The sequence below is a fragment of the Arenimonas maotaiensis genome (assembly GCF_014638745.1).
Lineage (GTDB): Bacteria > Pseudomonadota > Gammaproteobacteria > Xanthomonadales > Xanthomonadaceae > Arenimonas > Arenimonas maotaiensis.
The window spans coordinates 607,768-665,438 of sequence record NZ_BMFO01000002.1; the positions used below are offsets into that span (position 1 = coordinate 607,768).

Sequence of the window (57,671 nt, forward strand, 5' to 3'; positions counted from 1 at the left end):
TCGGCGACCAGCGCCACGGCGCGGTGGCCGGTCTGGCCCCAGGCCAGCAGTTGCGGGGAGGCCAGGCCCAGCAGGGCGGCGGCGAGGGCGGGGCGGAGCAGGTTCATGGCGGTACTCGTGATGGCGGGTTGCGGTTTCATTATCGCCGAACCGGCATGACTATGGCATGACAGCGGCTGAACGCGGCGCCGTGCGCCGCGGTCAGGGCTGCCAGGCGTAGGCGAGCTTGAGGAACAGCGAACGCCCGGTCTGGAAGCTGTCCACGCTGTCGCTGCCCACATAGCTGTCGCTGTAACCGGCGTAGAACACCGTGCGCGGATCGATCTTGTACGAGTACACCAGCTGCGTGCCGATGTCCGACAGCTCGCTGTCGGACATGCCCGGGTTCAGCAGCGTGTCGAAGTCGGTGCGGCCGGTCTGCACCGCCAGACGCAGGCGCTGGCGTAGGTTGAACTGCCAGGACAGCCGGGTGTCGAGCAGTCGGGCATGGTACACCGTGCCGCCGTCGCGGCGCAGCGCCTCGTCGATGTAGCCCAGCTTCAGGCTGCCGCGTTCGGCGAAGGTGCCGGTCACGCCCGCCTCCAGCGCGAAGATGCGTCCCAGCGCGTCGTTGCGGAAATCGATCTGGTCGCCGCCACGCAGGTACAGCGAGTATTGCCAGGCCTTGTGCGGCGTGGCTTCGCCGTAGAAGCTGACGTAGTTCTCGTCGTAGTAGGTTCCGTTCCAGAACCGGCGGCGGGTCAGGCCGCCGAGCTCCAGATAGCTCTGCATGCGGCCCTTGGCGCTGAGGTAGGCCTCGATCTCGCGCTCCATCAGGCGTTCGACGCTGATCTGGTGCGTGATGTCCCAGTCGCCGTTGACGCGGATCTGGCTGAAGAAGCTGTCCTGCGGATACCAGCGGTAGCTGCCGCCGACCACCCAGCGTTCGTAATCGACCTGGCCGACGAAGCCCATGTCGGCGCGGAAGCCCGGGTCATGGCGGCGCTTGCCGATGTTGAACGACTTCTGGCGGTCCTGGTACTCGTAGTTCAGCAGGAACGCGTTGCCGGTGAACGGCGTGGCCGAGTAGCCCAGGGCGTCCTCGGTATCCGAATGCATCAGCTGGGCCAGCACCGTGTGCGCGCCGTGCTGCCAGCGGCCGTCCAGGTCGACCAGGGTATTGTGGTAGCCGTCGCCGCTGCGCTGCGTCACCAGTCCGCCCACGGACGACGTGCTGTCCAGGCTGTAGCGGTAGGTGCCGACCCAATCGGTGGAGCCGCCGGCGATGGTGCCGAAGCGCGAGCCGTACGGTCCCGGCCGCAGCACGTTGGTGATCACGTCGTCGGCGCCGAACAGGCCGTAGGTGTGGTCGCCCTGGCGTCCGGTGGCGCGCACGCCGTAGTCCGGATCGGCGATGTTGCGGGTATAGACCAGCTGGGTCGGGCCGTTGAAGAAATCCGCGCTTTCCAGGAAGAACGGGCGTTTCTCCGGATAGAACAGCGCGAAGCTGGTGTTCACCGCCAGTTGCGCGCCGTCGATCTCGATCTGCGAGAAATCCGGGTTGTAGGTCAGGCTCAGGTTGTTGCTGGGCGAGGGCGCCCAGCTCAGGTCGAGCCCGAAATCGACGTCGGTGCCGTTGCTGGCGAACGGCTGGCCCGGCTGGTCGCGGAATTGGCCGTAGCCGGCGGTCAGGGTCGGATTGAGCAGCAGGCCGCGGCCGGGATCGGCGTGCGCGAAGCCGGTCAGCTTGTTCTGCTGGCACAGGTCGCATTTCTCGTTGCGGTCGTCGGCGTTGCTGGAATAGGTGTAGCGGTGTTCGCGCGGGCGGATGCGCAGGAACTGCACGCTCCATTGCTGGTCGACGGTGCCGTGCTTGAACTTGAGGCTGGCGTAGGGGATTTCCATTTCCACCGTGTAGCCGTCGCCGCCGATCACGGCGCCGGAATCCCAGATCGCGTCCCAGGAGTCGTCCTCGTCCTTGTTGGATTCGTCATAGGTCAGGTCCATCTGCACGCCGCGGGCGCTGACGAAGAACTGGTAAGCGCGCTGCTGGGTGTCGAAGCTGTCCAGGCGCAGGCCGACGAAATCGTCCGAGTAGGCGCTGTCGCGGTCGCGCAGCGGCGCGACGATCTTCGACACGTCCGGGTCCATCGCCTTGAACGCGATGCGCAGGCTTTTGCCCGAATCGGCGATCAGGACCGTGGTGCGGACCCCCGCCGGCGTGCTTTCGCCGGGGTTGATCTCGAAGGGCAGCTCGCTGACCGCGGCCTGCTGCCAGAACGGCTCGTCCAACACGCCGTCGGCCTGCATCGGCCCGTACACGCGCGGGACCGCGGTGGCGGGAAGGGTCTGCGCGGACAGCGCGGTCGACAGACCGGAGGCCAGCAGGCCGAGGGCGAGGGTGCGGGGCAATGGCTTCATGCGGGAGGCTCGTCGGGACCAGTGCCGGTATTTTGCGGGGTGCCCGCGGCCGGCTCGCGTGCCATTGGTCATGCCGCTTGCTGTATAGTTGGATTCAGGGGGAATCGTTAAGCGCGTCGCAAAACCGAAAGGGGTCGGCTATGCAGTGGTTCCAGAACTATTTCCTGAACGATGGCACGCGCGGCCTGCCGGTTTTCGACGGCCAATACGAGCCCGGTTACGTCATCCTCTCGGTACTGATCGCGGTTTCGGCTTCTTTTTTCTCGTTCGAGATGGCCGGCCGCTTCGCGCTCCGCGGTCACCGCCGGATTTGGTTGCCGTTCGCCGCCATCGTGCTCGGCGTCGGCATCTGGTCCATGCATTTCATCGGCATGATGGCCTACCGGCTCGAATGCGGCACCAGCTATGACCCCTGGTTGACCGCTTTTTCCATGCTGCCCGGCGTGCTTGCCGCCGGCGTGGCGCTCAGCATCGGAGCACGCAGGGACGCCGGCCTGCCCCGGCTGCTGCTGGGATCGCTGGTCATCGCGCTCGGCGTCGGTGGCATGCACTATACCGGCATGGCGGCCATGCGCATCGACGGCATCATCCGCTACGACCTCCGGCTGTTCCTGCTGTCCCTGCTGGCCGCTTTCGTGCTGGCGGCGGTGTCGGTGTTCGCCCGGGCCTGGATCATCCGCCGCAACGGCGGCCGGTCCAACTGGTTGTCGTCATTAGTCGCCGGCATCATCCTGGGCGGGGCGATCTCGGCGATGCATTACATCGCGATGGAGGCCGCCGCGTTCATCGATGCCGGGATGCCGCGCGGTGCGCTGCGCGACTATGCCGACGCCTACCACCTGTCCCTGGTCATCAGCATCGTCACCGCCGCCTTGATCCTGATCGGCATGCTGTTCGGGTTCCTCGGCCAGCGCCTGCTGGCCACACAGGAGCGCATCCGCTCGATTCTATCGGCGACCAGCGAGGCCTTCCTGCTGTTGAACGCGCGCGGTGTGGTCGAGGACTGCAACGAGGCGGCCAAGCAGCTTTTCTCCCGGCCGGAAGGCCTACGGGGCGTACCGCTGGCGGAGTTGATGTCGACGGCGGAAATCGGACGCTCGTCCGGGAATGCCGCATTCGAGACCTCTTTCACGCGCGCGGACGGAAGCCAGGTGTTATGCCTGGTGCATGCCAACGACATCTTCGACGAGCGCGACCGTCTGGTGAACCGGGTCATGCTGTTCAGCGACATCGGCGACCGGTTGCGGATCGAGCAGCAGCTGCGCGAACAGGCCGCCCTGTTGGAGCAACGCGCCAAGACCGAAACCGAGCTGCGCGAGCAGCTGTGGCGTGAGTCGGCCATGGCGCGTTCGATCATCGCCAACGCCGGCGAACCGATCGTCGCCACCAATCTCGAGGGTACCATCCAGGTGTTCAATCCCGCCGCCGAACGCATGCTGGGCTATTCGGCGGCGGAAGTCGTCGGCCGGATGACGCCGGAAGCGTTCCACGACATCGATGAGCTGGTCGCCGAGTCCGAGGCCAGCGGCCAGCCCGGATTCAAGGCCTTGGTGCACATGGCCGGCGATGATGTCGTCGATATCCGTGAGTGGACCTACGTCGCCAAGGATGGACGCAAGATCCCGACCCTGCGCACCATGACCGCGCTGCGCGACACCGGCGGCCACCTGCTCGGTTACCTGGCCATCTACCGCGACCTGACCGTGGCCAAGGAGGCGGAGCGTTTGTTGAAGTCCGCCAAGGATGCGGCGCTGGAGGCGGCGCGGGTGAAGTCCGATTTCCTGGCCAACATGAGCCACGAGATCCGCACGCCGATGCACGCCATCACCGGTCTGACCCATCTGGTGCTGAAGACCGGCCTGGACGAGCGCCAGCGCGATTACATCCACAAGATCCAGGCTTCCGGCCGCCACCTGCTCGGGCTGATCAACGACATCCTCGATTTTTCCAAGATCGAGGCCGGCCGGCTGACCTTGGAGCATATCGATTTCGAGCTCGACGCCGTGCTCAGCGACGTGTCCGGCCTGGTGCGCCAAAAAGCCAAGGACAAGGGGCTGGAGCTGGTGTTCGACGTCGAGGCCTCGGTGCCGGTCAACCTGATCGGCGATCCGCTGCGCATCGGACAGATCCTGATCAACCTGCTCAGCAATGCGGTCAAGTTCACCGAAACCGGTGAGATCGGCGTCATCGTCCGCAAGCTGGCGGATGCCGGCGACGCGGTCGAGCTGAAGTTCATGGTCACCGACACCGGTATCGGACTGGGTCCGGAGCAGATCGAACGCCTGTTCCAGTCGTTCCAGCAGGCCGACAGCTCGACCACCCGCCGCTTCGGCGGCACCGGACTGGGGCTTGCCATCAGCAAGCAGCTGACCGAGCTGATGGGCGGCAAGGTCGGCGTGGAATCCGAGCTCGGAAAGGGCTCCCGGTTCTGGTTCACGCTCAAGCTCGGCAGGTCGAGCAAGCGCCGGCGCATGTTGCTGCCGGAGCCTGATCTGCGCGGCCGCCGGATCCTGGTGGTGGATGACAACGAATACGCCCGTACCGTGCTGAGCGACCTGCTGCTGTCGATGTCGTTCAAGGTCGATCAGGCCGATTCCGGGCAAGCCGCCATCGATGCCGTGGCCGCCGCCGGCCGCGGCGAGCCGTATGACGTGGTGTTGACCGATTGGCAGATGCCGGTCATCGACGGCATCGAGGCCGCGCGCCGGATACGGGCGCTGGACTTGCCGCGGACGCCGAAGATCGCCATCGTCACCGCCTTCGACCGCCAGGAGGTGCTGGACGCCAGCGCGGAATGCGGCATCGACGAGGTGCTGATCAAGCCGGTCAGCGCCTCGACCCTGTTTGACGCCATCGCCCGCCTGTTCGGCCGTGGTTCCCAACCCGACAATGCGATGGCGGCGGAACCCGCGCCGCCGCCGGTTTCGGAGGCGCTGCGCGGCAAGATCGTGCTGCTGGTCGAGGACAACGACATCAACCAGGAAATCGCCCGCGACCTGCTCGAAGATCAGGGCGTGACGGTCGACATCGCCGAAAACGGCGCGGTGGCCCTGGAGAAGCTGCGTCAATTCCGCTATGACCTGGTGCTGATGGACATGCAGATGCCGGTGATGGAAGGCCTCACCGCCACCCGGGAAATCCGTAAAAATCCGGCTTTAGCCGATCTTCCGATTGTGGCGATGACCGCCAACGCCATGTCGAGCGATCGTGAGGCCTGCTTGGACGCCGGCATGAACGACTATATGTCCAAGCCCATCGATCCCGACTTGATGTGGCGCATCCTCGGCCGGTGGCTGTCGCCGGCGTCGTACCAACATCCAGTCAGCGCTCCGGTCGCCGCCGCCGTGCCCGCCGAAGCGTCCAATCCGCCGACGATGACGCCGACGGGCTTGGATGTGGCGCGTGGACTGGCGCTGATGGGCGGCAAGGCCGCGCTGTACCACAAGATCCTCGCGCAATTCCGCGAACGCCAGGCCGATGCCCCGGCCAAGATCCGCGAGGCCTTGGACGCCGGCGATGCCGTCGCCGCGCAACGCATCGCGCATACGCTGAAAGGTCTCAGCGGTAACATCGGCGCGACCTCACTGCAGAAGGCCTGCGCTTCGATCGACGCCCGCATCCGCAACGGCGACACCGGCGGCGATTTCGGCGCCAGGCTGGCCGATTTGGCGGCTGATCTGGCTGCGGTAGTGGCCGCCATCGGGCCGGTGCTGCAGGCGGCCGAGCCCGAAGCTGCACGGCATCCGGCGCCGGTCCAAGACGCCGGCGAGCTGCCCAAACGGATGAACCGCTTGGCTGAAATGCTGTCCGACGCCGATGCCGCCAGCCTGGACTTCTTCCATGCCCACGCGGACGGCTTCAAAAGCGCCTGGCCGGAGGCCTTCGAAGCCATCCGCGAGGCCATCGAGTCCTTCGATTTCGAATTGGCCTTGACCGAAATCAGGCAGGCCTTGAGCCATCACCGGGAGCATTGAGCGTGGAAGACAGAGCGACGGAACACCCCTCGATCCTGGTGGTCGACGACGCGCCCGAGAACCTGATGCTGATGAGCACTTTGCTGAAGGACCGCTACCGGGTCAAGGTCGCCAACGGCGGCGTGCGCGGCCTGTCTTTGGCCAAGACCGCCCGGCCGGACCTGATCCTGCTCGACATCATGATGCCGGACCTGGACGGCTACACCGTCTGCGAACGGCTGAAGGCCGATCCGGAGACCGCGCACATCCCGGTCATTTTCCTGACCGCCAAGGCCGAGACCGAAGACGAAAAACACGGACTGGAGCTCGGCGCGGTCGATTACATCACCAAGCCGATCAGCGCGCCGATCTTCCTGATGCGGGTCCAGAACCATCTGACGCTGAAGAAGGCCTCGGATTTCCTGCGTGACCAGAACGCCTTCCTGGAAGCCGAGGTGCGCACGCGCACACGCGAGATCAAGGCGGTGCAGGACGTCACCATCCAAGTGGTGACCTCGCTGGCCGAGACCCGCGACCAGGAGACCGGCAAGCACATCCGGCGCACGCAGCTGTATGTGAAGGCCTTGGCCGAGCAGCTCAGCGGGCATCCGCGCTTCGCCGCGGCGCTGGCGCCGGCCGAGATCGAGAGCATGGTCAAATCGGCGCCCTTGCACGACATCGGCAAGATCGGCGTGCCGGACCGGATCCTGCTGAAGCCTGGCAAGCTCACGCCGGAGGAATTCGAGGTGATGAAGACCCACACCACGCTCGGTTACGAGGCCATCGTGCATACCGAGCAGGAGTTGGGCGTCGATGTCGGCTTCCTGCGGCATGCCAAGGAAATCGCGCTGTCGCACCAGGAGAAATGGGACGGCAGCGGTTATCCGCAGGGCCTGAAAGGCGAGGCGATCCCGCTCTCGGCCCGCTTGATGGCGGTCGCCGACGTGTACGACGCGCTGATCAGCCGGCGCGTGTACAAGGAGCCGATGCCGCACGAACAGGCGGCGGCGATCATGCGCCAGGGCCGCGGCAGCCACTTCGACCCCGACGTGCTGGATGCCTTCTTCGCGGTCGAGTCCGCCATCCGCGCCATCGCCGAGGTGCATGCCGATACCGAGGAGGACATCGCCGCCAAGCGGGTTCTGCTGGAGCGGACCGCGCACGAGTGACGCCGCCCGGGCACCGGCGCTTTGCTATCATGTCGGCATGGAAAACGCCCCGATCCGCCTCACCGAATACAGCCACGGCGCCGGCTGCGGCTGCAAGATCTCGCCTCAGGTGCTGGATACCATCCTGGCCTCGAAGCTCGACCTGAAGACCGACCCGCGCCTGCTGGTCGGGCACAGCAGCAAAGACGACGCCGCCGCCTTCGACATCGGCGGCGGTCAGGTCATGCTCAGCACCACCGATTTCTTCATGCCGATCGCCGACGATCCGTTCGACTTCGGCCGCATCGCCGCCACCAACGCCATCAGCGACATCTACGCGATGGGCGGCACGCCGCTGATGGCGATCGCCATCCTCGGCTGGCCGGTCAACCTGCTGCCGGCCGAGGTCGCCCAACGCGTGGTCGACGGCGGCCGGCAGGTCTGCGCCGATGCCGGCATCGCGCTGGCCGGCGGCCACAGCATCGATTCGCCCGAGCCGATCTTCGGCCTGGCGGTGACCGGACAGGTGGCCAAGCCCCATCTGAAGCAGAACAACACCGCCGAACCCGGCTGCCTGCTGTATCTGACCAAACCGCTGGGCGTGGGCGTGCTGACCACCGCGCAGAAGCAGAAGAAGCTGCGCCCGGAGCACGAAGGCCTGGCCATTGAGGTGATGTGCCGGCTGAATGCGGTCGGCACCCGCTTGGGCCGGCTACCGGGCGTGACCGCGATGACCGACGTCACTGGCTTCGCGCTGATGGGCCATCTGCTGGAGATGTGCGAGGGCAGTGGCGTCGAGGCCGAACTCGATTTCGCCGCGGTGCCGGTGCTGGCGCCGGTCGCCGACTATATAGCGATGGGCTGCGTACCCGGCGGTACCGCGCGCAATTTCGCCAGTTACGGCCACAAACTCGGCGCCATGGACGCCCTGCAGCAAAGCGTGTTGTGCGATCCGCAGACCAGCGGCGGCCTGCTGGTGGCGGTGCGGCCGGAGGCCGCGGCGGAACTGGAAACGGTGTTGGCCGAGGCCGGCATCGCGCCGCATCGCATCGGCCGTCTGCTGCCGCGCACCGACGGTCCGTGGGTGCGTCTGCGTTGAGCCGGCCGGACAGCGCCGATTTCGCCACGATTTTCCTGTCCGGCGCGCCGCTGATCGACGCCCGCGCGCCGGTCGAATTCGCGCAGGGCGCGTTCCCCGGCGCGGTCAACCTGCCGCTGATGACCGACGAAGAGCGCGCGCAGGTAGGCACCCGATACAAGCAGGCCGGCCAGCAGGCCGCCATCGCGCTCGGCCACCAGCTGGTCGCCGGTGAAATCAAGGCTGCGCGCGTGCGCGCCTGGTCCGAATTCGCCGAGGCGCATCCCGACGGCTACCTGTACTGCTTCCGCGGCGGCCTGCGCTCGCGCATCGCGCAGCAATGGCTGGCCGAAGCCGGCGTGCCGTATCCGCGCATCATCGGCGGCTACAAGGCCATGCGCCGTTTCCTGCTCGACAACCTCACCGCGCAGGCCGGCGAGCGCCGCTTCCTGGTGCTGTCCGGCCAGACCGGCTGCGCCAAAACCGACCTGTTGGCCGAGATCCCCGGCGCCATCGATCTGGAAGGGCTGGCCAACCACCGCGGCAGCGCGTTCGGCAAGCGCGTCGGCGGTCAGCCCAGCCAGATCGGTTTCGAGAACGCGCTGTCGATCGCCTTGCTGCGCAACCGGCAGACGCATGGCGATGCGCCGCTGTTGCTGGAAGACGAAAGCCGCCTGATCGGGCGCGTTGCCGTGCCGGAAGATCTGCGTGAGCGCACCTTGGCCGCGCCGGTGGTGGTGTTGGAAGTGCCGTTGGAGGAGCGCGCGCGGCATACCCACCGCAACTACATCCTGCGCAACTTGCAGGACTGGCAGGCCGCGCTCGGCGAGGCGCCCGGCTTCGACGCCTTCGCCGAGGAGCTGCAGCAGTCCCTGACGAACCTGAGCCGCCGGCTCGGCGGTCTGCGCTATGCGCAGCTGGCCGCGCAGATGGCCGCGGCGCTGGCGGCGCACCGGCAGGGCGATCCGGAGCCGCATATGCGGTGGATCCGCGAGTTGCTGGCGGATTACTACGATCCGATGTACGCCTACCAGCTGGATCAGAAGGCGGCGCGTGTGGTGTTCCGCGGCGACCGCGCCGCGGTGCGTGATTACCTGCGCCACGCCATGGCCTGATTCCCGCAACACTGATTTGCAGCCGCGCCGCTGACGGCCGACGGGTCGGGCGCTAGACTGGGCGGAAACCCACCGCAAGGAGTCCGTCATGGACCAACGCATGCCGGCGCTGTTCCTCGGTCACGGCAGTCCGATGAACGCCATCACCGACAACCCGTTCCGCGACGCCTGGCGCCGCCTCGGCGGCGAACTGCCAAGGCCGCGCGCGGTACTGTGCGTGTCGGCGCATTGGGAAACCGACGGCGCCAGGGTCTGCGCGGCGGCGCAACCGGAAACCATCCACGATTTCGGCGGCTTTCCGGCCGAGCTGTTCGCCGTGCGCTATCCGGCGCCCGGCAGTCCGGCCTTGGCGCAGGAAGTGGTGGCGCTGGCCGGCGGCGAGGTCGCGGCTGATATGCGTTGGGGTTTGGACCACGGCGCCTGGCAGGTGCTGATGCATCTGTTCCCCGACGCCGACGTGCCGGTGGCGCAACTGAGCCTGCCGCGCGCCTATGGCGGGCAACAGCATGTGGCGCTGGCGCGCAAACTGGCGCCGCTGCGCGAGGCCGGGGTGATGGTGCTGGGCAGCGGCAACATCGCGCATAATCTGCGGCTGCTGTCTCCGGGCGGTACGCCGGCTTGGGCGACGGCATTCGACACCGCCGTGGCCGAGGCCATCGACCGCCGCGACCTCGAGGCCTTGATCGATTGCGGTCGTTTGCCCGGCGCGGCGCAGGCGGTGCCGACGCCCGAACATTACTGGCCGCTGCTGTACGTCCTGGCCATGGCCGGCCCCAACGAGCCGCTGCGGATGTTCAATACCGACTACGATTGGGGTTCGATCAGCATGCGCAGCCTGCGCGTCGGCTGAGCCTTACAGCGCGTCGAGATCGGCGCGCAGGGCGTCGGCGCGCTGCCGGATGGCCGCGGTTTCGGCCGCGTCCATGCCGGCCAGATTGCGGTACACCATGCCGATGCGCGGATTGCGCGACAGTTTTTCCGCGTGGCGCAGATGGAAATCCCAGTACAGCGCGTTGAACGGACAGGCGTCCGGTCCGGTGCGCCGGTCGCGCCGGTAGGCGCAGCCGCGGCAGTAGTCGCCGCCCATCCGGTGGATGTAGGTGGCGCTGGCGGCGTACGGCTTGCTGGCCAGCAGGCCGCCATCGGCGAATTGGCTCATGCCCAGCGTGTTCGGCAACTCCACCCACTCGAAGGCGTCGATGTAGACGCCGAGGTACCAGCGATGCAGGGCCTGCGGGTCGAGGCCGGCCAGCAGCGCGAAATTGCCGATCACCATCAGGCGCTGGATGTGGTGCGCGTGCGCGTACCGCAGCGAATTGCCGACGGCATCGGCCAGGCAACGCATTCCGGTCTTGCCGGTCCAGAACCAGTCCGGCAGCGGCGTATCGTGCTGCAGCACATTGCTCTGTTCGTAGCCGGGCATATGCGCCCAGTACACGCCACGGATGTATTCGCGCCAGCCCAGGATCTGCCGGATGAAGCCTTCCACCGCCGCCAACGGCGCACGGCCTTCGCGCCAGGCGGTTTCGGCGGCGTCGATGACCTCGCGCGGATGCAGCATTTTCACGTTCAGCGCGAACGACAGCAGCGAGTGGAACAGGCGCGGCGCCGACGGACTCATCGCGTCCTGGTAATCGCCGAAATAGGGCAGCGCGTCGCGGATGAAGGCATCCAGCTGGCCGAGCGCCTCGGCGCGGTTCACGGGCCAGCGGACATCGTCTGCGCACGGATCGCCGAACGCGGCCACGCCGGCGGCTTGGATCTGCCGCCACAGTGCCGAGTGGTCATGCCGTGGCCGCAGGTCGGCCGGCTCGCCGGGCTCGCCGCGCCAGGGCTTGCGGTTCTCGGCGTCGAAATTCCATTGCCCGCCGACCGGTTCGCCGTCCGGCTCCAGCAGCACGCCGTGCGCGCGGCGCATGTGCCGGTAGAAGATTTCCATGCGCCACTGCTTCTTGCCGGCGAACAGGCGCTTGGCTTCGAAGCGGTAGCCGAGGAAATGCGCGCTGGAGGTCTTGCCGCCGGCCAGGCCCGAACGCGCGAACCAGTCGTCCAGCTGCGCGTCCAGCCGGTATTCGTCCGGCGCCTGCCATTCGAAGCGGGTGGCGCCGGTATCGGCGATCAGCGCGTCGAGGTTTTCGGTCAGGCTCTGGCGGTTGTCGGCGTCATCGATGGCGATATAGCGCACCCGATGCCCGGCCTCGCGCAGCCCGCGGGCCAGTTCGCGCATGCCGGCGAAGATCGCCAAGATCTTCTGCGCGTGGTGCAGCACGTAATCGGTTTCCTGGCGGATCTCCATCAGCACATACCGCACATCCGGGTCGACCTGTTCGAACCACGGGTGTTTGGGATTGAGCTGGTCGCCCAGGATCAGGCGCAGGGTGCTCATGCGCGCTCCGGTGCGCGCCGGCAGCGCTCGGAACAGTATTTGACCTGCTCCCAATCGCGTTCCCATTTTTTGCGCCAAACGAACGGGCGCCCGCAACGTTGGCAGGGTTTCTGCGGCAGGAAGGGTTTGCGGTGCATGGCGGGGCTCCGAATCAGGCCGTCAGACTAGCCGAAACGCCGTGGCAGCCGGGTGAACGGCGTTCAGTCCGCTTCCGCGGGCGCGAGCTGCAGTTCCAGTGCGGTTACGCCGGTTTGGCCGTGCGGGCCCTGCCAGATGCGCGATTCCGGCGTCAGCCGCACATCCAGCCGAAAGTCGAGCGCCTGCAGCCGGGTGTGGGCATGGTTGCCGCCAGCCATGTCCCAGACCGCGGTGCGTAGCGCCGTGGGCTGCAGGGCATCACCGCCGGGCCGGATGTCGGCCGTCCGCATATCTGACGGCATCGCGGCCTCGGGGGCCTGCATGCGGCCCTCGCGCCAGAACAGGGGGGCACCCGGCGCCAGGTAATGCCCGCGCAGCGACCAACCCCCGGCGGCGGTGCGCGGGCTCGGCCGCTCGAACCACCAGGCGCCGGATTGGCCCAAGGCTTCCAGTTGCATGCCGCCGTCCTGCAACTGCAGCAACAGACCGCTGGTTTCGTCGACGCCGATGCCGGCCTGCAACGGCGGCGCCGGCGTGGCGGCGATGTCGGTCATCAGGGTGATCAGGCGCAGCTCGCGCCGGCGTTCGGCCACATGGGTGTCGATCAGATAATCGCCGAGCAGGCCGAAGCCGCCGCCATGCCACCAGGTCAGATCGTCTTCGCGCAATGGCATCGGGCAGCGCTTGGCGCGCTCGCAGCCCTCGGGCATGCTGCCGCGCATGGCGATGGCGCCGGTGCGCAAGGCATTCGTACTCAGGCCGTTGGTGACCATGCCGCCGGTGCCGGACTGGATGGCGGCGCCGGCGCTGGTGCCGGACACCACCAGCTCGCCGCGCGCGAAGGCGGCGCGCAGAGCGTGCAGCCAGCGGTTCGGTTGGCCGTCGGCGGCGAAGAAGGTTTCGCGATGCAGCCATTGGTCGCCGCCGTCGAAGAACAGACCCTGCACCTGCTCGGGCACCGCGGCCAAGGCGTCGGGGTCGCGGCAGGCGGCGGCTTGCCGCGCATGCAGATCCGGGTACACCCGCTCGCGGCCGAGTTGCGATTGCAATTCGCGGCGCAGCGGAATCAAGGCATCGCAGCCACGGCCGCCGTTGACCGCCGCGTTCATCGCGGCGTCCACCGGCCACCAGATCACCTCGGCTCCGGCCTGTTCGAGCAGGCCGATGTTCAAATCGACATAGTAGAAGCTGTCGTTCGAGGCCGAGGTCACGAATGCGATGCGCGGCCGTTTGCCCGGCGAGCGCTTGGCCGCTTCGGCCACGAAACGGCGGAACAGGGTGGCGTCGTGCCCGGTGGTGTCGCCGTCCAGGCGCACGCCTTCGACCAGCCGCTTGCCGCGCGTGTCCAACTGCGGCAATTCGAACGCCGACAGGATCAGATCTCGCTCCAGCGCCAACAGCCGGTTCCAGGTGTCCGGGTCGGCGCTTTCCAGCACTTCGCCCAGCCGCTCGGCACCTAGGCTCGCGCCTTTGGCCTGCTGCTGCGCGCGCCGGAGCAGGGCGGCGATGCGCTCGGGCGCGGGCGCGCCGGGGCGCGCGGCCCAGAAGCCGGCGTCGAGGATGTCGTCGAATACGGCGGGATCGATCCGGTACAGCGGCTGCTGCCGGGCCCCGGGGAACTCGCGCTGGTCGGCGCGGCAATCGTCAGCGTCCAGGCTGGAGCAGGTCTGGTAGGAGCCGCCCATCAACAGCAGAGTGGGCGGGTGGGCGGCGAGCGGTGAACAGGCCAGCAGGGCCGGCAGGGCGAGGCGGTAGGGCTTCATCGGCGTCAGGCGGAAACGGAAACCCCCATCCTACCGCATCGGCTGCGGCAGGATGGGGGCGTCGCGTGCGCTCAGGCCGTGGCCGAAGAGCGGATCAGGTGGTCGAACGCGCCGAGGGCGGCGGTGGCGCCGGCGCCGGTGGCGATGATGATCTGCTTGTACGGCACAGTGGTGCAGTCGCCGGCGGCGAACACGCCCGGCACCGAGGTCTGGCCGCGGGCGTCGATCTCAATCTCCCCGCGCGGGCTGAGCGCGACCGTGCCTTTCAGCCAATCGGTGTTCGGCAGCAGGCCGATCTGCACGAAGATGCCTTCCAGATCCAGGCGCTTGAGCTCGTCGGTGGCGCGGTCGCGGTAGCTCAGGCCGTTGACCTTGCTGCCATCGCCGTGCACTTCGGTGCTGAGCGCGTTCAGGATGACGTCCACGTTCGGCAGGCTGCGCAGCTTGTCCTGCAGCACCGCGTCGGCGCGCAGCTTGGTGTCGAACTCGATCAGGGTGACGTGCGCGACCACGCCGGCCAGGTCGATGGCGGCCTCGACGCCGGAGTTGCCGCCGCCGATCACCGCCACGCGCTTGCCCTTGAACAGCGGGCCGTCGCAGTGCGGGCAGTAGGCCACGCCCTTGTTGCGGTATTCGGCTTCGCCGGGCACGTTCATCTCGCGCCAGCGCGCGCCGGTGGTCAGGATCACGGTGCGGCCCCGTAGCGAGGCGCCGTTGGCCAGCTTCACTTCGGTCAGCTCGCCGGGCACCAGTTCCACCACGCGCTGGCCGTTCATCACGTCCACGTCATAGGCTTTCACATGTTGCTCCAGCGCCATCGCCAGCTTCGGGCCGTCGGTTTCGGTTACGGAAATGAAGTTCTCGATGGCCAGGGTGTCCAGCACCTGGCCGCCGAAGCGTTCGGCCGCGATGCCGGTGCGGATGCCCTTGCGGGCGGCATAGATGGCCGCGGCCGCGCCGGCCGGGCCGCCGCCGACGATCAGCACGTCGAACGCGTCCTTGGCGCGGATGGCTTCGGCCTCACGTTCGGCCGCGCCGGTGTCGAGCTTGGCGACGATTTCTTCCAGGGTCATGCGCCCGCTGCCGAAGTCGTCGGCGTCGCGGTAGACCTTGGGCACCGCCATCACCTGGCGCTGCTCCACCAGATCAGAGAACACCGCGCCGTCGATCATGACGTGGCTGTAATTCGGGTTGAGCACGGCGATCAGGTTGAAGGCCTGCACCACGTCCGGGCAGTTATGGCAGCTCAGCGAGACGAAGGTCTGGAAATCGGCCTTGCCGGGCAGGGCGCGGATCTGGTCGGCCAACGCCGGTTCGATTTTCGGCGGGTGGCCGCCGGTCTGCAGCAGCGCCAGCACCAGCGAGGTGAATTCGTGGCCCATCGGGATGCCGGCGAAATGGATGCGCGGCGATTCGCCCTGCGCGGCGACGCCGAACGAGGGGCGCAGCGCGTGGTCGCCGTCGTACCGCAGGGAGACCTTGTCCGACAGCGGCGCGATGGCCTCCAGCAGTTCGCGCAGTTCCGCGGACTTGGCGCCGTCGTCCAGGCTGGCGACCAGTTCGATCGGGCGCTGCAGTTTTTCCAGATAGGCTTGCAGTTGGGATTTGATGGCGGTGTCGAGCATGGGATTCTCCGGAATTCGGGCCGCAAGGAACCGGAGCCGCCCGGAATCGGGCGGCTACGGGAAACGCGTCAGGGTGCCGCCCTTGGCCCGCGCCACCTTGCGGGCAGCGGCGCGGACCGGAATCGGGCGGCGGCGGGACTCAGATCTTGCCGACCAGGTCCAGCGACGGGGCGATGGTCTTCTCGCCTTCCTTCCACTTGGCCGGGCAGACCTGGCCCGGGTTGGCGGCGGTGTACTGGGCGGCTTTCAGCTTGCGCAGGGTTTCGCTGATGTCGCGGGCGATTTCATTGGAGTGGATTTCGGCGGTCTTGATGACGCCGTCCGGGTTGATCACGAAGGTGCCGCGCAGGGCCAGGCCTTCTTCCGGAATGTGCACGCCGAAGGCGTTGGTCAGGGTGTGGGTCGGGTCGCCGACCAGCGGGAACTTGGCCTTGCCGACGGCCGGCGAGGTTTCGTGCCAGACCTTGTGCGAGAAGTGGGTGTCGGTGGTGACGATGTAGACTTCCGCGCCCAGCTTCTGGAATTCGGCGTAGTTGTCGGCGGCGTCTTCCACTTCGGTCGGGCAGTTGAAGGTGAAGGCGGCCGGCATGAAGACCAGCACCGACCACTTGCCCTTCAGGCTGGCTTCGGTGACTTCGATGAATTTGCCGTTGTGGTAGGCTTGGGCCTTGAACGGCGGCACGCTGGTGTTGATCAGGGACATGGTTATCTCCAGTGGGGTTGTGAATCAAACTTGGGATTATGATAGGTCTAGACTATATATAATTCCAATTGATTGATTGTATTTTAACGATAGTTTTAAGCTATCAGAGAGGATGCCATGGCCGGAGGCTGGAGCCGCGACGGCGCGGTGCAGGACCAAATCGACGCCAGCGTCGAAGACGCCATCGCGCGGGCGCGCGGCCGCTTGCCGCAGGGTGAAAGCCTGAGCCGGTGCGAGGAGTGCGAAGCCGAGATTCCCGAGGCCCGCCGCCGTGCCGTACCGGGCGTGCGCCTGTGCGTGGCCTGCCAGAGCGAGCAGGATGCCGCGGGCGCCTTCAGCGCCTACAACCGGCGCGGCAGCAAGGACAGCCAGTTGCGCTGAGCCCTCACCGATACGGAACCGACCATGCCCCTGAAACGCCTGCCTTTGGACACCGTCAACGGCTGGAGCCGGAACACGCTGATGCAGACCCTGGGCATCGTCTGCGTCGAGCTCGGCGACGAGCATCTGGTGGCGCGGATGCCGGTCGACGCCCGCACGCACCAGCCGATGGGCCTGCTGCACGGCGGCGCCAGCATGGCCCTGATCGAAAGCATCGGCTCGATGGGCTCCTGCCTGCTGCTCGACCTGGCGCGCGAGCAGCCGGTGGGCGTGGAAATCAACGCCAACCACGTGCGCGCGGTCACCGAAGGCTTCGTGCGCGGCACCGGCAAACTGGTGCACGCCGGCAAGCGCACGCACCTGTGGCAGGTCGACATCCACGAGGAGGCCACCGGCAAACTGGTCTGCACCGGCCGGCTGACCGTGATGGTGGTGCCCAAGACCGGCTAAAATAGCCGGCATGGAATCCCTATTCGTCTCCACCGGAGTCGTCGCCTTGGCTGAAATCGGCGACAAGACCCAGCTGCTCGCCTTCCTGTTGGCCACCCGCTTCAAGAAACCGTTGCCGATCATCGCCGGTATCCTGGTCGCCACCATCCTCAACCACGCCATGGCCGGCGCGCTCGGCGCTTGGATCACCGCCACACTCAGCCCGGACATCCTGCGCTGGATCCTGGGCCTGTCCTTCCTCGGCATGGCGGTCTGGACCCTGATTCCCGACAAGATCGAGGAAGAGGAGATGCAGGTGGCCAGGAAATTCGGCGTGTTCGGCGCGACGCTGATCACCTTCTTCCTGGCCGAGATGGGCGACAAGACCCAGATCGCCACCGTGGCCATGGCCGCGCATTATCCCGATCCGGTGCTGGTGGTGATCGGCACCACGCTCGGTATGCTGATCGCCGACGTGCCGGCGGTGTTCATCGGCGACCGCTTCGCGGCCCGCATCCCGATGAAGCTGGTGCATGGCATCGCCGCCGCGATGTTCGCGGTGATGGGTCTGGCTACGTTGTCCGGCGCCGGTTCCTCGCTCGGGTTCTGAGCCCCGCCGTGTTGCATTGATGCAACGCTGATATCCGCTGCGGTCATGGTCAGGCGCCGGCCGCGGCGCTACAGTGGATGTCTGCCACAACCGGAGTTGCGTCATGGAAAACCCGATTACCCGCCCACGTTCGGTCGAGCGCCTGGTCGCCGGCCAAGCCACGTCCGATGGCGCCGGGGTCAAGCTGACCCGGGTGCTGACCCAGGACCTGCAGCGCCGGCTGGATCCGTTCCTGATGCTGGACGCGTTCCGCAACGAGAATCCCGAGGATTACATCGGCGGCTTCCCGAACCACCCGCACCGCGGCTTCGAGACCGTGACCTACATGATCGCCGGGCGCATGCGCCACCGCGACAGCGCCGGCAACGAAGGCCTGCTCGGTCCGGGCGGCGCGCAGTGGATGACCGCCGGCAGCGGCCTGATCCACTCCGAACTGCCGGAACAGGAAGAGGGCCTGATGGAGGGTTTCCAGCTCTGGCTGAATCTGCCGGCCAAGGCCAAGATGTGCGCGCCCGGCTATCGCGACATCCCGCCGCCGGCGATTCCCGAATACGTCGACGGCGCCGGCGTGCGCGTCCGGGTGATCGCCGGCGACAGCGGCGGCGTGGCCGGTGCCGTGCGGCGCCCGGACACCGAGCCGCTGTTCCTCGACCTGCACCTGCCGGCCGGTGCTGGCTTCGGGCAGGCGTTGCCGGCCGGCCACAACGCGTTCCTGTACGTCTACCGCGGCAGCGTCATCGTGCGGGGCGCGCCGGTCGCCGACCGGCACATGGCGATCCTCGGCAACGACGGCGACGGCGTGGTGCTGCAGGCCGACGGCGACAGCCGCGTACTGCTGGTCGCCGGACGCCCGCTGCAGGAGCCGATCGTGCAGTACGGCCCGTTCGTGATGAACACCGCCGAGCAGATCCACCAGGCCGTGCGCGATTACCAGGCCGGAAAGTTCGCGGCGGCGGCGGTGCAGGCGTTCTGATTCCGCCGGTCAGTGCGCCGCGGCGCCGCGCACGAAGGCTTCGAAGCGTTCCGGATCGAGCGGCTTGCTGTAGTGGTAGCCCTGGATTTCGTCGCAGCCGTTGTCGCGCAGGAAATCCAGCTGCGCCTGGGTTTCGACGCCCTCGGCGATGGTGCTCATGCCCAGGCTGCGCGCCATCTGGATGATGGCGACCACGATGGCCTGGTCCTCGCCCTTGACGCCGATCTCGTCGACGAAGCTCTTGTCGATCTTCAGCTTGTCGATCGCGAAGCGCTTGAGGTAGTTCATCGAGGAGTAGCCGGTGCCGAAGTCGTCGATCGACAGCCGGAAGCCCGAGGCGCTCAATTCGTCCATGATCCGGCGCGCCGCCTCGGGATTCTTCAGCGCCACCGCCTCGGTCAACTCCAGCTCGATGTGCTCGGGCGCCAGCCCGATGTCCGTGACCTGCTTGGCGATGGCGGCGGCCAGTCCGGGTTGCACGAACTGCACGGCCGAGAGGTTGACCGCGACGGTTTCCACCGGCAGCCCGGCATCGCGCCAGCGCTTGAGCTGATAGGCGGCCGTGCGCAGCACCCAGTCGCCGATCGGCACGATCATGCCGCTGCTTTCGGCCAAGGGCACGAACTCGGCCGGCGAGACATCGCCCCATTGCGGACTGCGCCAGCGCAGCAGCGCCTCGGCGCCGACCAACCGCCCGTCCTTCAAGGACATCTGCGGCTGGTACACCAGATGCAACTCGCCGCGGGCCATGGCGTGCTTCAGCGCGCTGGTCAGCGCCAGCCTGCGCGAGGCCTGCTCCTGCATGTCCGGCGCGAAGAAGCGGAAGCCGTTGCGGCCGTCCTGCTTGACCCGGTACATCGCCGATTCGGCGCACATCTGCAGCGCGTCCAGGGTCTCGCCGTCGTTGGGGTACATGGCCACGCCGATCGAACCGCTGACCAGCAGCTCGGTATCGCCCACGTCGATCGGCAGCTGCAGCACGCTCAACAGGTCGGCCGCGGCGGCCGCGGCGGCGTCCTGGTCCATGCCCGGCAGCACCAGGGTGAAGTCGTCGCCCGATTGCCGGGCCAGCACGTCCTGGTCGCGCAGTTGGCCGCGCAGGCGCTGCGCCACCTCGCGCAGCAGGATATCGCCCAAGCCGTGGCCGATGGCGTCATTGACGTCCTTGAAGTTGTCCAGGTCCAGCCACATGAAGCAGAACGGGTGCTTCTGGCGCTTCATCTGTTCGAGCACGCCGCGGAAACGCTGCTCCATCAGCACCCGGTTCGGCAGTCCGGTCAGCTGGTCGTAATGCGACAGCTGCTGGATGCGCTCGGCCGAGGCCTTGCGTTCGGTGATGTCTTCCTTGTGCGCGATGTAGTGGGTGATACGGCCCTCGGCGTCGCGCAGCGGATAGATCAGCGCCATTTCGGTGTATTCCTCGCCGTTCTTGCGGCGGTTGATCAGCTCGCCCTGCCAGGGTTCGCCGCGCGACAGCCGACTCCACATCTCGGCGTAGGTCGATGCCGGCGTCTTGCCCGATTTCAGTATGCGCGGGTTGCGGCCGAGCACTTCCGGCAGCGTATAACCGGTGATGTCGGTGAAAGCCGGATTGACGAATTCGATGCGAGCCTTGGTGTCGGTGATCACCAGCGAGTTCGGACTCTGTTCGATCGCTTTCGACAGACGCCTGAGCTCGGCGTCCCTTCGGTGGCTATCGGTGACGTCGCGGCCGGTGGCGAAGACCAGGTCGCCGTTGGATTTGGAACGCCAGGCGATTTCCCGATAGCTTCCGTCCCGGCAACGCCAGCGGTTCTCCACATCCACCACATCGCTGCCTGCCGCCAGATTCTGCAGTTGCCGTTCGGTCTCGTCGACATCGTCAGGATGCACGAACTCCATGAATCGCCGTCCTTCCAGCTCGTCCGGCGTGTAGCCCAGCAGATGCTTGAAACCTTGGTTGACGCGGCGAAGGGTGCCGTCCAGATTGCCGATGCACAGCAGTTCCAGATTGGTATCGAAGAAGTAATTGACCTGCTCCTGTCTTTTTGCCACCTCGCCGTCCAGCCGGCGCCGCAGCACCGATTGCCAGAGGGATTTTCCGAATACCTGCAGGATGCTGATGTCCTGCTCGGTGTATGCCTGCGGCTTGTCGCCGACGGCCAACAGCAACCGCACCTGTTCGCCGTCGAGTATCGGCAACAATAACGCCCGCCGCCAGCCACGGCACGACTCCGGAAGTCCCAGTTCCGCCGGCCGGTCGATGCCTGTATCGATGACGACCGCTTTCCGGCCGTGGATGGCATGCAAACAGGCATCGGACGCCGGCATCGGCTCCTCTGCACCGATGCCGCTGCCGTGCGGCCATACGCAGGCGAGCGAGGCCGGATCATCCCTGACGGTCAGGCACAGAAAGGATGCCGGACTGCCGGACAGCTGCTCGATGATGCCCAGGCCATGACGCAGAAATGCGGCTTCATCCAGTTCTCCGGCCGCATCGGGAATCTGCAGCAGCGCGGCGTTGAGCTGGGCTTCCAGTGCGATGGCCTGCTCTTGCTCCACGGTTTCAGTGACGTCACGCGACAGAATCAGATAGGTATGGCTGCCGTCCGGTTTATCTCGACGCGCCACCGAAAGGCCGAAGTGGCGATGACCCTCCGGCACATCCAGGGTAATCCGGGTTCCGCGCGACTTGCCGGTCTGCTTGGCTTCGATGATGGCTTTCAATATGCTATCCACCGCTTCTGCGGGCATCACATCGCGGATATTGCGGCCACGCAACTGCTCCGGTCGTGCGGCCAGCTTGGCCGGTTCGCTGGCATGAAAATCGACGTAAGTGCCGGATTCCTCGATTTCGAACAGCAGGTCGGGCAGGGCATCCAGGGTCAGCGCGAGGTTCTGTTCCGACTCCTGCAGCTTCTGGTAGGGGCCTTCCACGGTTTCGGTGAACAGCGCCTCATACAGGAACACATAGGCCACGATCTTGAACAGGTGGCCGAGCAGATTGTGGAAATCGGTCATGTTGACGTACAGGGTGAACAGGTATTCGCTCATCGCGATGATGCCGGTCGCCGCCAGCAGGGCCGAGGCGTTGAAGACGCGAGGAACCCGCAGGTACTGCAGGCACAGTACTGCGACAGTCAGATGTATCGCCATCAGGGCATACTCGAAAGCGATTTTGAAGCTTGTCAGGCCTTGGCCCTGGATATATGTGGCCGGTAACCAGTCCGGGCGGAATGTCAGCAGGACGCAGATCGGCAGCACCATCACCAACACCAGGCCCACCAGCAGGCTGCGCGGCAGCAGGGCCGGTTTTTGCCAGGACAGGGTCACGGCGGCTAGCAGCGCCAACGCCGCGAAAGTCCGAGCCGCCAGCCAGAAGTCGATGGCTTTCTGCGGAGTGCTCGGGGTGATGAAGTCCGGCATGCTGCGCAAGGTCAGCAGGTGCATCAGGTCGAGGATGGCGATGCCCAGGAACAGGCTGGAGACGACCAGCACCGCGCGCGGACCGTAATGCCGGCTGCTGCTCCAGCCGATGGCGAAAATCAGACCCGCCACCACGACCGACAGCACCTCCATGATGCTGTGGATCGGCACGTAGAAATCCATGCTGTATCCGAGCTTGTCGCCGGGCAGCGTCAGGATGGCGAGCAGGAACAGACCGAACAGGGCCAACGCGCCTAGGGCGCGCCGTGCTTCGGATGCGTGGCTCGGATGGATCATTCCGGCATCATAGCCCATTCCCGGCGGCTTGTTCGGCCCGGGGCGCATGGAACACCTCGGTCCGGCCCAGTCCCCGGGACTTTGCCCGATACATGGCCTGGTCGGCATGGGCGACCAAGGCCACCGCATCCTCGCCATGTTGCGGGTACAGGGCGATGCCGATGCTGGCGCCGCAGGCGATCCGGTGCGTGTCGAGCTCGAACGGCGTCTCCAGCGCGGCATGGATCTTGCCCGCCACGCGTTCGGCGTCGTCGCGCAGGCTCACCCGCCGCCGCAGCACCACGAATTCGTCCCCGCCGATGCGCGCGATCAGGTCCGATTGCCGCAGCGCCGTGCGCAGCCGCCCGGCGACCTGCTTCAGCACCGCGTCGCCGAAGCCGTGGCCGTAGCGGTCGTTGACTTCCTTGAAGCCGTCCAGGTCCAGGAACAGCAGGCCGAAGCCCTCCTTGTTGCGCTTGGCCGTGGCCAGCTCCGCGGCCAGATGGCTGTCGAACACGCTGCGGTTGGGCAGGTCGGTCAGCGCGTCGTGCAGGGCCAGGTGCCGCAGGGTGCTGCGCGCCCGTTCGTTGTTCATGATCAGCAGGCCGACGGTGATCAGGATTACCGTCACCATCGCGCCGCCGAGGTGGATGGCCTCGGTCAACGCCGCAGGGCCGGAAAGCTCGGGATGCCCGGCCTGGTTGGCCACTTCCCACATCCGCCACAGGATGATCGCGACCAGCGCGAGCAGGCCGGTGGCGATCAGCGGCCGACCGCGCCCGACGTCTCCGGTCTGCTTGGCGTTCAGCAGATGCAGGGCTAGCAGGATCTGACCGATGAGCAGCAGACTGCCGAGCACCACACGCAAGGCGAAGTTATCCGCGGTCAGGGCGAACACCACGCCCGCCAAGGCTACCGGCAGCCAGACCAGCCAACGGCGCGCGGGATTGGCATGGAACTGCATGAGGCCCTGCCCGAGCAGGGCATAGGAACCCGAAAGCAGCATATTGGCCGCGTATATCCGGACCGCCAACGATTCCGGGCCGCCGATGCCGCCGATGATCAAGCTCAGCGCGTAAGCGGCCAAGGCCACGGCCCACAGCCGGATGCCGGCCGCCTGGTGGTGGGCGGCGAACAACAGCACCGCGGCGAGAGTAAGGCTGATCAGCAGGAAGCTCAGGGCAAGGGTGGGAACGTGGGCGGTCATCGGCAATGTTCGGTGGCGGGTGGCAGCATGCCGCGCGGAGGGCGCACGGCATGATTTCAAGCCGCCATGCTAGCGCCTGCCGCGCCGCCATGTCTTGACCCAAATCATTGCCGACGTCCCCCGGTCGGCCTAGACTCGCCTCAGTCTACAACGGGAGCGTGCCATGAAGCAGGTAAGATTTGTGGGGATTTTGGCCGCCGCCATCGCCTCCGGGCTGGCGCACGGCGCCGAGGGCGATGCCGGAAAATGGCTGTTCGAGGCCCGTTGGCGGCTGGAGAACGTCGATGATGCCGCCTTCGCCCGCGACGCCGAAGCCGATACCCTGCGCCTGCGCGCCGGTTATCGCACCGCCGTACACGCAGGCTGGAGCGCCGTGATCGAGGCCGAGGCCACCCGGCACCTGTTCGTCGAGGACTTCAACAGCAGCGCCAACGGCCGGACCGCGTTCCCGACCGTGGCCGATCCGGACAACACCGAGCTCAACCAAGCCTATGTGCGCTACGCACCGGACGCCGATACCCGGCTGACGCTCGGCCGGCAACGCATCCAATGGGACAACCAGCGTTTCTTCGGCAACGTCGGTTGGCGCCAGAACGAGCAGACCTTCGACGCCGTCGATTTCAGCCATCGTTTCGGCAGCGGCTGGACCTTGCGCTACGACTATCTCGGCCGGGCCCAGCGCATCTACGGCGCCGACCATCCCAATCCCGACATGGGCCGTTACCTGCTGGACGCGCACCTGCTCGGGCTGAGCCGGCCGCTGGGGCCGGGCACGTTGAGCGGCTATGCGCATTTCATCGACAACGAAACCCTGCCGGCCGGTTCGCACCGCAACCTGGGCCTGCGCTACGCTGCCAAGAAGGACGTGCCGGACGGCCTGGGCTGGACGGCGACGGCCGAGTACGCCCGCCAGGACGCCTACGCCGACGGCAGCGATCTGATCGACGCCGATTACCGCCTGCTGGAGGCCGGAGTCGTCTGGCGCGGCCATAACCTGAAGGCCGGCCGCGAGGTGTTGGGCGGCGATGGCCGCTATGGCTTCGCCACCCCGTTCGCCACCTTGCATGCCTTCAACGGCTGGGCCGATAAATTCCTGACCACGCCGGCCGGCGGCCTGCAGGACACCTATCTGGGCTGGAACCGGAAGTTCGGCAAGTTCAACGCCGCCGCCGCATGGCACGACTTCCGCGCCGATGCCGGCAGCGTCCGCTACGGCAGCGAGTGGGACGCCTCGCTCGGCTACGCCTTCGATCCGCACTGGAGCGGCCTGCTGAAGCTGGCCGATTACCGCGCCGACGGTTTCGCGCGCGATACCCGCAAGCTCTGGCTCAGCGTCGAATACGTGTACTGAGGTTTCATATGTAATCACCCGAAAAACCGCCGTCAGGCGGTTTTTCATGGGCATAATGGCGGCCTGCCCATCACCGGGAATCCCGTATGCACGGCTACATTCTGTTGCTGCATCTGCTCGGCGCCTCGATCTGGACCGGCGGCCATCTTCTGTTGGCGCTCACGGTATTGCCCAAGGCGCTGCGCACGCGTTCGGTGGAGGAGGTGGCGCGCTTCGAATCCGGATTCGAGCGTATCGGCGTTCCGGCCCTGGCCGTGCAAGTGCTCACCGGCCTCTGGCTGGCCCATGCGGCCTTGCCGGACGTTTCGTCGTGGCTTGATCCCGATGTGCCGGTGGCGCGGCCGATCATGGTGAAGCTGGCGTTGTTGGCGTCGACCCTGGTCTTGGCGGCCGATGCCCGTCTGCGTGTGATTCCCCGGCTGTCGGCCGATACCCTGAACGGTTTGGCGTGGCACATGGCGGCGGTCACACTGATCGCCGTTTTGTTCGTGGCGACTGGCGTGTCGTTCCGCAGCGGCTGGCTGTATTGATCCGGATTCCTGCCGGCCAATGAAAACCCCGGCCGGAGCCGGGGTTTTCGGGGTGACGCGGCGGGCCGGACTCAGTAGATGTCCTTGCCGGTATTGTAGACGTTGAACTTGCCGGTCGGGGTGATCAGGCGCGGATCGCGGATGACCGCCTTCAGCGTGCGGGTCTTGTCGTCGACCACCACCAGCGCGGACTTCTGGTCCTTGCCGTTCCAGACCGAGAACCAGACTTCGTCGCCGGCCTTGTTGTACTCCGGCTGCACCACGCGTTTCGGGCCTTCGCCCAGATCGGCCCACTCGGCGATCGGCAGCACCTGATAGCCGGCTTCCGGGTTGCGGGTGTCGAACACCGCCACGCTCTGGCTGACTTTCGGATCCGGGTTCAGCGTGGTGTCGACCCACAGGTTGCTGGACTTGGGATGGGTCTTGACGAACAGCGAGCCGCCGCCTTGGCCTTTCAGCACGCCGACCGCCTTCCAGGCGTATTGCGGATGCCGTTCCGGATCGGTGCCGACCATGGTGACCTTCTCGTTGCCGAGCGCCGAGGTGACCCAGACCGGACCGTAGGTCGGGTGGGTGAAGTTGGCGCCGCGGCCCGGGTGCGGGATCTTGTCGACGTCGACCAGGGCCGCCATCTTCTGCGTGCGCGAGTCGACCACGGCGATCTTGTCGCTCTGGTTGGCGGCGGTCAGGAAGTAGCGGTGCGTGGAATCCCAGCCGCCGTCATGCAGGAAGCGGGCGGCCTCGAGCGTGGTGATCTTCAGGTTCAGCAGGTCGCGGTAGTCGACCAGCAGGATGCGGCCGGTCTCCTTGACGTTGACGATGAACTCGGGATGCTCGTGGCTGGCCACGATGGCGGCCACGCGCGGTTCCGGGTGGTATTCCTGGGTGTCCACGGTCATGCCGCGGGTCGACACGATCTTCTTCGGCTCCAGGCTCGGGCCGTCCATGATCACGAACTGCGGCGGCCAGTAGGCGCCGGCGATGGCGTACTTGTCCTCGTAGCCCTTGTACTTCGAGGTCTCCACCGAGCGCGCTTCCAGGCCGATCTTGATCTCGGCGACGCGGTCGGGTTTGGCCATCCACAGGTCGACCAGGTCGATCTTGCCGTCGCGGCCGATGGTGTACATGTAGCGGCGCGAATCCGACGGACGCGAGATGTGCACGGCATAGCCGGTCTTGATGATGTTGATGATCCGCTTGCTGGCGCCGTCGATCAAGGCGATCTCGCCGGAATCGCGCAGGGTGACCACGAAGATGTTGTCGATGTCGTAGTCGTTCATCTTGTGGGTCGGACGCTTGTCGACCGGCACGATGACCTTCCAGCTCTCGCGCATCTCCTTCATGCCCCATTCGGGCGGGCTGGCCGGATCGTGCTGGATGTAGCGCGCCATCATGTTGACCTGCGCCGGGGTCAGGTCGCCGGAGGTGCCCCAGTTCGGCATGCCGGCCGGCGAACCGAAGCGGATCAGCGACTCCAGATACTGCGTGCCTTTCTTGCGGGTGATGTCCGGCGTCAGCGGTTTGCCGGTGGCGCCTTTGCGCAGCACACCGTGGCAGCCGGCGCAGCGTTCGAAGTAGATCTTGCTGGCCTGCGCGAATTCGGCCTTGCTAATCGGCGGCGCGTCCGGGTTGATCACCATTTCCACGCCTTCCGAGCCGGCGGTCGAGGGCGCGCCCTGATAGTTCATCACGCCTTCCTTGGTCGAGGGGTGGCGTTCGCCCTGGGCCGGATCTTCGGATACCGCCAGGCGTTCGCGCGCTTCCTTGACCTGGTCGCGCTCGATGCGCTTGCCCGGGTTGCCCCAACTGCTGTAGACGTAGCTGGCGATATTGGCGATTTCGTCATCGGACAGGTGGCTCATCGCCGGCATCACGCCGTCGTATTCGACGTTATTGACCTTGAGTTTGCCGGAGATGCCTTTCAGGATCGAGGACAGCACGGTGGCCGGGGTGTTGGCGGTCAGGAAGTCGGAGCCGGCCAGCGGCGGAAATGCGCCGGCCAGGCCTTTGCCATCCGGCTGGTGGCAGGCGGCGCAGTTGGCCAGATAGGCGGCCTGTCCGGCTTCCATCACGTCCTTCGGCGGCCGTTCGTTGCTGATGTCGCTCATCGCGACCACGCCGCCGATCACGCCAAGGCCGATCGACAGCACCAGCAGTTTCTGTAGGGGGTGTTTCATGGGATGTCCCTCGCTTCCGTTATTGGATTTCTGCGCATCGTTGTGATGCCATGTAATCATACTATGCCGCCAGTCTGCGCCGTTCCCTGACCTAGGTCAAGCCGCGGGGTTTTTCCGCCAGCGATGGCGGCGTAAGGCTTTATCGAGGCACGGCTTTGCCGTAGTCTGATGGCATACATCTGCCTGCATCGGGAACCGCCATGAGACATCCGCTCGCCGCCGCCATCGCCCTTGTCCTGTGCCAGAGCGCGCAGGCGCAGACGCCGCCGCGAGAAGCCGACTTGCTGGACTCGGTGGTGGTGGTCGGCCAACGCCGGCCGGAGCCGATCGAACAGGTGGTCGGCGCGGTGTCGCGGCTCGACCGCGAGCAGTTCCAGCGCCGCGGCGTGCAGGACATCAAGGACATGGTGCGTTACACGCCTAGCGTGGAAGTCACCCAGGACGCCAACCGCTTCGGCAGCCAAGGCTTCAACATCCGCGGATTGGAAGGCAACCGGGTCAGCATCGAGATCGACGGCGTGCCGTTGCCGGACGCGTTCTCGGTCGGCCAGTTCGCGTCGGCCGGCCGCGATCTGGTCGAACTCGGCGTGATCGACCGGGTCGAGATCCTGCGCGGTCCGGCTTCCACGCTGTACGGCAGCAAGGCGTTGGCCGGCGTGGTGGCCTACCACACGCTGGATCCGGCCACTGCCGATTTTTCGGGGCGTGCCTGGCGGGTCGGTGCCTCGCTCGGCACGCAATCACGCGACGACAGCCAACGCTGGGCCGCGCAGTGGATGACGCAGGGCGGCGACGGCCGCTTCGATCTGCTGCTTGCGGCCGGCCGCCGCAGCGGCCACGAAACCGCCAACGCCGCCGAGGTGCCCGGCGATCGGGCCAACCCGGCCGATTACACGCGCGACAGCGCGATGCTGAAAGCCGGCATCGACCTGGCCGAGGCCGGTCGCTGGCAAATCGCGTTTGATCGCAGCCAAGGCCGGCAGCTGACCGACGTGCAGTCCCTGCTGTTCGGGCCGGGCCGCTTCTCCACCACGTATGCACTCACGGGTGACGACCGCTATACGCGCGACCGCATCAGCCTGCAGGGTAGCGTGCCCGCCGTCGGTGCGTTCAGCGACGTATCCGTGCTGCTGTACCGGCAGGACAGCCGCACGCGCCAGGCCAGCGAACAATACCGCCTGGCCGACCGCACCACGCGCTTTCCGTCCCTGCGCGAACGCGATTTCCATCTCGACCAGACCAGCATCGGCCTGGAACTCAACGCGCAATGGCGTGGGCACTGGTTGGGTGTCGAGCATTGGCAGATCGTCGGCGTCGATGCCGCGCGCCACGACTACCGCAGCATCCGTTACGGTACCGAAGTCAATCTGAATACCGGCGCCGAGAGCCAGGTCATCCTCGGCGAGGTGCTGCCGGTTCGCGATTTCCCCAACAGCCGCGGCGAAGAGTTCGGCCTGTTCTGGCAGGACGAGATCCGCCTCGCGCCGGCGTGGGCGCTGGTGCCGGGCCTGCGCTGGGAACGGCAACGCACGCGCGGCTATAGCGACGCCGTCTGGGCGGCCGATAATCCGGGCGCTGCCATCGCCGCCACCGAGTCCGAGGCGTTCACGCCCAAGCTCGGCCTGCGTTGGCAGGGCGGCGATTGGTCGAGCTATCTGCAATATGTGCGCGGCTTCCGTGCGCCGCCGTTCTCCGACGTCAATATCGGCCTGAACCTGCCGGCCTTCAATTACGTGGCCTTGCCGAATCCGGACCTGAAGCCGGAACGCAGCCACGGCCTGGAGTGGGGCCTGCGTTACGGCAACGGGCCGCTGCAGGCCAGCGTCGCGCTGTACGACAACCGCTTCCGCGACCTGATCGAATCGCGCGCCAACCGCGGCGTCAACGGCGACGGCCAGCTGGTGTTTCAGTCGATCAACCGCGACACGGCGCGCATCGTCGGCGCCGAATTCGATGCCCGTCTGGGCCTGGATGCGTTCTGGCCGCAGGCCGAGGACTGGCAGTTGTTGGCCTCCGGCAGCTGGTCGCGCGGCGACGACACCGGCCGCGACCTGCCGCTGAACTCGATCATGCCGGCGCGCGCCAGCCTCGGCCTGGGGTATGCGCCCGGTCATGGCCGTTGGGGTGCGGAACTGCTCGGCACCGGCGTGGCGCGGGTCTCGCGTGTCGACCGCAGCAGTGCCAATCTGTTCGCGCCGCCGGGTTATGCCGTGCTGGACGCCAATGTCTGGTTGGCGGTCACGCCCGAGCTGCGTCTGAATCTCAGTTTCGGCAATCTGGCCGACCGCCGCTATTGGCAATGGGCCTCGATGCGCGGCGCCTTGGCCACCGCCACCGACTTGGATTTCTACAGCGCCAGCGGCCGCAGCTATGCAATCAGCCTGAACGGCGATTGGTGAGTCAGTAGAACCAACCCAACGGCTGATGCGTGCGCGCCACCGAATACATGAAAGCGTACACCGTGATTGCGGCGACGAAGCACACCATGCGCGTGTGCCGGTTGCGGCCGCGTTTGAGCGCGAAGCTGCCGAGCAGCACGTATAGCACCAACAGCATCAGCTTCACCGCCAGCCAGCCGTTGGCGAATACCGCGCCCGGCAGCATGGTGGCCAGCATCAGCGCCGCGGTCAGCAAGACGGTGTCGATGCTGTAGCTCAGATAGCGCAGCGGCGCCGACATCGCCCAGGCGCGGCCGCCGAGCACTAACAGGCCGCGCAACGCGAACAGGCCGCCGCTGGCCAACACGGCCGCGACGTGCACCGATTTGATAGGTACATAAAATTCGATCATGGCGTCATCCCGGTTGTCCGTCGGCGCGCGGCGTCAGGTAGATCCACAGCGAGCGCATGCCCCAGGGCAGGAATGCCAGCAGCCACAGCAGTCCGGCCGCGCCATGCCAGAGCAGGATATCAGACGCCAGCTCGGCGCCGATGCGCGCCACGGCGGCCAGCTGCACCACGATGAAGGCGAAAGCCGCCACGCCGCCCAATTGCAGCGGCCGGCCGGAGTGGCCTTGGGTCACGCGCGTCACCATCGCCACCAGCAGGCTGCCGAAGAAGCCGATGAACAGCGCATGTGCCGGCGCGCGGCCGAGCAGGAATTCACCGGTATTGACCAACCACAGGCTCTGCAGCGCATACAGCAAGGCGGCTGCCGGCAACCAGGCGAAGCCGAACATCAGCACCGACAGCAGCGCGGGCATGCGCCGGCGCGGCCACCAACGCCATAGCAGCCAGCCCGAGAGCGCCGCCAACGGCAGGTCGACCAGCCACAGGCCGGCATAGGCATGCGCCAGTTCCAGACCCAGATGCGCCATCGCCAGCAACCAGAACACAGCCAGCGCCGGCATCGGCCGATAGGCGCGGTAGCCCGGCAGGGCGGCGCCGGCGAAGAACGGCAGCATCCGGTGGCAGACGGTGAAGTACACCGGCAGCAGCAGGCCGAAGCCGCCGAATTTGATGGCGGCGAACATCCAGTGCGGGTCGCGGCTGAACAGATAGGCGAACACCAGGCCGATGCCGATCAAGCCCAGCAGCAGCGCCGCGAATGCGCTGATGGCGTGCCAGGTGGTGTTCGGGTCGCGCCACAGCAATATCGCCAGATACACCACGCCGGTCAGCCAGCCGGCCAGGGTCAGCAGCCAACCCAGGAACAGCAGGTGCTCGAAACCGAACAACGACACCAGGGTCAGCGCCTGTCCGGCCAACAGGCCGAAGCCGACCGGCACATAATGCCAGCGGCTGAACGCCGACAGGCCCATCCAGCGCGGGAACACCGTGAGCAGGAATCCGAAGATGAAGGACGGCAACACCTGGTACTGCATGATCAGCGCGTGCATCCAGCCGGCCGGTATCGCCAGTTGCGGAACATCCAGCAGGGTCCAGCGCGAATTGATCAGCCAAAATGTCCACCAGGCCATGGACAACAGCACATTGCCGGCGCCGACGAAGAACATCAGCCGATGCGGCGCGGCCGCCAACAGACGCAGGTCGGGCAGGTTCTTGAGTTCGCTTTCGATCGACATGACGCGCTCCTGACCGTGCGGCTCAGCCGCCGCAACCGCCGCAGCATTCCGACGGCAAGCCTTCCAGCGCCGAGGCCTCGATCGGGAAACCGGCATCGGCCATCAACGCCAAGACCTCACCGCCACCGAGGCAGGTGGCGAAGCGCAGCAGAGCGCGGCTCGGATCGCGGTCGACCACGCCGGCCGGATCGCGTTCGCCCAGCGCGGTTTCGATGGCGGCCAAGTCGAGCTCGGGCAGTCGTTCGGTGCGGATCTGGTATTTCATGGCATGCGTCCTTGTCGCCGCGGCGCGGCTGCGTTCAGGCCATAGCATGCGCCCGTGTCGGCCTGCGCGCGCTGACGCAGGTCAAGCGCAGCTGCCGCGCGCTTAGCCGAAGCTGCGGCCTTCGCCCGCCTCCTCGTAGGTGACGCCGTCGCGGATGTGGTAGATGCGCTTGAAGGTTGGGATGATCTTTTCGTCATGGGTCACCACGATCACCGCGGTCTGGAACTGCCGCGCCATGTCGTTCAGGATCCGGATCACGGCCATCGCCCGGACGCTGTCTAGCGGCGCGGTCGGCTCGTCGGCCAGAATGACCGGCGGACGGTTGACCAGGCCGCGCGCGATCGCCACGCGCTGCTGTTCGCCGCCGGACAGTTGGCTGGGCATCGCGCCTGCGCGGTGCGCCACATCGAGCGCGGTCAGCAGCTCGACGGCCTGTTGCCGGGCCTGTGTATTGCCGTGTCCGGCCAGCATGCGCGGCAGGGCGACATTGTCGGTGACGTCCAGGAACGGTATCAGGTACGGCGCCTGGAACACGAAGCCGATCTTGTCGCGGCGCAACGCGCGCAGATCCGGAATGTGCCAGCCGTCATCGTAGATGCGCTCGCCGCCCAATGTCATCCGGCCGGCGCTGGGGTCGATGACCGCGCCGAGGCATTTCAGCAAGGTCGATTTCCCCGAGCCGGACGGCCCGATTAGGCCGACCACCTCGCCGGGCGCGACCGTCATGTCGACTTTGCGCAGCGCATCGACGGCGGTATCGCCCGAGCCGTAGCGCTTGCTCAGGCCTTCGATGCGGATACCTCGGGCGGAATCGTCAGCCACCGATCGCCTCCGCCGGGTCGATTTTCAGCGCGGCACGAATCGCCAGCAGGCTGGCCAGCGCGCAGATGCCGAGCACCGCCGCCAGGCCGCGCAGGGCGTCGCCGGGTTCGAGCAACACATATTTCGGGAAGTAGGGCGCCCACAGCGTGGCGACGATCTTGCCGATCACGAAGCCGATTGCCCCCAGCGCCAGCGCCTGTTGCAGGATCATCGAGGCGATCGTCGCGTTGCGGGTGCCGATCAGCTTCAGGACCGCGATTTCGCGGATCTTGCCCATGGTCAGGGTGTAGATGATGAATGCCACGATGGCGGCGCTGACCACGGCCAGGATCACCAGGAACATGCCGATCTGCCTGGCCGAGGTGGCGATCAGTTTGGCGACCAGGATTTCCCGCATCTGGCCGCGGGTGTATACGGTCAGCCGGGTCGCGTCTGCGATGGCGCGCGCCGTGGCCTGTTCGGCCGCGCCGGGCGCCAGCTGGACCAGCACCGCGTTGACATAGCCGTTTCCGTTCTGAGCGGCCAGCACCGCTTCTAGCAGGTCGGGGTTGCCGGGCCGGTTGAAGGCCTCGACCTGCGCGGTCCGCGTCCGCTGCCGAACGATGGCGTCGTTGTCCTTGAGGAACTGTTCCTGTTGCGCGTCCTTCAGGGCGATGAACAGCATCGGATCGCCGCCGGAGGATACCATGCGCCGGGTCAGGCCGACCACGGTGTAGTCGTTGCGCCGCACGCGCACGCGGTCGTCCAGCGCGAAACCGGTCGAAACATCGGCGACGGCCTCGTAATGGCTGCGCGCCAGATGGCGTCCGGCCACCAGATGCTCCGGTTGCCCCGGCTGGCCGGCGGCGCCCGGTTCAATGCCGACCACCATGGCGCGCACGTCGTGGGTGCCGCCGCGCGTCTGCTGCCGGACCTGCATGGTATGGTAGGTGACGTTGGCGGCGCGGGCGACGCCGTCGATGCCGAGTACGCTGCGGTAGACGTCGTCGTAGATGCCGGACGGCTCGGCGTAAGGCCCCAGCGTGTCCTGCTGCACCACCCACAGGTCGGCGCCGCTGTTGTCGAGCACGGCATTGGCGTCGTCAATCATGCCGCGGTACACGCCGGCCATGGTCAGGGTCACGCCGATCAGCAGGCCCAGTCCGACGCCGGTGAACACGAATTTTCCCCAAGCATGCAGGATGTCGCGGCCGGCCAGGCTGATCACGGCTCCTCCTTCGCGCTGACTTTCACCCGGCTGGCGGCGGTCAGCGGATGTTCGCTGTACAGCACGACGGTTTCCCCGCCGCGCAGTCCGCGGGTCACTTGCAGCTGGCCGTCCAGATCGGATGCGCCGGTTTCGATCGGCATGAAACGCAGGTCGCCGTGTTCCAGCAGCCAGACGCCGAGCACGCCGTCGACGCGGTGGATGGCCGCATTCGGCAGTACCGGCGCTACCGGTAAGGACGGCAGGACCACGGCGGTTTCGGCGACTTCACCGATGGCTGGCCAGCGGGCCGGCGGCGGCGCGAACGCGACTTTCACCAGCAGCTCCTCGGTCACGGCGTCCGCGTACGGCTCGATCCGCGCCACCGTGCCGGAAAGCGCTGAACCGGCGCGCGAACGCAGGGAGATGCGCGCCGGCAGGCCGGTGCGCAGACCGTGTCCGTTTTTCTGGTCGATCCGGGCGTTTATCCAGATTTCGGCCGGATCGACCACTTCCAGAACCGTCTGGCCGGCCACTACCGTGGTGCCGGGATCGGCGTCGCGGCGGACCACGATGCCATCGATCGGGGAGATCAGGCGCAGGCTGTCGAGTTGGCGCTGCTGCCCGCCGCGTTCGGCCTGCAGGCGCGCGAGTTCCTGCCGGGCGGCATCGCGGCCGGCGTCGGCGGCGCGCTGTTCCTGCCGTTTGGCTTCCGCCGACTCGGCGCTGACCAGGCGCGACCGGCCGAGTTCGCCGTAGCGCGCGGCCTGCGCGCCGGCGAATGCGGCCCGCGCCTCGGCTTCGCGCAGCTGCGCCTGCGCGCGCGCGATGGCGGCGGTCTGCGCCGACAGCCGGTCCTGCAGGTCGACCGCGTCCAGTTCGCCGAGTATCTGGCCGGCGCCGACCGCGTCGCCGGGCTGGACCGCCACCGTCTTCAGCCGCCCGGGGTAGATGGCGCCGATCTTGTGGCTTCGGCGGGCCTCGACCAGGCCGATGCCGCTGACCGCCGGCGACAGCGCCAGGCGCTGCACGGTCGTCGTGGTCACCGGAACCGGTGCCAACGGGCCGGTGCGCACGGCGACGTACACGAACACCGCGCCGATGGCCGCCAGGAAGATGGTGAGCCAGAATTTCTTGCCGGTGTTCGAAAGCAGGGTTTTCATCTCAGGTGCGCACTCCGCGTAGGTACAGTTCAAAGACTTCATCCGCGCTACGGCGGATGTGCCGGTGGTCGCCGAGCATCATCGATTGCATCACCAGGCCCTGGATGCTGCCGATGAACATCAGCGCCGCGATGCGCGCGTCCAGATCCGGCGACGCCTCGCCGCAGGCTTTCGCGCGTTCAAACAGGACGCACAGCCGTTCGGTGTACTTCTCCAGCAGGCGTTGCGCCATCTGCCGCGCGGGGCTGGCGGCTGGCTTCTGCAATACGCCGAACAGCATGCGCGGAACGCCGGGATGCTCGGACACGAACTCGATGTGTGCCATGAATATCGCGCGCACGCCGGCCAGCGGCGATTCCAGCCCGGCACCGGCGCGCTCCGTGCGCGCCAACAGCTGCCCTGCGACCCAGTCCATGACCGAGCCCCACAGGGCGTCCTTGCTCGGGAAGTGCCGGAACAGCGCGCCCTGGGTGACCTGCATGCGTTCGGCGATGGCGGCGGTGGTGATGTCGCCAGGATCCTGTCCGGCCGCGATGTCCAGAACCGCCTGCACGGTGACTTGGCGGCGTTGGTCGGCGCTCAGGTTTTTGCTACGTTCTTTCACGGCAAATTCCGTAAGATAGTAATCAGTTACTATCTTATCGGAATTAATCCAAAAGGCAAGTCCTACCTGCAGGGCAAAAAAAGGGCCGCTTGCGCGGCCCTGGAGGAGGCAATCGGATGGCTGTGTTATTTGCGCGGCGCGACCCACAGCCGCAGCACGAACCAAGCCAGCAGCAGGGCGCCGATCGAGAAGAGGGTGTCGCCCGGCACCCGCATCCAGACCAGCAGGTCGATGATCGGACGGCCCATGAACTCGGCCGAGCGCGCGAACCAGTAGCCGTGTTCGAGCGCGGCGTCCAGCTGCAGCAGGCCCATCGGCAGCAGGGTCAGCAGCGCCATCAGGCTCAGACCGATGTTCAGCGCCCAGAAGCTGCCGCGCAGCCATTTCTCGTTCCAGACCACGTCCGGCTTCAGGCCGCGCAGGCAGAACAGCAGCAGGCCGATGCCGAGCATGCCGTACACGCCGAACAGGGCGGTGTGGCCGTGCAGCGGGGTCAGGTTCAGGCCCTGCATGTAGTACAGCGCCAGCGGGGTGTTGATCAGGAAGCCGAACAGACCGGCGCCGACCAGGTTCCAGAACGAGACCGCGATGAAGAACAGGATCGGCCACTTGTAACGCGCCATCCACGGCGTGGCTTTGCTGTGCGACCAGCTCTCGTAGGCCTCGAAGCCGATCAGCGCCAGCGGCACCACTTCCAGCGCCGAGAACGAGGCGCCGAGCGCGACCACCGCAGTGGTGGTGCCGGTGAAGTACAGGTGGTGGAAGGTGCCGAGGATGCCGCCGGCCATGAACACGATGGTGGCGAACAGCACGTTGACGGTGGCGGTCTTGCCGCGCACCAGGCCGAGCTTGACGAACAGGAAGCTCATCACCGCCACGGCGAACACCTCGAAGAAGCCTTCGACCCACAGATGCACCACCCACCAGCGCCAGTATTCCACCATGGAGAGATGCGTGTGCTCGCCCCACATCAGGCCGGCGGCGTAGAACATGCCGATGGCCACGGTGGACAGGAACAGCAGGCCGACGATCGAGCTCATCTCGTCCTTGCGGCGCAGCGCCGGCCACAGGGCGCGGCCCATCAGCACCAGCCACAGCATCAGGCCGACGAACAGGAAAGCCTGCCAGAAGCGGCCGAGGTCGACGTATTCCCAGCCTTGGTGGCCGAACCAGAAGTTGTCGGCCAGCCCCAGTTTCTGCATCACCGCGAACCACTGTCCGGCGAAGCCGCCGACCACGATGATCAGCAGGCAGACGAACAGGAAGTTGACGCCGGCGCGCTGGAATTTCGGCTCATGGCCGGAGATCGCCGGCGCGATGTACAGACCGGTGCCGAGCCATGCGGTGGCGATCCACAGCACCGCCAGCTGGGTGTGCCAGGTACGGGTCAGCGCGTACGGCAACACCTCGGCCAGGTTGATGCCGTAGAAGTTCTGGCCTTCCACCTGGAAGTGCGCGGTGGTGGCGCCGAGCAGGATCTGCACCAGGAACAACGCCAGCACCACCCAGAAATACTTGGCGGTGGCCTTCATCGACGGCGTCAGCGCCAGGCCCTTGAGCGGGTCGTTGGCCGGCGGCGTCGGCGCGCCTTCGCGGCCGTGGTACACGGCGTAATGCCAGCCGAGCAGGGCGATGCCGGCGATCATGAACAGCACGCTGAACACCGTCCACAGGAAGGTGCTGGAGGTCGGTTTGTTGCCCACCGCCGGATCGTACGGCCAGTTGTTGGTGTAGCTCATGGCCTGTCCCGGGCGCTCGGTGACCGCGGCCCAGGAGGTCCAGAAGAAGAATGCGCTCATCTGCCGGCGGTGCTCGGCGGTATCCACCGTGCCGTTCTTCATGGCGTAGGTCTCGCGCAGGTCGGCGCCGGCCGGGTCGTCGCTGAACACCGTCTCGTAGTGCGACGCCACCGCGGCGATGGCCTCGGCGCGCTGGTCGGGAACGGTCAGCGTGGCGGTGGCCGGGTCATAGCGGTTGGCGCGGATGTCCGGCTGCAGTTCGGCCTGCAGTTTGGCCTGCTCGCCCTTGCCCAGTTCCGCATACGGCTTGCCGAAGCCGGCCTTGGCGCGCAGGTCGAGCCAGGCTTGTGATTCGCGGTGCAGCCAGTCCGCGCTCCAGTCCGGCGCCACCAAGGCACCATGGCCCCAGATCGAGCCCAACTGTTGGCCGCCGATGCTCTGCCAGACCTGACGGCCGGTTTCGATGTCGGCGCGGGTGAACACGGTCCGCCCGCTTTCGGTCACCACCTGTTGTGGTATCGGCGGTTGTTGACGGTGGATTTCCCCGCCCATCCAGAGCAGGACCCCGAAGCCGATGGTCAGCAGCGTCAGCAGCCCCACCCACAGTTTTCTTGTCGTATCCATCACACAATCCTCGTTTGAGTCGTGTCATGGTCGCGTGCCGGGCCGGCCGGACGCATTGACGCAGGTCAAGCGCGCTCAATCGCGCAGGACGGGCTTGGCCAGGGCTTCCAGGGCAGGGCGGTCGCGCAGGCTGAATTCGCGCCGGTCGACCGCGATCAGGCCGCCGTCCTGCAGACGGCGCAGCACGCGGCTGACGGTTTCCGGCGCCAGCCGCAGGTAGTTGGCCATGTCGGTCCGGCTCATCGCCAGCAGCAGTTCGCTCGAGGAAAAGCCGCGCGCGGCATAGCGCCGGGCGATCGAGATCAGAAACGCCGCCATGCGCTGTTCGGCGCTGTAATCGCCGGCCAGCAGCGCGGCCTTGTTGATGTCCTGCGACAGCAATCGGAACAGATGCGCCTGCAGACCGGGCATCTTGGCCGCCAACAAGGCCATCTTGGGGAACGAGAACCGGCACAGCATCACGGTGTCGAGCGCGACCACGTTGCACGGATAGCGGTTCTGGTGGATGGCGTTCAGGCCGACCACCTCGCCCGGCAGGAAGAAACCCAGCACCTGTTCGTCGCCGTTGTCGTCCAGCACGGTGGTCTTGACCGTGCCGGCGCGCACCGCGGCGATGGCCTTGAACTCGTCGCCCTCGCGGAAGATGACGTCGCCTTCGTGGAACGGGCCGATGTGCTCGACCAGCACGTGCAGATCCATCAGCGCCGATTTGTCCAAACCTTCCGACAGGCAGGCCTGCGAGAACGCGCAGGTGCTGCAGAAACGCAGGGCGTCGCCGTCGTCGGCGGGCGCAGGCTGTTTGCGGGTGGGGGTGTAGGTCATGCCGGCCACCGGTCCTGCCGGTTCAGGGCGAAGTGCGGGCGGCGGCGGGGCGACACGGAACGGAGGGGCATGGGCCTATTATACGCAAACCGCTGGCGGGGGATATTCAGGTCAGCCGGCGCTGGATGTCGGCCACCATGTTGCGTGCCAGCTCGCGCTCGCCCAGGAATACCGTGGCCAGGCCTTCGTGTTCGAACAGCGCGGCCTCTTCGGCGTTGTGGGTGCGCGCCACCACCGCGATGCCCGGGTTGAGCGTCTTGGCGGTGTCGATCATCTGCCGCACGCCGACGGTGTCCGGCACGGCGATCACCAACAACGCGGCCTCCGGCACGTGCGCCTGGCGTTGCACATCGGGGCTTTCGGCGTCGCCGTACACCGCCGACAGCCCGTCCTTGCGCAGGTCGTCGACGCGTTCGCGGTTCTGATCGACCACCACATGGCGCACGCCCTGTTCGCGCAGGGCGCGGCTGATGCGGCGGCCGACCCGGCCATGGCCGATCAACACCGCGCGCACTGGTTCGCCGGCCTGCGCTTCCCGGCCGCTCAACTGGCACAGCGGATCGCTCGGCGGCGCCTCGGCGCTGCCCGCCGGGAACAGACCGCGTAGCAGGCGTTCCATCGGCGCGATGCCAACGAAGGTGGCGGCGTTCAGCGCGATCGACACCAACGCACCGGCCAGCACCAGGCTCTGGCCTTCCGGCGGCAGCAGGCCCAGCGCCACGCCCAGGCCGGCCAGGATGAAGCTGAATTCGCCGATCTGCGCCAGGCTGGCGCCGACGGTGAGCGCGGTGTTCAGCGGATAGCGGAACAGCAGCACGATGGCGACCGCCGCCACGGTCTTGCCGACCAGGATGATGGCGACCGTGGCGACCAGCTTGCCCGGCTCGTTCCAGACCACGGCCGGATCGAACAGCATGCCGACCGAGACGAAGAACAGCACCGCGAAGGCGTCGCGCAACGGCAGCGATTCGTCGGCGGCGCGGTGGCTGAACTCGGATTCGCGCATCATCATGCCGGCGAAGAAGGCGCCGAGCGCGAACGAGACGTCGAACAGCTTGGCGGCGCCGAACGCGAAGCCGATGGCGACCGCCAGCACGCTGAGCGTGAACAGCTCCTGCGAGCCGGTGCGGGCCACGAACCAGAGTACCCGCGGCAGCACGCGCCGGCCGACCAGCAGCATGAACGCGATGAACGCGACGACCTTGGCCAGGGTGATGGCCAGCGTCTGCCACAGCGCGCCGGAATCGGCCGGTGCGGCGCCGGCTTCGGGCGCGCCGAGCACGCCCGACAGCGCCGGCAGCAGCACCAGCACCAGCACCATCACCAGATCCTCGACGATCAGCCAGCCGACCGCGATGTTGCCGTTGATCGAGCTCAGGATGCCGCGCGTCTCCAAGGCGCGCAGCAGCACCACGGTACTGGTCACCGACAGGCACAGCCCGAACACCAACGCGCCGCCGGGGCTCCAGCCCCACCACAGCGCCACGCCCATGCCCAGTGCCACCGCCACCGCGATCTGCACGATGGCGCCGGGCACCGCGATGCGGCGCACCGACATCAGGTCTTCCAGCGAGAAGTGCAGACCGACGCCGAACATCAGCAGCATCACCCCGATCTCGGCCAATTGCCCGGCCAGCCCCACGTCGGCCACGAAACCGGGTGTGGCCGGCCCGATCACGATGCCGGCCAGCAGATAGCCGACCAGAGGCGGCATGCGCAGACGGGCGGCGATGAAGCCGAAGATCATGGCCAGGCCGAAGCCGGCGGCAAGGATGGCGATCAGGCTGACGTCATGGGGCATAGGCGTTTCTCGGGAAGGCGGCGTCGCCGGGCCGTGGCAACGCCGGCGGCGGTCCGGGTCGGCCCGTTGCGGGTCGAAAGGAAGTGTTTCACTCTATCTCAAGACCTTGAATCGGAAGTGAAATTCCGGTTAGTCGAGTGGTTTTTTGAGATATAGGCCGCCAGCAGGCTCTCGGGATATTCCGCCGCAGTTACGAAAAAACCCCGCCGGAGCGGGGTTTTCGATTGGTGGAGGTGGGGGGAGTTGAACCCCCGTCCGAAAGCGCGCCATTCCCGGCACTACATGCTTAGTCCGTTGTTCGATCTCGTCGGCAGGCAACACAACGTACGAAGCACACCTGCAGACATACCCGCTTTATTTAATCCCGGACTGACGGGTCGCCATCCGAAACGGTTCCGTGATAATGACCCTACACCGGCGAGCACGGACACAAGCGGGTTCGGGGCTAGGCCTTAAGCGGCCAGAGCGTAGTTGTCGTCGTTGGCAACTAGAGTTTTGCTACTGGATTAACGAGGACAGTCGCCCCCTCGGCATGCGCCAGACAACTTTGCAACCCCCGTCGAAGCCAGAACACCCCCGAAGGTGGAACGAAATCGTCCAACACCGTCAGTATGGGGGCGGCGCGCGTCGATGGCAAGGCCGGTCTTGAACGCGTCCTGAACCGGAATCGCGGCGGCTTGCATCGGCCGGCCGGCCGGTGCTTAATGGAAAGCCGCAATTTCACCCGCAAGGAGCCTGCCATGAAACGACTGCACGCCATCCTGTTCGCCGCCGCCGGTTTCGCCGTCAACGGCGCGGCCCTGGCCAAGAAGCCGGACGATGCCGGCCCGCCGGCCCACGCAATGCAGGGCAAACACGACGACGACAAAGGCCGGCACGGCGGCAAAGGCCACGACGACCGTCGCGAATCGGCGCTGCGTTACGCCGGCATTTCGGTCGGTGACGCCCGCAAATGGAAAAAGCAGTACCGCGTGGGCGGCTACAAGCCCTTGCCGCCGGGTATCCGCAAGAATCTGGCGCGCGGCAAGCCGATCCCGCCGGGCATCGCCATGACCCGCCTGCCGGACGGCTACGTGCGCCATCTGCCGCGTTACGAAGGCTACGAATGGCGCGGTTACGGCACCGACCTGGTGCTGGTGCATCTGCTCAGCAACAAGATCGCCGACGTGATCCTGGACGCGCTGGACTGAGCGCCGCCGCCGAAACCGGAAGCCCCGCAGCGCAGGGCTTCTTCGTTCAGGCGTATTTGTTCTTGGCGCGCATGGCCTGCTGCTTCTCGCGCTGCCAGTCGCGGTCTTTGCTGGCCTGTCGCTTGTCGTGCGCCTGCTTGCCCTTGGCCAGCGCGATTTCCAGCTTGACCTTGTTGCCTTTCCAATAGCAGGCGGTCGGGATCAGAGTGTAGCCGTCGCGTTCGACCTTGCCGACCAGCTTGTCGATTTCATGCCGGTGCAACAGCAGCTTGCGCGTGCGGCGGTCGTCGGCGATGACGTGCGTCGAGGCCTGTATCAGCGGCGTGATCTGCGCGCCGAACCACAGGATCTCGCCGCCTTTGACCACCGCGTAGCTTTCGCCCATCGCCAGCCGGCCGGCGCGGATGGCCTTCAGCTCCCAGCCCTGCAGACTGATGCCGGCCTCATAGCGGGCCTCCAGATGGTATTCGTGGCGCGCGCTTTTGTTCAGGGCGATCGTCTTTTGGCCCTGGCTTGCGCTATTCTTGTCGGTGTTCTTCTTAGCCATCCGGCTATTGTCGCCGATTCGCCTCAGGTACGCCATGCCACAGATCCAACGCCACGCCCTGGTCCGCCATTCCGCCAAGCGCATGTACGATCTGGTCAACTCGGTGGCGCGCTACCCGGAGTGGTTCCCCTGGTGCACAGGCTCCGAGGTGCTGGAGCACGGCGAGGAACTGATGCGCGCGCGGCTGGAGCTGCGCGTAGCCGGCATCCGCAGCGCGTTCACCACCCGCAATACGCTGGAGCCGCCGCACCGCATCCGCATGCAGCTGGAGGAGGGTGCGTTCAAGCACCTGCGCGGCGAGTGGATCTTCCACGTGCTCAGCGAAGACGCCTGCAAGGTCAGCCTGAGCTTGGACTTCGAGGCCAACGGCTTGGTGGCGCCGGCCTTCGCCATGGGCTATCAGGGCCTGGCCGACAAGATGGTCGACGATTTCTGCCGGCTGGCCGACCGCGATGTCTGAGCCGATCGAGATCGAAATCGTCTACGCCGAACCGCAGCGCTACTGGTGCCAAACGCTGCGCCTGCCGGCCGGCAGCCGCGTGCAGGATGCCTTGGCGCGTCTGGATCCGGCCGCGTTCCCGGACGGATTGACCTGGGATGCCGAGCGGCTGGCGGTGTACGGCCGCAAGGTCAAGCCGACCGAGCCGTTGCATGCCTTCGATCGCATCGAGCTGCTGCGCCCGCTGACCCGCGACCCGAAGGACACCCGCCGCCTGCGCGCCGCCGCCAATCCGCTGAAACGGCCGTTGCCGAGGCCATGAAAAAGGCGGCCGAAGCCGCCTTTTCGCCAATCCTGCACCGATCAGCGCTTCTTCTTGTCTTTGTCCTTCGGCAGGTTGCCGAATTTGGCCATTTCGGCCGCCAGCGCGGCGTCCTGTTCCGGGAAATACTCGCCTTCCCAGCGCGCCACGGCATCGCCTTCGAAATGCACGGTGAAGGTCTTGATTTCGGTTTCGCCGTGGCCGCGGCGTTGGCTCGCCACGTAATCCCAACGTTCGGCATGGAACGGGTCCTGCACCGAGGGCGAACCGAGCAGGGCGAACACCTGCTGGCGTGTCATGCCGGCGGCCAGTTGGTCGACGTTGGCCTTGTCCAGCAGGTTGCCTTGGAACACCGGCTGGCGGTACACCACGTGGCAGGCGGAGAGCAGCAGGCTGAGCAGGGCGAGGGCGAAGAGACGGCGCATGGGCTTGTTCACAGGGGAATCCGGTTGGCTTCAATGATACACTAGCTTCCGACCGGAAAAAGCGGAAAAAGTTGCCCGAACATGACCGATCAAAGCCACGACCTGAAGAAGCTGGGCCTGAAAGTGACCCATCCGCGCATCCGCATCCTGGAGATCCTGGGCGCGGACGGCGTACGCCACCTCAGCGCCGAAGACCTGTACCGCCGGCTGATGGCCGATGGCGAGGATATCGGTTTGGCCACGGTATACCGGGTGCTGACCCAGTTCGAGGCCGCAGGCCTGGTGGAGAAGCACAATTTCGAGGGCGGCACCGCGGTGTACGAGCTCGACCGGGGTCAGCACCACGACCACATGGTATGCGTGGAGACCGGCAAGGTCATCGAGTTCGCCAACGCCGAGATCGAGGCGCTGCAGAAGCGCATCGCGGCCGAGCACGGCTACGAAATCGAAGACCACAGCCTGGTCCTGTACGTTCGCCCGAGAAAATGACCCGGTAGGGGCGCTACTTGCTACGCCCTTTTAAATTGTTTCCGATACATCAAATCGGGCGCAGCAAGCAGCCAAATCGGGCGCAGCAAGCAGCGCCCCTACGATTACGGATTGCCGGCCTGTGCCAGCATCGCCTCGGCGTGCGCCAGGGTCTGCGGCGTCAGGGTCACGCCGCCCATCATGCGTGCGATTTCGCGCACCCGGGCCTCGCCGTCCAGCGCCGTAACCTGGCTTTCGGTGCTGTCGCTGGCGATGCGTTTGGCCACCTGCAGGTGCTGATGGCCCAGGCTGGCGACCTGCGCCAAGTGGGTGACGCACAGCACCTGGCAACGGCCGCCGAGCGCGCGCAGCTTGCGCCCGACCACTTCCGCCACCGCGCCGCCGATGCCGGAGTCGACTTCGTCGAACACCATGGTCGGCGTCGGATCCAGGCCGAGCGTGGCCACTTCAATGGCCAAGCTGATGCGCGCCAGTTCGCCGCCGGAGGCGACCTTGCGCAGCGCCCGCGGCGGCTGGCCGGGGTTGGCCGAAACCAGGAATTCGCAGCGCTCGCCGCCCTGCGCCTGCGGCGTGGCGTCGGCGTTGGCTTCCAGTTCGACCACAAAACGGCCGCCGGCCATGCCCAGTTCGTCCATCAACGCCGACACCGCCTGCCCCAGACGTTCGGCGGCATCGCGCCGGCGGGCGGAAAGGGCGGCGGCCGCCGCGCGCCAGGCTTCGGCTGCGTCCTTGAGTTCGGTTTGCAGCCGCACGGCGGCATCGCCGCTGCCGCGCAGCTGTTCCAGCTCGGCGTCCAGCGCCTCGCATTTGGCCTGCAGTTCATGCAATCCGACCCGGTGCTTGCGCGCCAGTTCGTGCCAGTGCCCGAGTTGGGCGTCCAGTTCGGCGATTTCGGCCGGATCCAGCTCGATGCCGTCCTGCAGGTGGCGCAGCTGCGACAGCGCCTCCTTCAGCTGTACGTCGGCCGATTCCAGCAGACCGTGCACCTCGGCAAGGCCGGCGTCGCTGTCCTGCCAGCGGGCGATTTGCGCCATGCCAGCGCGCAACAGGGCCAGCGCCGAGGTGCCGTCCTCGCCGTCCAACAGGCTGGCGGCGGCGGCGCAGGCGGCCAGCAGTTGGCCGGATTGGCTTTGGCGTTTGTGCCGCATCACGGCGGTTTCGATGTGTTCCGGTTCCAGCGGTTGGCGGCGCAGTTCGGCCACTTGGTGCTGCAGGTAGTCGATGCGCTCGCCGACGTCGCCGCGGCGCTGCAGGTCATCCAGCGCCTGCTTCAGCGACAGCCAGTGCCGGTGCGCGGTACGCACCGCTTCGGCTTCAGCCTGGCATTGCCCGAAGGCGTCCAGCAGGCCCAGTTGCTGCCGGCGATCCAGCAGGCGCTGTTGTTCGTGCTGGCCGTGAATCTCCAGCAGCAAGCCGCCGAGTTCGCCCAACTGCGCGGCGGTGGCGGCGCGGCCGTTGATCCAGGCCTTGGAGCCGCCGTCGGCGCGGATCACCCGCCGCAGCTGGCAGGTGTCGCCGTCATCGAGTTCGTTCTCGCGCAGCCAAGCCAAAGCCTCGGGCGCATCATTCAAGTGGAATTCCGCGCTGAGTTCGGCGCGTTCGGCGCCGTGCCGGACCATGCCGGATTCGGCGCGCGCGCCGCTCAGGCACAGCAGGGCGTCCACCAGCAGCGATTTGCCGGCGCCGGTCTCACCGGTGACCACGGTGAAGCCCGGCCCCAGCGGCAGGCCGTGCGCCGAAACCACGGCGAAATTGCTCAATGCCAAGTGCGTCAACATGCCGCTATTTTGCCCGATTTGGCGGCGGAAAAACCGGCACGGTTCCGAATCGCGGCTCGGAATTTTCCGCGACGCCCTTGCCATCGCCTAGCTTTGCCCTAAGCTATAGACCATGTTGCCGCTCGACCCCCGCGCCCGCCGCCTCCTGCACGCCCTGATCGCCCAGCACATCCGCGAGGGCGCGCCGGTGCCCAGCCGGGTGCTGGCCAAACAGGCGGGGCTGGAGGTCAGCCCGGCTACCATCCGCAACATCATGGCCAATTTGGAAGACGTGGGCCTGCTGGCCGCGCCGCACACCTCGGCCGGCCGGGTGCCGACGCCACAGGCCTACCGCCTGTTCGTGGATTCCCTGCTGGAGGTCGCGCCGTTGCGCGAAACCGAGATCGAACGCCTGCGCGAGCACATCGCGCCCGGCGTGGGTACCCAGACCCTGCTGGCGCAGGCCAGCGAGATGCTGTCGGCGATGAGCCAGTTCGTCGGCGTGGTCACCGTGCCGCAGCGTCTGCAGTCGGCGTTCAAGCACATCGACTTCGTGGCGCTGGACGACAACCGGGTGCTGGTGATCCTGGTGTTCCCCGACAACGAGGTGCAGAACCGCATCCTGCAGCTGCCGCGGCCGATTGCGCCGGAGGCGTTGATGCAGGCCGCCAATTACCTCAACCGGCATTTCGCCGGACAGGGCTTCGCGCAGATCCAACGCCAGCTGCTGGCCGAGATGCAGCAGGCCAAATCCGAGATGGACGGCCTGCTGAACGCGGCCTTGGACATCTCCGGCCAGCTGATGGCGGCCGAAGCGCGCCCCGAGGACATGGTGCTCAGCGGCCAGACCCGGCTGATGGGCGTCGACGGCCTGTCGGACATGGAGCGCCTGCGCGGTCTGTTCGAGGCCTTTTCGCGCAAGCGCGAGATCCTCGGTCTACTGGAATCCTGCGCCGGCGCCGAGGGCGTGCGCGTGTTCATCGGCGAGGAAAGCGGTTTGGCGCCGCTGGCCGGCTGCACGGTGATCACCGCGCCGTACGCCAGCGAGGGCCAGGTGCTGGGCGTGCTCGGCGTCATCGGCCCGACCCGCATGCCGTACGAGCGGGTCATCCCGATCGTAAAGGCCACCGCCGACCTGCTCGGCGACGCCTTGAAACCGGCCTGAGGCGTCCCCAAATCCGGAAAGCGCCCCGGATTGGCGGGCGGTTTTCCCATGGACGCAACATGCACGCAGACAACGACATCCCGGACATCCCCGAAACCACCGCGGCCGCGGCCGACGCCCAGCAGCAGCTGCTCGGCGACCTTGAACAGCTGAAGGCCGCCGTGGCGCAGATGCAGGAAGAACGCCTGCGCGAACGCGCCGAACTCGACAACCAGCGCAAGCGTCTGGCGCGCGATGTCGAGCAGGCCCGCAAGTTCGCCAACGAGCGCCTGCTCGGCGACCTGCTGCCGGTGTTCGATAGCCTGGACGCCGGCTTGGCCGCGGCCGGCACCGAGCCCAATCCGTTGCGCGAAGGCCTGGAGCTGACTTTCAAGCAGCTGCTGAAGGTGGCCGGCGACAACGGTCTGCAGCGGGTCGATCCGGTCGGCCAGGCCTTCGATCCCGATCGCCACCAGGCCATCAGCCGGACCGACAGCGCCGAACATGCGCCCGACACCGTGGTGCAGGTGTTCCAGAAAGGCTACCTGCTGAACGACCGCTTGCTGCGTCCCGCGCTGGTGGTGGTCTCGGGTTCTTGAAATCCGCGGCGCGCACCCCACATCCGGTAACAGGGGCGGCGACGCCGGACACATTCGACATTTGAGGAGACAGACAATGGGCAAGATCATCGGCATCGACCTGGGCACCACCAACAGCTGCGTTTCCGTGATGGAAGGCGGCGTCGCCAAGGTCATCGAAAACTCGGAAGGCGACCGTACCACGCCGTCCATCGTGGCCTTCACCAAGGACGGCGAAGTCATCGTCGGCGCCTCGGCCAAGCGCCAGAGCGTGACCAATCCGAAGAACACCTTCTACGCGGTGAAGCGCCTGATCGGCCGCAAGTTCACCGACGCCGAAGTCAAGAAGGACCTCGACCTGGTGCCGTATTCGATCGTCGCGCACGACAACGGCGATGCCTGGGTCGCCACCGCCGACGGCAAGAAGATGGCGGCGCAGGAAATCTCCGCGCGCGTGCTGGAGAAGATGAAGAAGACCGCCGAAGCCTATCTGGGCGAAGCCGTCACCGAAGCGGTGATCACCGTGCCGGCCTACTTCAACGACTCCCAGCGCCAGGCCACCAAGGACGCCGGCCGCATCGCCGGCCTGGACGTCAAACGCATCATCAACGAACCGACCGCGGCCGCGCTGGCCTACGGCCTGGACAAGAAGGGCGGCGACCGCAAGATCGCGGTGTATGACCTGGGCGGCGGCACCTTCGACGTCTCGATCATCGAGATCGCCGAAATCGACGGCGAGAAGCAGTTCGAAGTGCTGGCCACCAACGGCGACACCTTCCTGGGCGGCGAGGACTTCGACATCCGCGTCATCGACTTCCTGGTCGAGGAGTTCCAGAAGGAGCAGGGTATCGACCTGCGCAAGGACCCGCTGGCCCTGCAGCGCCTGAAGGACGCGGCCGAACGAGCCAAGATCGAGCTGTCCAGCTCGCAGCAGACCGACGTCAACCTGCCGTACGTCACCGCCGACGCCTCCGGTCCGAAGCACCTGAACATCAAGCTGACCCGCGCCAAGCTGGAAGCCCTGGTCGAGGACCTGGTCAAGCGCACCATCGAGCCCTGCCGCACCGCGCTGAACGACGCCGGCCTGAAGGCTGCCGACATCTCGGAAGTGATCCTGGTCGGCGGCATGACCCGCATGCCGAAAGTGCAGGCGGCGGTGGCCGAATTCTTCGGCAAGGAGCCGCGCAAGGACGTCAACCCGGACGAGGCCGTGGCCATCGGCGCGGCGGTGCAGGGCGGCGTGCTGGCCGGCACCGTGAAAGACGTGCTGCTGCTCGACGTGACCCCGCTGAGCCTGGGCATCGAGACCATGGGCGGCGTGTTCACCAAGATCATCGAGAAGAACACCACCATCCCGACCAAGGCCTCGCAGGTGTTCTCGACCGCCGAGGACAACCAGAGCGCGGTGACCGTGCACGTGCTGCAGGGCGAACGCGAACAGGCCCGCTTCAACAAGTCGCTGGCGCGCTTCGACCTGGCCGGCATCGACGCCGCGCCGCGCGGCATGCCGCAGATCGAGGTCAGCTTCGACATCGACGCCAACGGCATCATCCACGTCTCGGCCAAGGACAAGAAGAACGGCAAGGAACAGCGCATCGAGATCAAGGGCGGTTCCGGCCTGAGCGAGGAGGAGATCCAACGCATGGTGCAGGACGCCGAGGCGCACCGCGAGGACGACCGCAAGTTCCACGAGCTGGTCGGCGCCCGCAACCTGGCCGACGCGGCGGTGCACAGCACCCGCGCCGCGATCAAGGACCACGGCGACAAGGTGCCGGGCGAACAGCTGGCCGCCATCGAGACCGCGCTGTCCGAGCTGGAGACCGCGATGAAGGGCGACGACAAGCCCCAAATCGAGGCCAAGACGGAATCGCTGAGCCAGGCCGCGCAGTCGCTGTACGCCGCCGCATCGGCCGCCGCGCAGCCGGAAGGCGAGGCCCAGGCCAAGCCGGCCGGCGACGACGTGGTCGACGCCGAGTTCACCGAAGTCAAGGACGACCAGAAGTAATCCCGCCGTACCCGACCCACGCCGGTTCTCCGCCGGCGTGGGTTTTTCCGTGAACACGAACCGGATTTTTCCCGAGCATGAGCAAGCGCGACTATTACGACATCCTGGGCGTGGCCCGCAACGCCTCGGACGAGGAGTTGAAGAAGGCCTATCGCCGTCTGGCGATGAAGCACCATCCCGACCGCAACCCCGGCGACGAGAAGGCCGAGCACGCGTTCAAGGAAGCCAAGGAAGCCTATGAAGTGCTCAGCGACGCCGGCAAGCGCCGCGCCTATGACGCGCACGGCCACGCCGCGTTCGAGCACGGCATGGGCGGCGGCGCCGGTTACGCCGACATGGGCGACATCTTCGGCGACATCTTCGGCGACATCTTCGGCGGCGGCCGCGCCCAGCGCGGTCCGCGCCGCGGCTCGGATCTGCGCGTGGTGCTGGAACTGGACCTGGAAGAGGCGGTGGCCGGCGTCGAGAAGCGCATCGACATCCCGACCTTGGTGGCCTGCGAGCCCTGCCACGGCTCGGGTTCGGAAGACGGCAAGGTCGAGACCTGCAAGACCTGCCAAGGCCGCGGCCAGGTGCGCATGCAGCGCGGCATCTTCGCCGTGCAGCAGCCATGCCCGAACTGCGGCGGCCGCGGCGAGACCATCGCCAAGCCCTGCAAAGCCTGTCACGGCCAAGGCCGCACGCAAAGCCAGAAGACGCTCAGCGTCAAGATTCCGGCCGGCGTCGATACCGATGACCGCATCCGCCTGCAGGGCGAGGGCGAAGCCGGCCCGGCCGGCGGCGTGGCCGGCGACCTGTACGTGGAAGTGCATGTGCGCGAGCACGCGATCTTCCAGCGCGACGGCAACGACCTGTACTGCGAAGTGCCGATCCGTTTCAGCCAGGCCGCGCTCGGTGCCGAACTCACCGTGCCAACCCTGCAGGGCGAAGCCTTGGTCAAGGTCCCGGCCGAAACCCAGACCGGCAAGGTGTTCCGCCTGCGCGGCAAGGGCGTGAAATCGGTGCGCAGCCACGCCACCGGCGATCTGCTGGTGCGGGTGGTGGTGGAAACCCCGGTCAACCTCACCGCCAAGCAGCGCGAGATGCTGGCCGAGTTCGAAAGCACCTTCGCCGGCGAAGAGGGCGCCAAGCACTCGCCGAAATCGAGCACGTTCTTCGACGGCGTGAAGTCCTTCCTCGACCGGATGATGTCGTAATCGCATCTGCCGTGTTGTTGCCGATACTGTGCGCGCGGTCACGCGGTGGCTGCGCCGTGCCCATCGGTTAACTCTATCTTAATGAATTCATTCAGGTTTATTCAGGATTCCGGCTTGTGTTCAGGGCCGGTATTGGCTACTGTGTCCAGAATGCGTTCTTTTTCCGCGAGGTATCGCATGCGTCCATTGTTCCTGCTGTCCGCCGCGTTGGCGTTGCCGCTGTCGGCCCATGCCGATGAGGCCGCCCTGATCCAGCGTCTGGCGCCGAAACTCAGCCCGGCGGTGGTCAAGGAAGCGCTGACCGCCATGCAATGCGCCCAGAACCACGGCGTCGGCCAGCTCGCGAGCCGCTTGGCGATCATCGATTACACCATCCCGTCGCGCCTGCCGCGGCTCTGGGTGTTCGACCTGAAAGCGCAGAAGCTGCTGTTCGAGGAACACGTGGCGCACGGGCAAGGTTCCGGCGAGGACGTGCCGAAGGCCTTCTCCGACCGTGAAGGCAGTCACCAGACCAGCCTCGGTCTGTTTTACACCGACACCACCTACCAGGGCGGCAACGGCTATTCGCTGAAGCTGCACGGCCTGAGCAAGGGCTACAACGAATCGGCCATGCGCCGTCTGATCGTGATGCATGGCGCGCCGTATGTGAATCCGGCCGCGGCGCCGGCCAAAGGCCGCTTGGGCCGCTCCTGGGGTTGTCCGGCGGTGCGCACGGCGGTGGCCAGGCCGATGATCGACACCCTGAAACAGGGCCAGTTCATCTACGCGCATGGCCCCGGCACGCAGGTGCTGTCCGAGTGCCGCACCGAGAACCTGTCGCTGGCGTCCCTCACGCCCGGCTCGCGCGAACGCGCCCGCTGAAAAAAACGCCCCGATTGGGGCGTTTTTTTCAGGGCGGAAATTACGGCTTCGGCGCCGGCGAGAACCGGTAGATGCCGCCGTCGGCCATCAGCGCCACGTGCAGTTGTCCGTCCTTCAGCACGAACGAGCGCACGTACGGCATGTCCTTGCGGATGCGGTCGTACAGCGAACCTTCGCCGCAGAACGCCAAGGTGCTGCGCAGCATGCCGAATTCCAGCCCGGACGGCGGCGTGTAGGTATAGCGGCCGCCGAGCGTGTTGCAGTCGGCCTGGATGCTGACGTTGCCCTCGGCGTCGAACGCGATGCCGTAGCGGCGGGCGCCGTCGGGCGTGACCGTGGTGTCGTCCATGTACTCGATGCGTTCAAGCCGCCAGGCGCTGCCGGCCAGCGGGTCGGCCGGTTTCGCCGGTACCCCGGCGCAGGCACCCAGCAGGGCGGCGGACAGCAACGGCAAAGCGATACGGACGCGGTGACGCATGGCAGGCTCTCCCTAGGCGGCATTGGCCGCCATCATGCCACGGCCGCGGCCGACGCGCGAGTTCAGGCCGCGCCGGCGCTTTGTTCGAACTGCAGGCGGGCCAGTTCGGCGTACAGGCCGTTTTCGGCCATCAGGCTCTGGTGCGTGCCGGTGGCGACCACGCGGCCCTTGTCCATCACCACGATGCGGTCGGCCTTCAGCACGGTGGCCAGGCGGTGCGCGATGACCAGCGTGGTACGGCCGCGCATCAGGTGCTCCAGCGCGGTCTGCACCGCGCGTTCGGATTGCGCGTCGAGCGCGCTGGTGGCCTCGTCCAGCAGCAGGATGGGCGCGTTCTTCAGCAGCGCGCGGGCGATCACCAGCCGCTGCTGCTGGCCGCCGGACAGGCGCGCGCCGCGTTCGCCGAGCTCGCTGTCCAGTCCCTCGGGCAGGGCCTGGATGAAGTCCCAGGCCTCGGCCGCGCGGCAGGCGGCGATCACCGCGTCGTCGTCGGCGTCCAGGTCGCCGTAGCGGATGTTGTCGCGCGCGCTGCCGGCGAAGATCACCGGGTCCTGCGGCACGATGGCGATGCGTCCGCGCAGGTCCGCCGCCGGCCATTGCCGGACATCGAGTCCGCCGACCGAGATATGGCCGGATTGCGGGTCGAAGAAACGCAGCAGCAGCTGGAACACCGTGCTCTTGCCGGCGCCGGACGGTCCTACCAGGGCCACGGTTTCGCCGGGCCGGATATCGAGGCTGAAGCCGTGCAGGGCGCGTTCGTCCGGCCGGCTCGGATAGCCGAAGGCGACATCCTCGAAGCGGATCGGCAATTCGCCCGCGGGCAGGGCATGCGCCTGCGCCGGCGCCGTCAGGGCGCCGGTGCGGGCCAGCAGTTCGCCGATCCGGTTCATGCCGCCGCCGGCGCGCTGGACCTCGGCCCAGACTTCGGCCAAGGCGCCGACCGAGCCGGCGCCGATCATGGCGTAGAACACGAATTGGGTCAGGGTGCCGGCGCTCATCTGCCCGGACACCACGCTGCGCGCGCCCGACCACAGGATCAGGGTGATGCCGCCGAAGATCAGCAGGATCACCAGCGCGGTCAGTCCGGATTGCATCGAGATGCGCCGGCGCGCGGCCTTCAGCGCGTAGTCGATGGCCGAATCGTAGCGCGCGGTTTCGAAATCCTCGCGCGCGAAGCTCTGCACCGTGTGCACGGCGGCGAAGGCTTCGCCGGCGCGGGCGTTGGCGTCGGCCAGGCGGTCCTGCGCGTTCTGCGAGGCGCCACGCACGCCGCGTCCGGACAGCACCATCGGCAGCACCAGCAGCGGGATGCCGACCAGCACGAACACGCCCAGGCGCGGGGCGGTGACCACCATCATCACCGCGCTGCCGATCACGGTGATGCCGCTGCGCAGCGCCACCGACATGCTGGAGCCGATCACCGAACGCAACAGTTCGGCGTCGGCCGACAGCCGCGACAGCAGTTCGCCCGAACGCGTCTCCTGGAAGAAGCCCATGTCGAGCCGGATCAGGTGCGCGTACAGGCGCTTGCGCAGGTCGGCCACGACCTTCTCGCCGAGCAGCGACACGAAGAAGAAGCGCGCGGCGGTGGCCAGCGCCAACAGCGCGGCGACCGCGAACAGCAGGATGAACCAGCGGTCGATGTCGCCGTCGCGCGAGAAGCCCTGGTCGACCAGATGCTTGATGGCGACCGGGAAGAACAGCGTGGCCGCGGACGACAGCGCCAAGGCCGTCAGCCACAGCGCCAGCAGCGGACGATGCGGACGCAGATAGGGCAACAGGCCTTTCAGCGAGGTGATCGGGGAGTTCGGTTTATCGGTCATCGGAATTCACGGTAAGGGACAGGCTGCCGTCGGCCAGGCGCGCGTCGAGCCGCTGGCCGGGCGCGGTTTGGCGGACGGAGTGGATGACGCGGCCGTCGCCGTCGCGCAGGATGCTGTAGCCGCGGCCCAGGGTGGCCAGAGGGCTCAGCGCGTTCAATGCGCCGCCGGCCTGCTTCAGGCGCGCCAGCCGGGCATCCAGCCCGCGTTGCAGACCGCGGTGCAGGCGCAGCTGCAAGCCAACCACGCCGGCGCGTTGCAGGGCGATCCGGTGCTGCGGTCCGGCCCGCTCCAGACGATGCGCGCAACGGCGTACCGCTTCGGCCTTGCCGGCCAGCCGTTCGAGCAAGGCGTGCCGCAGACGCAGGTGCAGGCCATGCAGGTTCTGCCGGCCGGCCTGCAGGCGTTGCGCCGGACGCAGGGCCTGCAGGCGCAGATAGGCGATATCGCAGCGTTGTCCGGCGTCGCGCAGCCGGGTATCGAGCCGTTCGGCGAGTTTGCGCCGGCTGTGGGCAATACGCGCCAACAGTTCGGTGCGGTCCGGCGACAGCAGTTCGGCCGCGGCCGAGGGCGTCGGCGCGCGCAGGTCGGCGGCGAAATCGAGCAGGCTGACGTCGACCTCGTGGCCGATGGCCGACACCACCGGCACCGGGCTGTCGGCCGCCAGCCGGGCCAGGGCCTCGTCGTTGAACGGCCAGAGGTCCTCCAGCGAGCCGCCGCCGCGGGTGATCAGGATGGCGTCATAACGGCCGCTGGCGATGGCGGCCTGCAGGCTGGCGCGGATCTGCGCCGCGGCATCGCTGCCCTGTACCGGCACCGGCCACAGCTCCACCGGCAGCAGCGGGTGCCGGCGCGCCAATACCGTCAGCACGTCGTGCACGGCGGCGCCGCGCGGCGAGGTCAACAGCGCCAGCCGGCGCACGAAGGCCGGCAGCGGCTTCTTGCGCGCCGGCGCGAACAGGCCTTCGGCCTCCAATTTTCGTTTCAGCGCCTCGAACGCCTGCTGCAGCGCGCCTTGGCCGGCGGGTTCGATCGACTCGACCGCCAGTTGGTAATCGCCGCGCGGCTCGTACAGGGTCACGCGCGCGCGCACCAGCACCTGCTGGCCGTCCTTCACCGGTTGCGGCAGATACAGGGCGCGGCTGCGGAACATGGCGCAGCGCACCTGGGCCTGGCTGTCCTTCAGGGTGAAATACAGATGGCCGGAGGCCGGACGCGCCAGATTGCTGATTTCGCCCTCGATCCAGATCTGGGCGAAGTTCGATTCCAGCAGATTCTTGGCCAAGGCGTTGAGCTGGGCCGGTTTCAGCACGCGCCGCGCCGGCGCGGTGGGGGAGGATTCGTTCACCGCCATAGGATACCCGAGCGAGCCGGCCCCGGCGATTTCCATTAAACTACCGGCATCAGGAGGGCGGCATGTCGCGAGCGTACAGGGAATTGTCGGAGGGCCTGCCGCCGGGCGCCGTGACGGCCAACCCGGCGCCGCCCGCCGGCGGCCGCGCGCTCAAGCAATGGCTGGACAACCTGCCGCGCCAGAACATCGTGCGCACCGGCGAGTTCCTCCGCGACGCCGGCTTCTCCGCGATGTCGACGCCGATGTCCGGCGCCGACCGCTTCAACCAGCTCGAGACCCTGCGCACGGTCGCGATCGAGACCATCCTCTGGCTCGAGCGCCAGTTCCTCAACAGCCCCTTGCCGCTGACCGACGAACGGCTGTCGGCGGCAGCGCTGGCGCAGCAATTGCACATGGCCTTGGCCGACGGTTACCGCATGGCCTGCGCCGAGATCTGCCACCCGGACGGCAAGGTTCCGCTGCTGCGCGGCGGCAACGTCGCGGTCGCCATCGGCCGCGGGCTCTGGCACTACACCCAGGCCCTGCAGCTGACCTGGAAGATCTACCGCGACCCGCCCGAGGGCGTCTGGCTCGGCCTGCACCGGCTGTACCGGTTCGCCGCCGAGTGCAAGCTGCACCAGAAGACGGTCGACGACCCGCTGGTGCCCGGCGGTTACCGGCCGCAGCTGGAATACACCCAGACCGCGCTGCTGGCCTTGGTCAATCCGCTGGCGTTCGCGCCGGCCGAACAGGACCGCATCCGGCAGCTGGTCAGCGAATGCGACGGCCACTGCGTCATCGTCGGTCCGTCCGGCGTCGAGCATCGCGCGCCGCTGCCGCAGGACGAGGCGCGCCCGGTCGAACTCGACGAAGACGCCGGCTACATCGATTTCGCCCAGTTCTATCAGACGCTGTCCGATGCCGCATCCGCCGCGCAGGACGGCGTCTCGGTGTTGACGCCGCCGAGCGGCCGCGTCGAAGCGCCGGTCGCGCTGTTGCGGCGCATGCTGCGCGCGCTCGGCCAGGCCGCCGCCCGCGGCGCGCCGCGGCTGCCGGGCGGTTTCGCGCTGGAAACCACGGTCGGTCTGAGCGCGGTGCATTATTTCGCCGCCGGCCGCATGGATTTCGACAGCTACATCCAGAATCTGTCGCGCCTGGGCAGCCAAGGCATCCGCCTCGGCGCCGATTGGCTGCATGCCGGCGACAGTCCGCTGCACCGGCTGCTGCCGGCGCAGGTGCTCGATCACGGGCTCGGCGGCTACCGCCTGCTTTGGCCGGCCGGACAGCAGCCGCGCGCGCGCATCGGCGAGCTGGTGGGGCTGAACGGATCGGCGCCGGGCCTGGAACCGGATTGGATGCTGGGCGTGATCCGCTGGCTGCGTTACGGCGCCGACGGCGGCCTGATGGCCGGCGTGGAACTGCTGAGCCGGCGCTGCCTGGCGGTGGCCGTGCGTCCCGGCGGCGACCATCGCGGCCAGCCCCTGCGCGCTCTGGCGCTGCAGCCGTTGGACGACGGCATCGCGCCCGGCTATGTGCTGGCCGGGCGTCTGGACGCGCCGAAATCCGGCTTCGACGTACTGTACGGCTACGAACCCTTCCGTTTGGGGCCGCCGACCGGCATGCGCACGGTCAAGGCCTCGGTCGCGCATGCGGCACTGGCCATGGATTACACCCTGCTCACCGAAGAATCCTGAGGAAACCCCGTTCCGATGAATGCTGAAACCCGCACGGCCGCGCGCCGCGCCTGCCATACCGTCACCGTCGGCCGCGTCCGCGTCGGCGCCGACGCGCCGATCATGGTGCAGTCGATGACCAACACCGACACCGCCGACGTCGCCGCCACCGTCAAGCAGATCGGCCAGCTTTGGCGCGCCGGTTCGGAAGTGGTGCGGGTCACGGTCAACAACCCCGAGTCGGCCAAGGCCGTGCCGCACATCGCCGACAAGCTGGCGATGATGGGCATCGAGGTGCCGATCGTCGGCGACTTCCACTACAACGGCCACCAGCTGCTGACCGCCGAGCCGGCCTGCGCCGAGCGTCTGGCCAAGTACCGCATCAATCCCGGCAACGTCGGCTTCGGCAAGAAGCGCGACAGCCAGTTCGGCGCCATCATCGAGCTGGCCAACCGCTACGACAAACCGGTGCGCATCGGCGTCAACTGGGGCTCGCTCGACCAGTCGCTGGCGCAGCAGCTGATGGACGAGAACGCGCAGCGCGCCGAGCCCTGGGACGCCGGCCGCGTGCTGCGCGAGGCCCTGGTGCGTTCGGCGCTGGATTCGGCCGAGCAGGCGCTGCGGCTGGGCATGCCGCACGACCGCATCATCCTCTCGGCCAAGGTCAGCGGCGTACAGGAGCTGATCGCGGTGTACCGCGACCTGGCCCGGCGCTG

At 67.1% G+C, this 57,671-nt stretch carries 49 protein-coding genes and 1 other RNA gene (2 of these 50 only partly in view); 23 read left to right on the forward strand and 27 right to left on the reverse strand.

Translation table 11 applies throughout. From position 1 onward, the window contains the following. Positions 1-107, reverse strand: the start of a protein-coding gene (locus IEV56_RS07065; RefSeq protein ID WP_188449205.1) for a S1/P1 nuclease. It extends 739 nt beyond the left edge of the window; 107 of the gene's 846 nt are visible here — the first part of the coding sequence; its start codon is at positions 105-107; its stop codon lies beyond the left edge, outside the window. A gap of 94 nt (positions 108-201) precedes the next feature. Continuing rightward, positions 202-2,400 (reverse strand): carbohydrate binding family 9 domain-containing protein, encoded by a 2,199-nt coding sequence (locus IEV56_RS07070; protein ID WP_188449207.1) that lies wholly within the window; start codon positions 2,398-2,400, stop codon positions 202-204. A 140-nt stretch (positions 2,401-2,540) separates the two neighbouring features. Between IEV56_RS07070 and IEV56_RS07075 the strand changes: the two genes are divergently transcribed. From IEV56_RS07075 to ygiD, 5 genes are all read left to right on the forward strand, one after another. Continuing rightward, complete coding sequence (locus IEV56_RS07075; RefSeq protein ID WP_188449209.1) at positions 2,541-6,374, forward strand: response regulator; 3,834 nt, start codon at positions 2,541-2,543, stop codon at positions 6,372-6,374. Positions 6,375-6,376: 2 nt separating this feature from the next. Further along, the gene (locus IEV56_RS07080) at positions 6,377-7,522 is read left to right on the forward strand and encodes a response regulator (RefSeq protein WP_229730204.1); all 1,146 of its coding nucleotides are present in this window, start codon (positions 6,377-6,379) and stop codon (positions 7,520-7,522) included. Positions 7,523-7,559: 37 nt separating this feature from the next. Continuing rightward, complete coding sequence (selD, locus tag IEV56_RS07085) at positions 7,560-8,600, forward strand: selenide, water dikinase SelD (RefSeq protein WP_188449211.1); 1,041 nt, start codon at positions 7,560-7,562, stop codon at positions 8,598-8,600. Then, on the forward strand, positions 8,597-9,694 hold the full coding sequence (mnmH, locus tag IEV56_RS07090) for a tRNA 2-selenouridine(34) synthase MnmH (RefSeq protein ID WP_188449213.1): 1,098 nt from the start codon (positions 8,597-8,599) through the stop codon (positions 9,692-9,694). The genes selD and mnmH overlap by 4 nt, the downstream gene beginning before the upstream one ends. A gap of 88 nt (positions 9,695-9,782) precedes the next feature. Then, on the forward strand, positions 9,783-10,544 hold the full coding sequence (gene ygiD / locus IEV56_RS07095; RefSeq protein ID WP_188449215.1) for a 4,5-DOPA-extradiol-dioxygenase: 762 nt from the start codon (positions 9,783-9,785) through the stop codon (positions 10,542-10,544). Positions 10,545-10,547: 3 nt separating this feature from the next. Here ygiD and IEV56_RS07100 read toward each other — a convergent pair whose 3' ends face one another. From IEV56_RS07100 to ahpC, 5 genes are all read right to left on the reverse strand, one after another. After that, the gene (locus IEV56_RS07100) at positions 10,548-12,080 is read right to left on the reverse strand and encodes a cryptochrome/photolyase family protein (protein WP_229730205.1); all 1,533 of its coding nucleotides are present in this window, start codon (positions 12,078-12,080) and stop codon (positions 10,548-10,550) included. Then, complete coding sequence (locus IEV56_RS07105; RefSeq protein ID WP_188449218.1) at positions 12,077-12,217, reverse strand: DUF2256 domain-containing protein; 141 nt, start codon at positions 12,215-12,217, stop codon at positions 12,077-12,079. Before IEV56_RS07105 ends, IEV56_RS07100 begins: the two co-directional genes overlap by 4 nt. Positions 12,218-12,280: 63 nt before the next feature. Next, positions 12,281-13,981, reverse strand: a complete 1,701-nt coding sequence (locus IEV56_RS07110) for a type 1 glutamine amidotransferase family protein (RefSeq protein WP_188449220.1) — start codon at positions 13,979-13,981, stop codon at positions 12,281-12,283. A 71-nt stretch (positions 13,982-14,052) separates the two neighbouring features. Next, positions 14,053-15,606 carry an alkyl hydroperoxide reductase subunit F gene (gene ahpF, locus IEV56_RS07115; RefSeq protein WP_188449222.1) on the reverse strand — a complete coding sequence of 518 codons (1,554 nt, stop codon included), beginning with the start codon at positions 15,604-15,606 and terminating at the stop codon, positions 14,053-14,055. Between the two features lie 139 nt (positions 15,607-15,745). Then, positions 15,746-16,309, reverse strand: coding sequence for an alkyl hydroperoxide reductase subunit C (ahpC, locus tag IEV56_RS07120; RefSeq protein ID WP_188449224.1), 564 nt, complete (start codon positions 16,307-16,309; stop codon positions 15,746-15,748). 117 nt (positions 16,310-16,426) lie between these two features. Here ahpC and IEV56_RS07125 point away from each other — a divergent pair, with 117 nt between their 5' ends. From IEV56_RS07125 to IEV56_RS07140, 4 genes are all read left to right on the forward strand, one after another. After that, positions 16,427-16,690 carry a DksA/TraR family C4-type zinc finger protein gene (locus tag IEV56_RS07125; protein ID WP_188449226.1) on the forward strand — a complete coding sequence of 88 codons (264 nt, stop codon included), beginning with the start codon at positions 16,427-16,429 and terminating at the stop codon, positions 16,688-16,690. A gap of 24 nt (positions 16,691-16,714) precedes the next feature. Next, complete coding sequence (locus IEV56_RS07130; protein ID WP_188449228.1) at positions 16,715-17,140, forward strand: hotdog fold thioesterase; 426 nt, start codon at positions 16,715-16,717, stop codon at positions 17,138-17,140. Between the two features lie 10 nt (positions 17,141-17,150). Beyond that, a complete protein-coding gene (locus IEV56_RS07135) occupies positions 17,151-17,729 on the forward strand; it encodes a TMEM165/GDT1 family protein (protein WP_188449231.1) in 579 nt (192 codons plus the stop codon). A gap of 103 nt (positions 17,730-17,832) precedes the next feature. Beyond that, the gene (locus tag IEV56_RS07140; RefSeq protein WP_188449233.1) at positions 17,833-18,702 is read left to right on the forward strand and encodes a pirin family protein; all 870 of its coding nucleotides are present in this window, start codon (positions 17,833-17,835) and stop codon (positions 18,700-18,702) included. Positions 18,703-18,711: 9 nt separating this feature from the next. Here IEV56_RS07140 and IEV56_RS07145 read toward each other — a convergent pair whose 3' ends face one another. Together IEV56_RS07145 and IEV56_RS07150 are read right to left on the reverse strand one after the other, a co-directional pair. Beyond that, entirely contained in the window at positions 18,712-22,404 is a 3,693-nt protein-coding gene (locus tag IEV56_RS07145) for an EAL domain-containing protein (RefSeq protein ID WP_188449235.1), read from the reverse strand. A gap of 7 nt (positions 22,405-22,411) precedes the next feature. Further along, on the reverse strand, positions 22,412-23,590 hold the full coding sequence (locus IEV56_RS07150) for a GGDEF domain-containing protein (protein WP_188449237.1): 1,179 nt from the start codon (positions 23,588-23,590) through the stop codon (positions 22,412-22,414). A 163-nt stretch (positions 23,591-23,753) separates the two neighbouring features. On the opposite strand from IEV56_RS07150, the gene IEV56_RS07155 reads away from it, so the two are divergent. Continuing rightward, positions 23,754-24,941 (forward strand): alginate export family protein, encoded by a 1,188-nt coding sequence (locus tag IEV56_RS07155; protein ID WP_188449239.1) that lies wholly within the window; start codon positions 23,754-23,756, stop codon positions 24,939-24,941. A gap of 86 nt (positions 24,942-25,027) precedes the next feature. Then, on the forward strand, positions 25,028-25,471 hold the full coding sequence (locus tag IEV56_RS07160) for a CopD family protein (RefSeq protein ID WP_188449241.1): 444 nt from the start codon (positions 25,028-25,030) through the stop codon (positions 25,469-25,471). A gap of 71 nt (positions 25,472-25,542) precedes the next feature. Here the strand turns inward: IEV56_RS07160 and IEV56_RS07165 are convergent, their stop codons facing one another. After that, entirely contained in the window at positions 25,543-27,648 is a 2,106-nt protein-coding gene (locus IEV56_RS07165) for a cytochrome D1 domain-containing protein (protein WP_308419393.1), read from the reverse strand. A 200-nt stretch (positions 27,649-27,848) separates the two neighbouring features. On the opposite strand from IEV56_RS07165, the gene IEV56_RS07170 reads away from it, so the two are divergent. Next, positions 27,849-30,047, forward strand: a complete 2,199-nt coding sequence (locus IEV56_RS07170; RefSeq protein ID WP_188449243.1) for a TonB-dependent hemoglobin/transferrin/lactoferrin family receptor — start codon at positions 27,849-27,851, stop codon at positions 30,045-30,047. A gap of 1 nt (position 30,048) precedes the next feature. Here the strand turns inward: IEV56_RS07170 and IEV56_RS07175 are convergent, their stop codons facing one another. The 11 genes from IEV56_RS07175 to ssrA all read right to left on the reverse strand — a co-directional run bounded on the left by IEV56_RS07175 (position 30,049) and on the right by ssrA (position 41,276). Next, a complete protein-coding gene (locus IEV56_RS07175; protein ID WP_188449245.1) occupies positions 30,049-30,438 on the reverse strand; it encodes a SirB2 family protein in 390 nt (129 codons plus the stop codon). Between the two features lie 4 nt (positions 30,439-30,442). Further along, on the reverse strand, positions 30,443-31,672 hold the full coding sequence (locus IEV56_RS07180) for an NnrS family protein (RefSeq protein ID WP_188449247.1): 1,230 nt from the start codon (positions 31,670-31,672) through the stop codon (positions 30,443-30,445). 22 nt (positions 31,673-31,694) lie between these two features. After that, a complete protein-coding gene (locus IEV56_RS07185; RefSeq protein ID WP_188449249.1) occupies positions 31,695-31,937 on the reverse strand; it encodes a hypothetical protein in 243 nt (80 codons plus the stop codon). A gap of 102 nt (positions 31,938-32,039) precedes the next feature. Beyond that, positions 32,040-32,759 (reverse strand): ABC transporter ATP-binding protein, encoded by a 720-nt coding sequence (locus IEV56_RS07190; RefSeq protein WP_188449251.1) that lies wholly within the window; start codon positions 32,757-32,759, stop codon positions 32,040-32,042. Beyond that, entirely contained in the window at positions 32,752-33,966 is a 1,215-nt protein-coding gene (locus IEV56_RS07195) for an ABC transporter permease (protein WP_188449253.1), read from the reverse strand. Before IEV56_RS07195 ends, IEV56_RS07190 begins: the two co-directional genes overlap by 8 nt. After that, a complete protein-coding gene (locus tag IEV56_RS07200; protein WP_188449255.1) occupies positions 33,963-35,108 on the reverse strand; it encodes an efflux RND transporter periplasmic adaptor subunit in 1,146 nt (381 codons plus the stop codon). Before IEV56_RS07200 ends, IEV56_RS07195 begins: the two co-directional genes overlap by 4 nt. A gap of 1 nt (position 35,109) precedes the next feature. Further along, a complete protein-coding gene (locus tag IEV56_RS07205) occupies positions 35,110-35,712 on the reverse strand; it encodes a TetR/AcrR family transcriptional regulator (RefSeq protein ID WP_188449257.1) in 603 nt (200 codons plus the stop codon). A gap of 125 nt (positions 35,713-35,837) precedes the next feature. Then, the gene (locus IEV56_RS07210; protein WP_188449259.1) at positions 35,838-38,075 is read right to left on the reverse strand and encodes a nitric-oxide reductase large subunit; all 2,238 of its coding nucleotides are present in this window, start codon (positions 38,073-38,075) and stop codon (positions 35,838-35,840) included. Between the two features lie 75 nt (positions 38,076-38,150). Beyond that, complete coding sequence (locus IEV56_RS07215) at positions 38,151-38,897, reverse strand: helix-turn-helix domain-containing protein (protein ID WP_188449260.1); 747 nt, start codon at positions 38,895-38,897, stop codon at positions 38,151-38,153. Between the two features lie 106 nt (positions 38,898-39,003). Beyond that, the gene (locus IEV56_RS07220) at positions 39,004-40,698 is read right to left on the reverse strand and encodes a cation:proton antiporter domain-containing protein (protein WP_188449262.1); all 1,695 of its coding nucleotides are present in this window, start codon (positions 40,696-40,698) and stop codon (positions 39,004-39,006) included. A 225-nt stretch (positions 40,699-40,923) separates the two neighbouring features. After that, positions 40,924-41,276: a transfer-messenger RNA gene (gene ssrA / locus IEV56_RS07225) on the reverse strand. A 162-nt stretch (positions 41,277-41,438) separates the two neighbouring features. Here ssrA and IEV56_RS07230 point away from each other — a divergent pair. Then, positions 41,439-41,888, forward strand: coding sequence for an anti-virulence regulator CigR family protein (locus IEV56_RS07230; RefSeq protein WP_188449264.1), 450 nt, complete (start codon positions 41,439-41,441; stop codon positions 41,886-41,888). Positions 41,889-41,934: 46 nt separating this feature from the next. Here IEV56_RS07230 and smpB read toward each other — a convergent pair whose 3' ends face one another. Next, positions 41,935-42,435: an SsrA-binding protein SmpB gene (gene smpB, locus IEV56_RS07235; RefSeq protein WP_188449270.1), complete on the reverse strand. Its 501-nt coding sequence runs from the start codon at positions 42,433-42,435 to the stop codon at positions 41,935-41,937. A 34-nt stretch (positions 42,436-42,469) separates the two neighbouring features. Here smpB and IEV56_RS07240 point away from each other — a divergent pair, with 34 nt between their 5' ends. Together IEV56_RS07240 and IEV56_RS07245 are read left to right on the forward strand one after the other, a co-directional pair. Continuing rightward, on the forward strand, positions 42,470-42,895 hold the full coding sequence (locus IEV56_RS07240) for a type II toxin-antitoxin system RatA family toxin (protein ID WP_188449272.1): 426 nt from the start codon (positions 42,470-42,472) through the stop codon (positions 42,893-42,895). Next, entirely contained in the window at positions 42,888-43,196 is a 309-nt protein-coding gene (locus IEV56_RS07245) for an RnfH family protein (RefSeq protein WP_229730206.1), read from the forward strand. Before IEV56_RS07240 ends, IEV56_RS07245 begins: the two co-directional genes overlap by 8 nt. A 41-nt stretch (positions 43,197-43,237) precedes the next feature. Here IEV56_RS07245 and IEV56_RS07250 read toward each other — a convergent pair whose 3' ends face one another. Next, complete coding sequence (locus IEV56_RS07250) at positions 43,238-43,621, reverse strand: outer membrane protein assembly factor BamE (protein WP_188449273.1); 384 nt, start codon at positions 43,619-43,621, stop codon at positions 43,238-43,240. Positions 43,622-43,702: 81 nt separating this feature from the next. On the opposite strand from IEV56_RS07250, the gene fur reads away from it, so the two are divergent. Next, complete coding sequence (gene fur, locus IEV56_RS07255) at positions 43,703-44,110, forward strand: ferric iron uptake transcriptional regulator (RefSeq protein ID WP_188449275.1); 408 nt, start codon at positions 43,703-43,705, stop codon at positions 44,108-44,110. 104 nt (positions 44,111-44,214) lie between these two features. Here fur and recN read toward each other — a convergent pair whose 3' ends face one another. Next, positions 44,215-45,888, reverse strand: a complete 1,674-nt coding sequence (recN, locus tag IEV56_RS07260; protein WP_188449277.1) for a DNA repair protein RecN — start codon at positions 45,886-45,888, stop codon at positions 44,215-44,217. A gap of 112 nt (positions 45,889-46,000) precedes the next feature. On the opposite strand from recN, the gene hrcA reads away from it, so the two are divergent. From hrcA to IEV56_RS07285, 5 genes are all read left to right on the forward strand, one after another. After that, positions 46,001-47,032: a heat-inducible transcriptional repressor HrcA gene (gene hrcA, locus IEV56_RS07265; RefSeq protein ID WP_188449279.1), complete on the forward strand. Its 1,032-nt coding sequence runs from the start codon at positions 46,001-46,003 to the stop codon at positions 47,030-47,032. A 59-nt stretch (positions 47,033-47,091) separates the two neighbouring features. Then, entirely contained in the window at positions 47,092-47,610 is a 519-nt protein-coding gene (grpE, locus tag IEV56_RS07270; protein WP_188449281.1) for a nucleotide exchange factor GrpE, read from the forward strand. A gap of 76 nt (positions 47,611-47,686) precedes the next feature. Next, complete coding sequence (dnaK, locus tag IEV56_RS07275; RefSeq protein WP_188449283.1) at positions 47,687-49,594, forward strand: molecular chaperone DnaK; 1,908 nt, start codon at positions 47,687-47,689, stop codon at positions 49,592-49,594. A gap of 77 nt (positions 49,595-49,671) precedes the next feature. Beyond that, positions 49,672-50,790, forward strand: a complete 1,119-nt coding sequence (dnaJ, locus tag IEV56_RS07280) for a molecular chaperone DnaJ (RefSeq protein ID WP_188449285.1) — start codon at positions 49,672-49,674, stop codon at positions 50,788-50,790. Between the two features lie 177 nt (positions 50,791-50,967). Further along, positions 50,968-51,651 (forward strand): murein L,D-transpeptidase catalytic domain family protein, encoded by a 684-nt coding sequence (locus tag IEV56_RS07285; RefSeq protein WP_229730207.1) that lies wholly within the window; start codon positions 50,968-50,970, stop codon positions 51,649-51,651. A 40-nt stretch (positions 51,652-51,691) separates the two neighbouring features. Here IEV56_RS07285 and IEV56_RS07290 read toward each other — a convergent pair whose 3' ends face one another. From IEV56_RS07290 to xseA, 3 genes are all read right to left on the reverse strand, one after another. Beyond that, complete coding sequence (locus IEV56_RS07290; protein WP_188449289.1) at positions 51,692-52,129, reverse strand: META domain-containing protein; 438 nt, start codon at positions 52,127-52,129, stop codon at positions 51,692-51,694. Between the two features lie 62 nt (positions 52,130-52,191). Then, on the reverse strand, positions 52,192-53,952 hold the full coding sequence (locus tag IEV56_RS07295; RefSeq protein ID WP_188449291.1) for an ABC transporter transmembrane domain-containing protein: 1,761 nt from the start codon (positions 53,950-53,952) through the stop codon (positions 52,192-52,194). Beyond that, positions 53,942-55,297 carry an exodeoxyribonuclease VII large subunit gene (xseA, locus tag IEV56_RS07300; protein WP_425488567.1) on the reverse strand — a complete coding sequence of 452 codons (1,356 nt, stop codon included), beginning with the start codon at positions 55,295-55,297 and terminating at the stop codon, positions 53,942-53,944. Before xseA ends, IEV56_RS07295 begins: the two co-directional genes overlap by 11 nt. A gap of 68 nt (positions 55,298-55,365) precedes the next feature. On the opposite strand from xseA, the gene IEV56_RS07305 reads away from it, so the two are divergent. After that, a complete protein-coding gene (locus IEV56_RS07305; RefSeq protein ID WP_188449295.1) occupies positions 55,366-56,976 on the forward strand; it encodes a hypothetical protein in 1,611 nt (536 codons plus the stop codon). A gap of 15 nt (positions 56,977-56,991) precedes the next feature. Beyond that, a protein-coding gene (gene ispG / locus IEV56_RS07310) for a flavodoxin-dependent (E)-4-hydroxy-3-methylbut-2-enyl-diphosphate synthase (RefSeq protein WP_188449297.1) crosses the window boundary here: on the forward strand, positions 56,992-57,671 show its 5' portion. 553 nt of this gene lie beyond the right edge of the window; 680 of the gene's 1,233 nt are visible here — the first part of the coding sequence; the start codon lies at positions 56,992-56,994; the stop codon falls past the right edge of the window.

Coding starts and splice junctions, on each gene's coding strand:
- IEV56_RS07070 (WP_188449207.1), bottom strand. CDS start 2,400: ATGAAGCCATTGCCCCGCACCCTCGCCCTCGGCCTGCTGGCCTCCGGT.
- IEV56_RS07075 (WP_188449209.1), top strand. CDS start 2,541: ATGCAGTGGTTCCAGAACTATTTCCTGAACGATGGCACGCGCGGCCTG.
- selD (WP_188449211.1), top strand. CDS start 7,560: ATGGAAAACGCCCCGATCCGCCTCACCGAATACAGCCACGGCGCCGGC.
- ygiD (WP_188449215.1), top strand. CDS start 9,783: ATGGACCAACGCATGCCGGCGCTGTTCCTCGGTCACGGCAGTCCGATG.
- IEV56_RS07100 (WP_229730205.1), bottom strand. CDS start 12,080: ATGAGCACCCTGCGCCTGATCCTGGGCGACCAGCTCAATCCCAAACAC.
- IEV56_RS07105 (WP_188449218.1), bottom strand. CDS start 12,217: ATGCACCGCAAACCCTTCCTGCCGCAGAAACCCTGCCAACGTTGCGGG.
- IEV56_RS07110 (WP_188449220.1), bottom strand. CDS start 13,981: ATGAAGCCCTACCGCCTCGCCCTGCCGGCCCTGCTGGCCTGTTCACCG.
- ahpF (WP_188449222.1), bottom strand. CDS start 15,606: ATGCTCGACACCGCCATCAAATCCCAACTGCAAGCCTATCTGGAAAAA.
- ahpC (WP_188449224.1), bottom strand. CDS start 16,309: ATGTCCCTGATCAACACCAGCGTGCCGCCGTTCAAGGCCCAAGCCTAC.
- IEV56_RS07125 (WP_188449226.1), top strand. CDS start 16,427: ATGGCCGGAGGCTGGAGCCGCGACGGCGCGGTGCAGGACCAAATCGAC.
- IEV56_RS07130 (WP_188449228.1), top strand. CDS start 16,715: ATGCCCCTGAAACGCCTGCCTTTGGACACCGTCAACGGCTGGAGCCGG.
- IEV56_RS07135 (WP_188449231.1), top strand. CDS start 17,151: ATGGAATCCCTATTCGTCTCCACCGGAGTCGTCGCCTTGGCTGAAATC.
- IEV56_RS07140 (WP_188449233.1), top strand. CDS start 17,833: ATGGAAAACCCGATTACCCGCCCACGTTCGGTCGAGCGCCTGGTCGCC.
- IEV56_RS07145 (WP_188449235.1), bottom strand. CDS start 22,404: ATGATCCATCCGAGCCACGCATCCGAAGCACGGCGCGCCCTAGGCGCG.
- IEV56_RS07150 (WP_188449237.1), bottom strand. CDS start 23,590: ATGACCGCCCACGTTCCCACCCTTGCCCTGAGCTTCCTGCTGATCAGC.
- IEV56_RS07155 (WP_188449239.1), top strand. CDS start 23,754: ATGAAGCAGGTAAGATTTGTGGGGATTTTGGCCGCCGCCATCGCCTCC.
- IEV56_RS07160 (WP_188449241.1), top strand. CDS start 25,028: ATGCACGGCTACATTCTGTTGCTGCATCTGCTCGGCGCCTCGATCTGG.
- IEV56_RS07165 (WP_308419393.1), bottom strand. CDS start 27,648: ATGAAACACCCCCTACAGAAACTGCTGGTGCTGTCGATCGGCCTTGGC.
- IEV56_RS07170 (WP_188449243.1), top strand. CDS start 27,849: ATGAGACATCCGCTCGCCGCCGCCATCGCCCTTGTCCTGTGCCAGAGC.
- IEV56_RS07175 (WP_188449245.1), bottom strand. CDS start 30,438: ATGATCGAATTTTATGTACCTATCAAATCGGTGCACGTCGCGGCCGTG.
- IEV56_RS07180 (WP_188449247.1), bottom strand. CDS start 31,672: ATGTCGATCGAAAGCGAACTCAAGAACCTGCCCGACCTGCGTCTGTTG.
- IEV56_RS07185 (WP_188449249.1), bottom strand. CDS start 31,937: ATGAAATACCAGATCCGCACCGAACGACTGCCCGAGCTCGACTTGGCC.
- IEV56_RS07200 (WP_188449255.1), bottom strand. CDS start 35,108: ATGAAAACCCTGCTTTCGAACACCGGCAAGAAATTCTGGCTCACCATC.
- IEV56_RS07210 (WP_188449259.1), bottom strand. CDS start 38,075: ATGGATACGACAAGAAAACTGTGGGTGGGGCTGCTGACGCTGCTGACC.
- IEV56_RS07215 (WP_188449260.1), bottom strand. CDS start 38,897: ATGACCTACACCCCCACCCGCAAACAGCCTGCGCCCGCCGACGACGGC.
- IEV56_RS07220 (WP_188449262.1), bottom strand. CDS start 40,698: ATGCCCCATGACGTCAGCCTGATCGCCATCCTTGCCGCCGGCTTCGGC.
- IEV56_RS07230 (WP_188449264.1), top strand. CDS start 41,439: ATGAAACGACTGCACGCCATCCTGTTCGCCGCCGCCGGTTTCGCCGTC.
- smpB (WP_188449270.1), bottom strand. CDS start 42,435: ATGGCTAAGAAGAACACCGACAAGAATAGCGCAAGCCAGGGCCAAAAG.
- IEV56_RS07240 (WP_188449272.1), top strand. CDS start 42,470: ATGCCACAGATCCAACGCCACGCCCTGGTCCGCCATTCCGCCAAGCGC.
- IEV56_RS07245 (WP_229730206.1), top strand. CDS start 42,888: ATGTCTGAGCCGATCGAGATCGAAATCGTCTACGCCGAACCGCAGCGC.
- IEV56_RS07250 (WP_188449273.1), bottom strand. CDS start 43,621: ATGCGCCGTCTCTTCGCCCTCGCCCTGCTCAGCCTGCTGCTCTCCGCC.
- fur (WP_188449275.1), top strand. CDS start 43,703: ATGACCGATCAAAGCCACGACCTGAAGAAGCTGGGCCTGAAAGTGACC.
- recN (WP_188449277.1), bottom strand. CDS start 45,888: ATGTTGACGCACTTGGCATTGAGCAATTTCGCCGTGGTTTCGGCGCAC.
- hrcA (WP_188449279.1), top strand. CDS start 46,001: ATGTTGCCGCTCGACCCCCGCGCCCGCCGCCTCCTGCACGCCCTGATC.
- grpE (WP_188449281.1), top strand. CDS start 47,092: ATGCACGCAGACAACGACATCCCGGACATCCCCGAAACCACCGCGGCC.
- dnaK (WP_188449283.1), top strand. CDS start 47,687: ATGGGCAAGATCATCGGCATCGACCTGGGCACCACCAACAGCTGCGTT.
- dnaJ (WP_188449285.1), top strand. CDS start 49,672: ATGAGCAAGCGCGACTATTACGACATCCTGGGCGTGGCCCGCAACGCC.
- IEV56_RS07285 (WP_229730207.1), top strand. CDS start 50,968: ATGCGTCCATTGTTCCTGCTGTCCGCCGCGTTGGCGTTGCCGCTGTCG.
- IEV56_RS07290 (WP_188449289.1), bottom strand. CDS start 52,129: ATGCGTCACCGCGTCCGTATCGCTTTGCCGTTGCTGTCCGCCGCCCTG.
- IEV56_RS07295 (WP_188449291.1), bottom strand. CDS start 53,952: ATGACCGATAAACCGAACTCCCCGATCACCTCGCTGAAAGGCCTGTTG.
- IEV56_RS07305 (WP_188449295.1), top strand. CDS start 55,366: ATGTCGCGAGCGTACAGGGAATTGTCGGAGGGCCTGCCGCCGGGCGCC.